We start from the raw sequence: 57,671 nt of genomic DNA on the forward strand, positions 1-57,671 counted from the left end.
CTGGGGGGTCAGCGAGTGGGTGGAGTCGGGCCGGGTGGGGCCGAGAGGCCGCGGATGAAGATCTCGAACGAGGCGTCCAGGGCTTCGAGCGTCAGGGGGCTGGTCTCCTGGGTCATCAGCTTGGGGACGAGCATCGTGATGAGCTCCACGAAGCCGCGAGCCGCCAACTGGGGGGCGCTGACGGTGAAGACCCCGCGCGCCACTCCGTCCTCGAAGACGCGCGCCAGGATGGCCGCATCCGCCTCCTGCATCTGGGGAACGAGGTGCATCACCTGGGTGCCCAGCTCGAAGAGCGTGGCCATCTCAAGGCGTTCCCCGTCGGGCTTGCGGACGCTCTGCTCCAGCTTGCAGCGGATGTACGCGCGAACCTGGGCCTCGGGCGTCGTGGCGCGCTGGACGCTCGCCTTGAGCTCGGCGAGGCTCATCTCGTGCGATTGCCGGACAATCGCCTCGAACAGCGCTTCCTTGCTCTCGAAGTGCAGGTAGATGCTGCCCTTGCCGACGCCTGCTCGTTTGGCGATGTCCTCCACCGAGGCCTTCTTGAAGCCGAATCGGGCGAAGACTTCGCCGGCGGCCTTGAGGATGGCGATGCGAGGGTCGGAACTCATTGACCAGGATGGTAATCTGGTCAGTCGGTCATCGCAAGTCCCCTTTCGCCGGGGTTGATGTGCCGCCGGCACCTACCTGAAGCGCCGTGGAGTTCGGGCGGGCCTCAAGGGGCTCGTCTGGCAGGTCGCCTCGGGCGGGGTGTGGCGCGGGGCGGTGGGACGACGACGCCTCGTGCGACGCGCTGGCGGAAGTCGCGAGGCCTCTCGCCGGTGAAGGACGTGAAGGCGTGGGTGAACGCGGCGAGGCTCTCGAAGCCGACGGTGTAGGCCGTCTGGGTGACGCGGGCGCCGTCCTCGGCGAGCAGCTCCATGGCGCGCAGCATGCGGGCGTCGTGGAGGAAGCGGCGCCACGAGGTGCTGGCCTCCTCCTCGAAGCGGCGCGCGAGGGTGCGCTGGGACAGTCCCGCCGCGCGTGCGGCGCCGGCGAGGGTGGCGGGGCCGGCGAGTCGGGCCAGGGTGTAGACCATGGCGCGCTCCAGTTCGGGAGTGCGGGCGCGAGGCAGTCGCCATTCACGAGGTTCCGCGGCCCATTCCGAGAGCAGGTGGGCCAGGGCGGAGAAGAAGCTCTCGGCCACGGCATCGCGTGGGGAGCGCTCCGGTCCCCAGCGGGTGGAGAAGAGGAGCATCTCGCGCGCGAGTGGGGGGAGGACGAAGACGCGGCAGGTTCCCTCGGGGGCGGAGGGGACGCGCGAGGGTTCCAGGTACACGGTGCAGAGGGTGGCGGGCTGGGTTGCTCGCACGCGGTGGCGGGTGCCGGCGGCGAGCCAGGCGGCGCGCTGGGGTGGCAGGAGCCACTGGGCCTCGGCGACTTCCAGGTGGAGGGCGCCGCGAGCGGCGTAGAGGAGCTGGTGGCGGCGGTGGGTGTGCCAGCCGGAGGTGAAGGGCGTCAGTGTGTCGGTGAGACAGAAGGAGGACGCGGGGGCTGCGTCCACGTCCACCAGGGGCTTGGGCACCGTTACGTTCCTCCGTGCTCAGGCGCCCGGCGCTCGTGAGGGCGCGCCGGGGCCGAGCATACGGCGGGCGGGTGCCTCAGGCGGGCTTGGAGTTGGAGTGGTCGGTGGTCTTGCTGACGAGGTAGCCGCCATGGCTGATGGCGAGCAGGGCGACGAGGCCTTCGGAGAGTTCTGGGAGGCTGGTGAGGGAGCCGCGTTGGATGGCCATGGAGATGTCGACGAAGTAGCTCACCGCGGCGATGGCGGTGAAATAGAACATCTGCACCTTGGCGAGGTCGATTTGCGCGGTGTTGCCGACCTCGTCTCCCTGGAACATGTCTGAGATTCGCGCGTCCTGGATGCCCTTGTTGGCATAGAGGGCGCCCTGGCGCTGGGCGTTGATTTCGGAGGGGGGCTCCGCGAGCTGGGCGGCGGTGGCGTCGACGGCCCTGGCGTCAGGGGTCTTGGAGCGTTTGCCGCTGAGCAGCAGCGGTGTACCGAGCATTGAAGTCGAGGCGATGCCCATGGCCCACCAGAGCTCCTGGGGGATGGCGACGTCGACGGCGTTGGGTGTGTTTGCCTTCACGCGGGCGATGACCATCGTCAGATAGCCGGCGACGACGACGACGGTCCACGTGACGGCCTGGAAGCGAGACAGGCTCATGATGTTGCGCTCGCTGATGAGCACGCCGAAGGGTGTCCCGGTGATGCTCTGGCCGAGCACGGCGAGGAAGGCGAGCAGCACGGCGGACGCGGCGATGTAGCTCCAGCCGGGCGCGACGAACCACGCCGCCGCGAGGCTGAGCAGCGGCAGCGCGGTGGTGAGCATCAGCAGTCGCTGATTCTGGGGGAGGGGAATGGCGGTGATGGTGTTTGTCGGGGGAGGCGCGATACCCCCATCGGATGGCACTGCCGCGACGGCGGACACTCCTGTACTGGTGTTCGCTTCATTGTCATGACTCATGACACCCCCCGGGTGAGGGGTGAAGCATAGGCTTTCTTTCAGCCTGTCCGCCAAGGGCGCACCCTCGTGTGCGCAATGGTTACATCGCCACCCATCGTCACGGCAGCTGGCTTCTGAGCTGTATCCAGCCATGCAACTCGGGGTGATTCCTCACGAAGTCCGTTTCAGCGAGCCGCGACAGGATGTTCAGCGCGTTCTTGATGTCGCGAAGCGCGAGGAGCTTTTCGGGTGGAACGGTGCGGAGGTCAGGAGCGGATGACAGCCGAACTGCTTCCTCCAGGGGCATGGTGGCAATGCGTTGGAACCATGCCGCGATGATGTGCGGGTCCAGGACGGCATCACCTTCCCTTGCGCCAAGGTCCTCAATCAGCCGTGAGCGCAGGTTCATCGCCGAGAGCCAGAACGAGTGCGCGGCACGTGCGGGCGAACGGTTGACGAGTCCGTCGTACACGCGCAGGGCGATATGTGCCCAAGGGAGGTTTCGCTCCTCGCCTGCCCGTGTAGCGGCAGTGAAGGCGAATACCTCCCAGTTGAAGGGCTCGTCCCCGACGGGCTCTCCGACGACGAGCCCATCGAGCCACGCCTCAACAGATTCGGCCGGCCAGCGCAGGACAGCATCTAGAAGGTCTCGAGTGCTTTCCATGGTCTCTTCTATGGCGGGAAGACAATGCCAGTTTGAGAGAATGCCCGTCTCCCGATTTCCAGCGCCCGGGCGCTGACGGCCTCGGATGTGCCATACAGGAAATGGCCGCTCTGCGGCGTGATCTCAATCCCTATACGAGTAACACCATGAACGGCGATGTCCGCCTCACCAGCGGCGAGCACTGGGCGACCGCCACTGGCGACCGCGTGCGAGATTTCAGTTCTCCGCCACGTGTGTGGAACAATCTGCAAGGTGCCCTCTTGGGTGACCACCCACTTGATTCGACCCTCCGTCACATAGCGCAGGAAGTCCGTGTCCGTCACGTTGACGGGGCGGACGCCGAGCTTCCGCGCGGTTTCCAGTTCCGCAGGAAGAAGGTGGGGTTTTTGGTTCTCGAAGAGGGTTGCTGGAACTGGGTTGTCGTCCACCTGCGGCGCACTTTGGGTGCTCGCGTTTCGAGCCACCATGGCGACAGCGTTGGGGGCAAGCCCCACCGTCATGACGCCTTCTGCGACGGAGATGGAGCGAATACCTCCCGCCAGTGCCGCGGAGAGTTGGAACCCGGCGTTCGTTTCGGCGGCCAGTGTCGCCTGTGCGAAGCCTGAGAGCATGGGCCCCTTTGAGGCGATGCCTGCCGAGCCCCCCATCAACGCCGCAGTCAGTGCGATGATGATGATGCGTGCTCCATTCTTGCCCATCACCTTTCCGAAGCGGTGTCCGGCGTCCTCGAGTTCTTCGAAAGACATCGCCTTCACCGACTCCGTTGAGAGCCGCTGCCACCCCTCGATGATATCGAAGAAGACCTCGAGCCCTAGATACGCGACGAAGTAGGTCGTGAGGGCGAGTGCTACCAGCTTGGTCACGGGCTCGGGTATCACAACCAACAGCATGTAGGCCGCGAGAGCGGAGGTGATCATCGCCTTGAGCGCCAGCGGGTTGACGACCTCCTTCACGGAGCCCTGTATCCCCTCCCATACGCCGTCCCATGCGAAACTGAGCGCCAGGCTCCGTCGGGCTTCTTCGTCCAGGAGACTCAAGCCTCCGCTGAGGAGTGTGCGGCACTCCTCGGGATTCTCCTGCTCCAAGCACCACTGGTCATGGTTCCGGACGGGCGCCCCCCGTTCGGTGTCCTCCGCATTCCACGAGGCGAGATGCACTCGATGGCGCTCCACCTCTTGGGTTCGAAGGGAGAAGCTCATGTCCAGCACGAGAGTGGTCATCACCCGCTGAAAGTCGCTCTCGTCAATCTCAATGGGCTCCACGTTGCTCGGTGGTGTGTAGAGGATGGGGGCGCCTGCTCCCGTATCCAGTCGCACCACCCGTGGCGTTGCACACCCCACGAAGAGGCATCCCAGCAGCAACAGTCCCCCCCCCACCGCAGCGTCATCTCATCCTCCGCGCCTGTCTGCCCATGAATGGGGGCACGCGACGGGGATTAACAGAGGAGTCCGACATGCTGGCCGCGCCGTCGTGTGTGCGGGCTTGCTGTCGAGACTTCTCTGCTGGGACCGTCGTTGGCTGGAGACCGCCGCCTTGAATCAGCGGCGCGGAGTGTTTGTCGTCGGCGTGCCGCGGGCCCGGGCCTCCGGCCGTCGTGTCGAGGCCGCTGTGTCCGCGTACCCCGTCAGCTCCACGTAGCCGCGTCCCTTCACGGACTGGCCCTGGCGCACGCCATCCAGGTTCACGCTGCCCTCCCAGTAGCGCACGCTCACGGGCAGCTCCTGGTCCGCGAGCTTCGGCGTCACCGTCAGCTCCAGCCCGAGCTTCGCCACCCGCAGGTTCCACTTGGACGGATACACCCCGCCGCGCGGACTCTTCCACGTGTCCAGCACCGCGAGCTCCACGTCATCCCGGGTCAGATGCACGGACGCGCTGTCCGCCGCACCCACAGGAGGCACCCACGTCCCCGAGCTGAACGGGTCCACCGTCCCGTCCTCGCGACGCAGTTGGTAATACATCAGCTCGCTGCCGTCCGAGAGCTGGAGCGAGAACCAATCCCAGCCCACCTGGTCCGCGCCCAATGCGCTGGTGCTCCACTCGCGGTCCATCCAGCTCTCACCCGTCACAGCGTATGTCTGCCCTTCCAGTCGCACCGTGCCGCGCGAGGGCATGCGTGTCATCGAGTAGTAATACGACGCGTTGCCCGGCTCCGCGCTCTTCTGGCTCAACCCCCGGTCGCCTTCGAGCACCGGCGGCTTGCCCGGCTCCAGCAACAACTCCAACTCGACTTCGTCCGTCTCCGCGCGCAGCCGCACGGGCCACATCGCCTCGCCCACGCTCGTCGCTTCCCATTGCTCCAGCCACACCTTGAACGGCTGCGTGCGCGCGCCCGCGAGTCCCAGCGCCGCGCGGCTGTAGCGCTCCGCGACGTGGAACCGCCCCGCCGCCACGTCCGTCACCGTGAAGTGCCCCAGGTACACCTCTCGCGTTCCCCACGCGGAGTCCCGCGCTGGTGCATCGGGCGCCAGCGCATTGCGGAACAGGGTGAACTGATAGCCGAAGGCGCGCCCATCCGCCGTCTCGAGATTTCCTGTCCAGTACCACCACTCCGTGCGGAACTCCGGATGCGGGCCGTGGTCCTCGGGGAAGTGGAAGGGTCGTGGCTCGAAGGCGCGTGCATAGCCCTCCATTCCCCCATCACTCCCACCGAGCGCCTTCGCCACCGTCAGCGTCCCGCTCCTCGCGAGCGCGGGCGGCTCCGTCTCTCGCGTGACGATGAACGCCGCCACCGCCAACGCCGCCAGCACCACCGCCGTCCCGACGACGAGCCCTCGGCCGTTGCTCATGGCGTCACTCCTCCCTCAACGCGAGCGCGGGATTGGCGCGTGCCATCTTCCACGCCGGATACAGCCCCGCCAGCGCCGACGCCACCAGCGCCAGCAGCATCGCCTGCCCCAGCGTCTCCGGCGTCACCGCGAGCCGCAGCGTCCAGCCAAAGGACCGCTGATTGATGACGTACACGAGGATGTACGCCAGCCCCACCCCCAGCGGCATGGAGAACAAACCGGCCAGCAGCCCCAGCAGGCCCGTCTGCAGCGACACCAGCCCCCAGAGCTGTCGAGGCGTCAGCCCCGTGGCCCGCAGCACCGCGAACTCGCGCGCCCGCTCCAACTGCAATGACATCAACGCGCTGAGCACCCCCACGAAGGCCACGCCGATGGCCAGCAGTCGGAGCACCTGCGTAATCGTGAAGGTGCGGTCGAACACATCCATCGACGCCTGTCGCAGCGAGCGATTGGGTCTCACCAGCAGCGCCTGCTCGCCTCCCGCGCGCTCACGCACCGAGGCCACCAGCGCATCCACGTCCTGTCCCGGCGCCGCGTAAAGCGCCACGCCGCTCACACCCCGGTCTTCGTACCAGTGCTCATACGTGGCGCGAGGCATCAGCATCGTCCCCACGTCGGAGCCATAGTCGAAGTACACGCCGACCACGCGGAAGTCGTGAGGCCCTCGGTCCGTGGCCAGTTGCACCGTGTCGCCGACACCCACGCCCCGGTGAAAGGCGAAGGGCTCCGAGACGATGAGCGCATCCGTCGACGCATCCAGCTCCCGCCACACGGCCGCCTCGTCGCCCTGCTTGAAGCGATAGGGCCGTGCCGGCGAGCGACTGAAGTCGACCGCGAGCAAATCCGTGGGCACGCCATTCACCCGGGCCCGCGTCACGCGCAGGGTGCTGCTGCCCGAGGCGCCCGGCGTGGTGCGCAGTCGCTCCACCAGTCCCGGCACCAGCGTGGAGTCTCCGCGTCGAGCCACCAGCGAAGGCGGGGAGATGAACACGTCAGCCAGGAGCGAGGCCTCCAGCCATGACAGCACCGTGCCTCGGAAGCTGGACACCATGAGGCCCACGCCCACCGTCGTCGCCACCGCGACCATCAGCGCCGCCAGCGCCACCGCCGTACGACTGAGGCTCGTCCTCACCCCGCGCGCCGCCATGCGTCCCAGCAGACCGAAGGCGAGCCCCAACGGCACCGCCGCGAACAGGGACAGCCGCTCCGTCACCCACGGCACCAGCAGCGCGGCGCCAATCAACACGGCGAAGAGTCCCGCGTACGCCGGTACCAACGCCTGCGTGGGCCAGCCCAAAAGGCCGATGCCTCCCGCGAGCACCAGCAACCCGAGCAGCGCCAGCCTCGGCGCCCGCGTGCGAGACACGTCCTCCAGCGTCGAGCGGCGCAGCGTCGTCGCGGGCGCCGAGCGCGCCGCCTCCCACGCGGGCACCAGCGCCGCCAGCAACGTGGCCCCCAGTCCCAGCGCCAGGCCCTTGGCCAGCGTGAAGGGCTCCAGCGCCAGTCTGCGCACGCTCACCACGAAGTAGAGGTCATTGATGGTCTGGGTGATGAGCCCCACCAGCCCGCGTCCCAGCAGGATGCCGAGCAGCAGGCCCGCCACCGTGCCGACCATGCCCAGCACCAGCGCTTCGCCCAGCACCAGCGCGAACAGCTCGCCCCGGGTGATGCCCACCGCGCGCAGCCGCCCCAGCAGCCCGCGCCGCTGCACCACCGAGAACGTCATCGTGTTGTAGATGAGGAACATCCCCACCACGAGCGCCAGCAGCGACAGCGCGGTGAGGTTGGTGCGGAACGCCTTCGTCATCTGCTCCACCGTGCCGGCCCGCGCCGACGCGCGCACCACCTCGGTCCCTGTCGGCAGCGTCGCGCGCAGTCGGTCCGCCTGCGCCTCTCCTCCCGGCAGGCGCAGGTCCACGCGCGTCAGCCGCCCCACGCGCCCCAGCACCTCCTGCGCCGTGGACAGGTCCGTCAGCACCAGCGCCTCCAGCGCCCGCGCGGTGTCCTCGTCCTCGGGCGCCAGCAGCGCCGCCACGCGCAGCGAGGCCTCGCGTCCCTCCACGCGCACCGGCAACACGCCGCCGGCCTCCACGCCCAACGCCCGAGCGGCCCGCGCGCTCAGGAGCACCGTGCCCGGCTGGGTGAGCAGCGCGCCCACGTCGCCCACGGCTTCGCCGCCCGCGTAGTCGCGGAACGGAGTCTCCGCGAAGGGGTCCACGCCCAGCACCGTGAGCGTGCGCCGGTCGCCCACCGCGGACTGCACGTACCCTTCCACCACCGGCGCGGACACGGGCGCGTCCGGACGCAGCCTCAAGTCCCGATACACGCCCTCTGGCAGCCCCGAGGTGCCCCCCACGAGCTGGTGCGTGGCGCGTCCCGCCACCGCATCCGTGGAGCGCTCGAAGGCCCGCAGCGCGCTGCCGCTCGCCAGGTCGATGGACACCACCACCGCGACACCCAGGGCGATGCCCAGCAGGGACAGCGCCGTCAGCCACGGATGGCGGCCCAGGTGGCGCAGACTGGAGCGCACCAAGAGGTTGGTCACCGGGGCTCCCTTCGCGGCACGTCGCGTTCCACCAGCCGTCCGCCCGTCATCTCCAGCACCCGGTCCGCGCGGGCCACTAGGCCCGGCTCGTGTGTGACGACGAACGCGCACGCGTGACCTTGTCGGGTCAGGCCCTCCAGCAAGTCCAGGACCTGTCGCCCCGTGGCTTCATCCAGGTTGCCCGTGGGCTCGTCCGCGAGGAGCAGCGGCGGCGAGTGCGCGAGCGCCCGCGCCACCGCCACGCGCTGTTGCTCGCCACCGGAGAGCCGGTCCGGAAAGCTGTTCGCGCGAGAAGCCAGTCCCACGCGCTCCAGCAGGGCCCGCGCCTTCGCGCTCGCCTCCGCCGCGTCGTGGCCGTTGAGCTCCACCGGCAGCCGCACGTTCTCCTCCACCGTCAACGTGGGCAGCAGGTTGAACGCCTGGAAGATGAAGCCCACGTGCTCGCGGCGCAGCAGCGTGCGCTCGCGCTCGCTCATCGTGCCCAGGTTCCGGCCGTCGACGAGCACCTCGCCGCGCGTGGGCAGGTCGATGCCGCTGATGAGGTTGAGCAGCGTGGACTTGCCCGAGCCGCTGCGGCCCAGCAGCACCACGAACTCACCCCGGCGCAGGGTCAGCCGCACGCCGGAGAGCACCTCGCGCGCGGTGTCGCCCTCGGCATAGGACTTCGTGACGTCACGCAGCTCGACGAGCGGAGGAGTGTCGGACTCAGGCATGTGCGAGCCCTTGATATACGGATGCGGCCCCTTTCGCCGCGTCCCAAGCCCCGCTCACGCGCCCGCCGGTTGTGGCTCCCATTCCCCGAAGTCACGCCACTGCGTCAGGAAGCCACCCACCTCGCTCGCCAGCAGGGGGCCGTCCGTATCCCGGGGAATGACGTGGAAGCCGCGTCGCAGCGACACCACGCGCACGCTCGGCGACGCGGTGAGCCGGCGCGCCAGCCACCGTCCCCCCTCCGGGTCCACGACGTGGTCCTGCTCGGCCACCGCCACCAGGACGGGACAGCGCACCCGCGATACACCTCGCGCCGCCGCGTCCTGCAGGGTGACCAAATCCCGCAGGCGCGCCACCGGGAAGCCGGAGAGCACCGGCGCCTGGGCCAGCGCCACCGGGTCCGAGATGTCCGTGCCCGTCTTCTCCACCCACGGCCGGGCCCACTCCAACAACGGCGTGCGCGACAACTGCCGGATGAGCATCATCCGAGGCCCCCGGAAGCGCACCGCCGGGGCGACGAGCGCCAGCGCTCGCACCGCTTCCGGATGGTCCGCCGCCAGCCCCAGCGCCAGGAGCGCGCCCATGGACAGCCCCGCGACGAAGATGCTCCGGTGACCCCGCAGCGCGCCCAGGGCGTGCTCGGCCGCGTCCCGCCAGTCGCGCCAGGTGACGCCCAGCAGCGCCTGGGGCGTGGTGCCGTGGCCCGGCAGGAGCGGCGCCACCACATGCATCCCCCGCGCCGCCAGCGCCTCTCCCAGCGGGCGCACATCCCAGGGACTGCCGGTGAAGCCGTGCAGCAAGAGGCACGCGTCCGGGCCCTGTCCCAGCTCGAAGGGCTCCGTCTTCTCCGCGTCCATGGCGAGCGAGGCATCCATCATGACGTCAGGCTGGCCACGCGGAGGCGCAGGCGCTATGCCCCATGCCTCATGGCGGACACTCCGAAGCCCCCGGACATGCAGTTGCAGATTCAAATCGACGAGGACGTCGCCAATGGTCAGTACGCCAACATGGCCCTCGTGAACCATACGGACACGGAATTCACGCTGGATTTCATCTACGTCCAGCCGCAGCAGCTCCGGGCCAAGGTGCGCTCGCGCATCATCACCAGCCCCAAGCACATGAAGCGGCTGATGCTGGCCATGCAGGACAACCTCAACCGCTACGAGGCGAAGTACGGCGCCATCGTCCTGCGCGAGGACGACGGCGGCATGCACTGACGCGAAGCCCCGGCGCCCGGCGGCGCGCTCACTCCTCCTCGGTGGGCGCGCTCGGGTCCTTCCGTCCGGTGGCCAGGTACGCCTCCGCGCGGGCCTCCAGGTGGGCGGCGAGCCTGGGCTCCACGCGCGACAGCACCTCCCATTCGATATCCGAGGCGCGGCGCACGATGGGCTTCGCCGGCGACATGGGCTCCCCCTGGACGTAGGCCGTCGCCGCTCCATCCCCCAGCTTCGAGTCCCGAGTGCCGGCGCCCAGGGTCGGGTGCATGGGCGCGCGCCCGTTGGTGGTGTAGGCCATCCGGTAGGCTCGCACCACGGCGCGGCCGTCCGACAGCGGATGGACCTGCACGAAGATGCGACTCCAGCTGGCGCCCATGTCCGTGTTGCCCCGGATGCGCCAGGTGGTGTGGATGTAGAGCGGGTCCGAGCTGGGGAGCAGCTCGTACTTCTGCTCCGCGAGCAGGCGCCGCGTCGTCGTCAGCAGGGCGTCCGCCGACAGGTTGTAGATGGCGTTGCCGCTGGTGGTCTCCACCAACTGCTGGCGGGTTTCAGGCGTGACGGCGCAGCCGCAGGCTCCCCACAGGAGCCCGACCGTCACCCACGTCGAAAGGCGTGAGCGCATGGTGATGTTCTCGGAAAGTCCCCGGAGGAAAACGGAGGGAGCAGCTGCCCGCGAGCCCGGGGCCCGGCGCGCGGGGGACTATTCCTGGAAACGCACGGTGCGTGTCCCCCATATCGCCGGGGACACTGAACGGGTTGGCATCCATCCCGCAGGGGCGCAGACTTGGGAAATCGTGCTCAGAATCCTCGTCTCATTGTTCGTGCTGCTGTGCGCTCGTGCCGCCTCCGCCCAATGCCTGGGTGACGGAGTGCAGCTGTTTCCCACGCCCGGCGCCATCGTCCCCATCAACAGCCGCTTCCTGCTGGAGGGCGTGGGCACGGCCCGGGAGTCCGTGGTCGCGCTGGTGGGCAAGAAGCTGCGGCTGGTGGCGGACACCCACGAGGTGGAGGTGAAGGCGCAGCGCGGCTGGGAGAGCAGCCTGGGTCGAGCCACCATCGTCCTCAAGGTGGTGGGCAAGCTGGAGCCGGACAAGCGCTACACGCTGCGGCTCGACGAGCTGCTGCCCAACGTCGCCGTGCTCAACGGCCGGGCGGGGGCGCTGCCCGAATGGAACACGGGCAAGGGCGCCGACACCCAGCCGCCGCGCTGGCAGAAGCGCCCCGCCGTCTCGGAGGGCTTCCTGCGCCGCACGGCCCAGGGCACCGCGCGCTTCGTGCGCCTCAACCTGTCGCTGAAGGAGGAGAGCCCCGCGTATCTCGTGGTGAAGCTGGAGCCCCGGCGTCCGGGCCCCAGCATCCAGCAGTACGTGGTGCCGGTGCACAACAACACGGCCTTCATCGGCCACGAGGCGTGCAGCGGGACGTTCGCCATGGAGGATGGCCGCAGCTACCGGGCGCGCATCGAGGCGTTCGATGCGGCGGGCCACAACGCGCCCCCCGTTCCGCCTGTGGACTTCGAGGCGCCGGCCGACTACTCCGCGCCGTAGCGGCAATCGCCAGGAGCACGCATGACGAAGGTGGACGTGGAGAGTCTGAAGGAGCGGATGGCCGCCTTCACCCAGTCGCTGCAGGACGACATCTGCGGCGCGCTGGAGCGCCTGGACGGCACGGGACGCTTTCGCGAGGACGCCTGGACGCGGCCCGGCGGGGGCGGTGGACGCAGCCGCGTGTTGGAGGACGGCGCCGTGCTGGAGAAGGCGGGCGTCAACACGTCGGTGGTCTTCGGAGAGCTGGAGGACCAGTTCGCCAAGAAGCTCCAGGGTGAGGGGCGCTCCTTCTGGGCCGGCGGCATCTCCCTCGTCCTGCACCCGCGCAACCCTCACGTGCCCACCGTGCACGCCAACTACCGCTTCATCCATCAGGGCGGGAAGGCGTGGTTCGGCGGCGGCGCGGACCTGACGCCGTACTACCTCTACGAAGAGGACGCGGCGCACTTCCACCGCGTGCACAAGGCCGCGTGTGACGCGCACGACCTGGCGTACTACCCGCGCTTCAAGGCCGCGTGCGACCAGTACTTCCACCTGCGTCACCGGGAGGAGACGCGCGGCGTGGGCGGCATCTTCTTCGAGAACATGGGCGGCGACCTGGAGCGCGAGCTGGACTTCGTGCGCGACTGTGGCCGGGCCTTCCTGGACGCGTACCTGCCCATCGCCGAGCGACGCAAGGACACGCCCTTCTCCGAGGCCCAGCGCTTCTGGCAGGAGGTGCGGCGCGGGCGCTACGTGGAGTTCAACCTCGTCTATGACCGCGGCACCGTCTTCGGGCTGGAGACGCGCGGGCGCACCGAGTCCATCCTCATGTCCCTGCCGCCCCAGACGCGCTGGCGCTACGACCATCATCCGGAGCCCGGAAGCTGGGAGGCCCGGCTGGTGGACGTGCTGAAGCAGCCCCGCGACTGGGCCGCCTGGACGCCGGAGAGCTGAGGACCATGTCCGACCCCTCCACATCCCCTCCGCCTCCGTCCCCGCCGGGCAACCTCCTCAAGCGGTGGCCCCTGCTCGCCGCCGGGTTGGGAGTCCTCGCCGCCATCCTGGGCGTCCTCGGCCTCCGGCACGTCGGGCAGTCGAGCGAGCGACCCACCGACACCGAGGCGCGCCTCAACGTGCTGGCGCTGTGTGACGCGGTGCAGGCATACCGTGACGAGCATGGCGCCTATCAGGTCGCCGGCCCCACGCCCCGGGATGTGCCGCGCGGCGGCGAGTCGGTGCCCTTCCCGGAGAACGACGTCTTCCACCGCCTCGGCTTCGAGCCGGAGGGGAAGGTGCGCTTCCAGTACGAAGTGGTGGTGCAGGAGAGCCCCGTGGGCGAGCCGGAGGTGTCGTGCCTGGCGCGCGGCGACTTCGACGGCGACGGGCTGAACTCCGTCTACCGAGTGCGTCTGGACGCCAACGGAATGACCACGCCCGTCGAGGTGGAGCGCGAAGGCGAGTAGTTGGCCGCAACCTGATCCTCGCTCCGGGCGAGAATCTGGGAAATGGGCCACGTCGGCGACATGAGGGGGCCCCGCGACGGTCCCCGGGCAGGAAGGGGCGGCGGGGAGCCTCGTGGCGAGCATGGCCCGCGCGCGTCGTCCAACTCGGGCGCCAGTCCTCGGACGCCCCCAGCGGGGCTGCCCCTGCTGGCGGATGGCATGGAGCCAGAAGGCGCGGAGCCCACCCGCATCTGGCGTGCCCCCGTCTCCGACACACCGCGTGAGAGCGGAAATGCTCCCCGGGGCACGGCGTCGCTGGCGGACACTTCGTTCAGCTCCCCAAACGGCCCCCGGGACGCGCCCGCGTTAGGCTCCCGGAGTCCTTCGGCGGAGCCCACCGGGGACGTGCCAGAGACGCCCCTTCCCACGACGGATGACGAGGCACCGCTCATGTCCGCTTCCTCGCGAATCACCTCCAACTTCAGCCGGCTCGCCCAGCTCATCCTCAAGTCGCCCGCGGGAGGGCCGCGCGGCCCCAAGGTTCCCCAAGGAGGTGGGTTGGAGGGTGGGGGCCATGGGAAGGGCGACGCCTTCCGGACCAAGGGCGCCATCCCTGGCGGCCATCCCACCCTGGGTGGCACTGAGCGGGCGCCGCTGCGCAAGGTAGCGGAGCTGATTCCCCCCGGGCTCGTGAAGGTGGCGGGCCAGGAGGAGCTGGGGCTGCGCTTCGGCTCGGACGCGGCGCTGCTGGCCCAGCACCTCAAGCCCTCGCAGCTGTCGAGCACCGAGCGCGCCACCCGGCTGTGGGCCTTCTTCGCCGCCTACGCCGAGGCCGCCGTGGCCCAGCCGCCCCAGAAGGAGGGGCAGGAGGCCTTCCGCGAGTCGCTCAAGGGCCAGGGCTTCGCGGAGCTGCGCGACGCGCGCACCGGCCAGGACGGGGTGACGCAGGGCTTGTGGGTGCTGGAGGCCAGGACGCCCGACGAGGCCCGCGAGCGCGTGGCCACCGTCCGGCTGGAGCCGCCCCCGGAGGTCCGCCACTCGGAGGCCGCGGTCCGCAAGGAGGGGGTGGCCGAGGGAGCTCTCGCCATGCAGGCCCGGGGACCGGACACGCTCCGGGGCGGCCCCGCGCCGCTGGGCATGAGGGCGTCCGAGTCCGAGGATTCCGACGAACAGCCCTCGGATTCCGACGGCCGGCGCCGCTCCTCGGGCAAGCGGTTGGGGCCGCAAATGCTCTGGAACGTGCTGCACCGGTTCCGCTCGGACCCCGAGGACGGGGCGGTGGCGCAGGGGCAGTGGGACAGGGCGGCCTTCGGGGCCATGCTGGCCCTGGCGGGCATCGCCCTCCTGGTGCTGGCGCTCGTGAGCCTCTAGGGAGACTTGCCGGGGAGGCTGCCCGGCGGTGGAAAGTCCTCGGCGTTGGCCGGCTTGTGGTACGTTGCCGCACCCATTGGCAACCGACGACCTTACACTCGTCAAGCGCGTCCGGAGCGGCGACCAGCGCGCGTTCAAACTCCTCGTCGAGCGTTACCAGCGCAAGGTGTACGCAGTTGCGCTCGGCATGCTCAAGGACAAGGAGGAATCGATGGACGTCTCCCAGGAGGCGTTCGTCAAGGTCTACAAGTACCTGGACCACTTCAAGGGCGACTCGTCGTTCTACACCTGGCTCTACCGCATCACCGTGAACATCTGCATCGACGTGCTGCGCAAGCGCGGAGGTGGAGGCGAGGCGGTGGAGTTCGACGAGAACCAGGCCATGGACCTGTCCGAGGCCCGCATCGGCGCGCTCGGCAGCCGCCTGGGCACCAATCCCCAGAAGAGCGCGCTCCGGCGTGAGCTGGCGGAGAAGATTCAGGAAGCGCTCGCCACGGTGCCCGAGAAGCACCGCGCCATCCTCCTCCTCCGGGAGATCGAAGGCATGTCCTACGAGGACCTGGCCCGGACGCTCGACATTCCCAAGGGCACGGTGATGAGCCGCCTCTTCCATGCCCGGGCGAAGGTCCAGAAAATCCTGAGTGAATACCTGGAGTTGGACGAAGCGAAGAGCGGAGTGGGCAGCGAATGAAGGGCCCTCGAATATCTGAGGGACCCCCGCGTCACAGCGTTCGCAGCATCCACCACCGAGCAGGGTGAAGGTTATGGCCGGAAATCCCGCATGTGAGCGTTTTGTCCCCATGCTCTCCCCGTATGTCGACGGGGAGCTGACCCCCGCGGAGCGGGTGAACGTGGAGCGTCATCTTGGCGCGTGCCGCGACTGCACGGGGCGCGCGGCGGACCTGCGGGCCGAGTCGGGCCTGCTCCGGGTCGGCCTGGACATGGCGGTGGATGACGTCGACTTCAAGGACTTCGCGCAGAAGGTCATGGCGCGGGTGACGCCGGAGAAGCCGCCCCTCCTGGAGCGGCTGAAGCTGGCGCTGTCCGAAATGTTCCTCTACCAGCGCACGGCGATGGTCTCCTCGCTGGCGACGGCGGCGGTGCTCGTGCTGGTGGGCCTGCCGCTGCTGCTCAGCGACAAGGCCCCGGTGGGTTACGGCGCGGAGCGGATGACGGTGAAGTCCATCCAGCCCTACCAGGATGCCCGCGTGGCGCCGGTGGTGATGGAAACCGACAACGGTGGCACCATCATCTGGCTGGTGGATGAAGAGACGCAGGACGGCTCCCCGTCGGAAGAGGACGAGGAGCTGGAAGAGGACATTGGCGGCGGGCTTCGCAACAAAGGCAAGGGGCCCAAGCCCCTGGGCAAGCCGAAGACCGACGTGGAGCGCCCCTCGGGAGGTCCCCTGTGAAGAAGAACGCGTCGTCCGGCCGGCTGCTGCTGGCCGTGCTGGGCCTGGGCTTGCTGATGCCGGTGGTCGGCCAGGCCCAGGAGGAGCAGAAGGTCAGCATCCAGGTGGAGGTGGTGCTCGCCTCCAAGAAGGGCTCGGAAGTGGAGCCCCCGGAGCTGGCGAAGATGAAGGAGCAGTTCCAGAAGCAGAACTTCAACTTCACGTCCTTCAAGCGCCTGTCCAACGAGAAGCTGGAAGTGGGCGCGAAGACGGCCACCGAGGTGAAGCTGCCCAACGGCAGCAACGCGTCGCTGCTCCTGCTGGGCATGAAGGAAGGCACCGCCACCGTGCGCGTGGCCATTCCGCGCCAGCCCACGCTGGACGTGGAGCTGGGCCGGCAGGGCGCCGTCTATCAGAAGGCGGGCAAACACGTGGGCGGAGAGCTCATCCTGGTGCTCTCCCCGCCCTCGAAGTAGTCGGACCTGCCGCGGGTCGCCTCAGGCGGCCCGGTCCACCGCCAGCGCCACGTCGCTGAAGTCAGCCTCATCCAGCTCGAAGGGCTCCTCTGCCTCCGCGTTCGCGGCCGGGGCCAGCGTGGCGCGGCGCGGCTCCGTCTGGTCGGCGCGCTCGTGCTCCAGGTGGATGCGCAGCCCGTCGAACATGGTGTCGAACGCCGCGTAGATGCGGTTCACCATGGCCAGCGCGTCCTCGCGCACCTCCGGCGCCAGCACCATGGCCTCCAGCTCCTCCGCCAACTGCTGCTCGAACATGGCGTGCTGCGCTTCGGCCTGCATGTGGTGGTCGGAGAAGTACTTGAGCTTGTCGTCCGCGCCCTGTGTCGCGCTGATGACCGCGGTGCGGCTGAAGAACACGTGACTGGTGGACTCCAGCGCCCACAAGAGGACGATGCGCAGCCGGTCATCCACCGAGCGGTAGACTTCGCTGATGATGGAGTAGGCGGCGTCGCGCGTCTTCGCGTGAGCCTTGCCGTAGAGCGCGCCGATGCTCAGCGAGCCCCCGGTGAGCTGGGCGATATCGTCCTCGAACCACTGGTCATGCCCGCCTTCCTCCGCATGGTGATGCGTGGCGAGCTCCTTCAGGTGCGCGTCCTGGATGAAGTGCGCGTTGAGGCGCAGCACATCCTGGAACGTCATCACCCAGAAGGTGAGGCGAGGCGCGAATGCCATCACCTGTTCTATCGGTCGGTCCTGCTTCAGGTCCGCGAAGAAGGGGTGTGAGGCGAACCGCTCCTCGCACACCGCGATGTGTTGGAGCACGGCCTTCATGGATGTCCCTCCCGGATGCATGTCTCCGTTCGGCCCTGGCGGAGTGTCTTTGACGACGTGCCCAGGTCCGCGCGGGGAGCCACGCGGGCCTGGAGGCCTGCGATGTGCGCTACCAACTGATGTTGTACGTGCAGGCCCCATCTCCCCTGCGACGGCAACTCCTGGGGTCATGTTCAATACGCACCCAAAGCGAATCCTTGGGGCGAAACCTGTCCGTGATTGCCTCCAGCAGGCCGTAGTCCAAGTCGCACGGATAGGGATTGTCACAGCGCATCTTCGCGTTGCGCTTGTCCACCGGCTCGTAGTGGTAACCCCCGATGTTGCCCTTGCCCCGGTGGTTCATCTTGTACGCCAGGTCCACCGCTCGCAGGCCTTTTTCCAGGTTGTCGATGTCTGGCGGGAAGTGCGCGCTGTCTGGAATCTTCCGGCCAATCGTTCGCACCGTGCTGGGGCCAATCTTCTCGAAAACCAGGCTGAAAGATTTCAGCAATGCGGGCATCGGGTACCACGTCTTCGCTTCCAGTGGAGTGATGCCATTCTCCGCGAGGATTCGCAGCGCCCGGGCCTGCGCCAGCTCCATTCCGTTGACGATGGCGAGGATGGACTGTCCGACGATTTCGACGCCCTGGTAGGTCGCGAAGGTGGGCTGTGCGGGAGGAGTCTTCAATTCCATACGTGGATGTCCTCGGAAGAAGCGATGCCACGCATTGAAACCGTTTTCTCAGGTCTTTTCAAATTGACTGATATGTTTAAACTTTTCCGCTGGCGTGAATACGTTTTACATTGGGGGTAAGGCTGACCCATGTCTCGATGTCTCGTGTCTGATTCCAGACACTCACGTGGGAGGAGTGGGGCGCGGGTGTGCTGGCGCGGCGGGGCTGTCAGGTCGTGCGGAGTTCGCACGCCGGACTGAAAAAATGGCAGTTCTTCCCCCGGCTGAGGGGTGGGTTGGAGCACCCGATTCCAGTGAAGACGCGGGGTTGTCGTTCGGCACGTGGGTTGCTCTTGGGCTGGGGGCAGGCGGGCGGCGGCGGCGGTGGCGGGTCGGTGTGGTGGCGCGGTGCATCCCTCATCCTTGGAGAAGAACCATGGCGAAGACTCAGCAGCGTGGGCAGGTCATCCGTCGTAAGGCTCGGCAGGTGAAGGCGACGACGGCTCGGGCGGTGTCGGGTGCGGGGAAGCACGCACGGCAGGTGCAGGTGACGCTGGGAGACCTCATCGCGGCGGCGTTCGACACCGTGGGGGGCGAGGTGAAGAAGGTGAAGCAGGTGATGTCCTCCACGGACATGACGCTGGCCACCGGCAAGCACATCGTCTTCGTGGGCTGAGGTTGCGCGCGCGGGGCGCCACGGGGCGTGGCGCTGGGGGAGGGCGGCGGCGAGGGGAGCGGACAGCGTGAAGCGCATCATCATTCCCGGGCGCAACTGCTGGACGGTGGAAGAGGCGAGCGACGGCGGCGTGCTGGTGGACGGGCGCGCCTACTACCGAGAGCTGTACCGGGCCGCGAAGAAGGCCCGTCGCTACATCGCGATGACGGGCTGGCAGTTCGACAGTGACGTGTCATTGCTTCGGGGCGAAGACCTGGAGGAAGCGCGGGGCGGCGAGGTGCGCCTGCTGCCCATGCTGGACGCGCTGTGCCGGGCCAACCCGGAGCTGCACGTCTACATCCTGGCGTGGGATTTCAGCCTGCTGCTCGCCATGGAGCGCGAGTGGATGCAGCACCTGTTGTTCAACTGGACGACGAACGAGCGCGTGCGCTTCCGCTTCGACGCCTCCAGTCCCTTGTACGGCGCCCATCACCAGAAGCTGGTCGTGGTGGACGGGGTGCAGGCCTTCACGGGCGGGATGGATGTCTGTGATTGCCGTTGGGATGACCGCGACCACCGGGTGGGTTCGGCGCTGCGGTGTGACAGCGGGAGGGACCCGCATGGGCCCTACCATGACGTGCAGTCGGTGCTCACCGGGCCGGTGGTGGAGCGCCTGACGGAGCTGTTCGAGGCGCGCTGGGCGCACTCGGGCGGGGGAGAGCTGCACCTGCCGCGCGTGGCGCGGGATGACGTGACGTTCTCGTCCAGCGTGCCGGCGCCACCCGGGCCGGTGGCCATCAGCCGCACCTTCGGAAAGACGCTCGTGCCGCCGCAGGAGGCCGTGCAGGAGGTGCGCGCGCTGTTCCTGGACGCCATCGAGGCGGCCGACCGGTTCATCTACATCGAGAACCAATACTTTTCGTCGCGGGCCATCTTCCAGGCCCTGGTGAAGCGCTTCCGCGCGTCCGGACGTCCACCGATTCAGGTGGTGCTGGTGTTGCCCCGACAGCCGGAGGCCCTGCGCGAGCAGTTGGCCATGGGCGTGGCCCAGGTGCGGCTGTTGCGCACGCTGGAGCGGATGGCGCTGGAGACGGGACACACCTTCCGGGTGTACTGCTCGGCGGGGCGCAATCCGGAGACGGGCGCCGATGTCTTCACATACATCCACTCGAAGGTGATGGTGGTGGATGACCGCTTCCTCACGCTGGGCTCGGCGAACACCACCAATCGCAGCCTCGGGTTGGACTCGGAGCTGAACCTGAGCTGGGAGTCGGAAGAGGCGGGCGACGTCGTCGCTCGTGCCATCCGCCGCGTCCGCGTGTCGCTCCTGGCGGAGCACGCGGGGCTGTCGGGCGCGGAGGAGCTGATGCCACTGGCTCGCGCGGACCCGACGTGGGTGGAATGGCTGGACGCGGTGGCGAGCGCGGGCCTGCACCGGCTCCGCCCGCACCCCCTGGAGACGGTGTTCGACCAGAGCCCGCTGCTCAAGTCGCTGGAGCCGGAGGAGCTGGTCATCGACCCGGAGGACTCCGTGCTGGACGAGTCCCTCTTCGAGGCGCTGCGTGGCGCGGAGGACGGGCTGTTCGCTTCCGGCGTCCGGCTCTTGTCGCGCTGGCTGGTGGGCGCGGCGGAGGAGCGTCCCCACCGCGCGATTCTCCCCGCGGGCCCGGATGACGAGAGCGGCCGCTGCGGAGGCTGAGGCCGTCGGTGCGCGGGCCCGCTCGGGCAGCGGCGGAGCGTGACATGGGTGTCACCCCCGCGCGGCGGGTGTGCCGAGGCTCGGCAGTGTCACCCACACCGTGAGGGCTGGCTGCTTCGCTGGAGCACGGGGCCGGGTAGACTCAGGGGACGATGACTGGTGCCCCCCTTCTCGCTCTCTTCGCCCTCGTCTCCAACCAGAGCTCCACCATCTACGAGGAGGAGCCCGCGCCCTCCAGCCAGGACACGCCCGTGTCGGCGGCGCGCCTGGATGAGCCCGCGCCGCCCGGCAGTCGCGTGGGCGGTGAGGGCTTTGGCTTCAGCGGTCAGCTCGAGGCCGGTGGCCTGAGCCTTCCCTCCGGGACGCCGGACGGCGGGCAGGACCTGTTCATCCGGGTGTACCCGTCGTTGGGGCTGACGAAGGGGGACAGCTTCGTGCTGCGACTGGGCGCGAACCTGCGGCTGCGCATGGTGGACGAGGAGCCGAAGCAGGCGGACGGCGACTACGGCGGGCGCCTGCGCCGCGAGGACTGGGACGAGCTGAGCGATATCGGCCAGGTGGTGCGCATGCTGCGCATCGGCCAGGAGGGACAGTCGCCGTTCTACCTGCGCGTGGAGCCCTTCGCCGACGAGTCGCTGGGCCGTGGATACCTGATGGGCCGCTACAGCAACGTGCTGTCGCCGGACTATCACCCCGCGGGTGGCTCGCTGACGATGTTGAAGGGGCCGGTGCGCGCGGAGATTCTGGCCAGCGACGTGCTGGGCGCGCGCATCTTCGCGGGCGAGGTGATGTTGGACCTGGGCCGCGCCGCGAGTGACGACGCGAACAAGTTCGACCGCTACCTGCTGCGCCTGTCCGCCGCGCACGACGCGGCGAAGGCGGGCGGCGAGACGCCGAACATGACGTTGGCCTCGGTGGGCGGCGACGTGGCGCTCTACAAGGGTGAGCGCCTGCGCGCGTGGGCGCTGCTCGCCGGTGGCGCGCGCTTCGCGGAGGCGCACTCGCCGGCCGTCGGTGGCCTGTTGGGCGTGGCGATGGAGGGGCAGATGGAGAGCGGCACGCAGCTGAGCTTCACGCTGCAGGGCCGCAAGCAGGGCGGGCGCTTCCGCTTCGGCATGTTCGGTCCAGACTACGAGCTGGGGCGCTTCTCCGGCACGGGCCTGACGGAGCAGCCCATCGCCGACGAGGAACTCCCCGACGGCTTCGCCGGCTACCTGGAGGCGTCCATCGCCAAGGGCAGCGCGGACACGACGCTGCTGTTGGGCAGCCTGGCCGCGCAGTACCACGGCTTCGGTCGCACGGACCTGGATGTGTCCGCGGGCTTCGAGCTGCCTGGAGGCCGCACCCGGGCCCTGGCGCGCGCGGTGCTGACGGCGCTGGGAGACAGGCCGCGCTACTCGCTGGGCGTGGAGGTCCGCCAGCGGTTGGTGAACCACCTGTACGCCTGGGGCTCCGGAGGCACGGTGCACTTCCCGCAGGCGGATGGGCAGCTGGTGCGCGGCGTGACGGCGGGCATGGGCGTGGGTGTGGACTTCCAGCGCTGAGCCTCAGGTGTCCCCGGGCTCCAAGGGCAGGGTGACGCGGAAGGTGGAGCCCTTGCCCACCTCCGTGTCCACCTCCAGGTGGCCGCCGTGGCGCTCGACGATGTCGCGGCAGATGTAGAGCCCCAGCCCCAGCCCGCCAAAGCCGGAGATGGGCGCGTTGCGCGCGCGGAAGAAGCGCTGGAAGAGGTGCTCGCGCTGGTCCTCGGGGATGCCGATGCCCGAGTCCTTCACCGCCATCCGGGCCTCGGCTCCGTCGCGCTCCAGCGTCAGCCGCACCACGCCCCCGCTGGGGCTGTACTTGAAGGCGTTCTCCAACAGATTGGTCAGCACCTGCGCGAGCCGCCCCCGGTCTCCCTTCACCACGAGCGGCTCCGGGGGCGCCTCGTACTCCAGCGTGTGCTGCGGGCCGAGCGGGCGGACCTCCGCGAGCACCTCGCTGGCGAGCGCCTGTAGCTCCACGGGCCCTCGGCGCAGCTCCAGCCTGCCGGCCTCGATGCGTGTGGCATCCAGCAGGTCGTGGATGAGCACGGACAGCCGCGTCACCTGGGCGAGCGCCTTGTCCACGTGGTGCGGCTTGGGGGCATGGCCGGCGGAGGCCTGCTGCTTCATCATCTGGAGGTGCAGCTTGAGCGGCGTCAGCGGCGTCTTCAGCTCGTGGGCGGCGATGGACAGGAAGTCGTCCCGGACGCTGATGGCCTCCTGTGCTTCCTTCAGCAGCCGCTCCCGCTCCTGCTGGGCGCGGTGCTCCGCCGTCACCTCCATGACGACGGCGCCCAGGCCGACGATGCCGCCGCTGGGCGTCCGCACCGGGTAGTAGCTGACGCGCCAGTGCCGCAGTTCGTGGGGCGTCGCGGGCACGTGGCCGGACATCTCCATGTCGCTCAGGGGGACGCCCGTCTCCATGACCTGGAGCATCAGCGGCGCGAAAGCAGGGGCCATGTTGGGGTTCATCTCCCACACCGTCCTGCCCAGCTCCTCGTTGCGCGTGCGCCCATGCAGTGACGCGAGCGCTTCGTTGATGCGCAGGTAGCGCAGCTCCCGGTTGATGAAGGCGAGCCCCACGGGCGCGTGGTTGAGGAACGTGTCGAGCAGCGCGAAGGACTCCTCGGCCTGCTCCCGGGCATTCTGCTCCGCGACGAGCAGCCGCTCCCGCTCGACCTTCGCGCGGCGCTCTTCCGTCACGTCCCGGTAGCTCCACACGCGGCCGATAATGGCGTCGCCCATCCGCTGCGGCAGGGACGTGCCCTCGAAGATGCGTCCGTCGCGCAGCTCGATGGGGTCCACGTTGATGGCGTCCGAGGGGAGGTACTGGTCCTGGATGCGCGAGACGAAGCGCGCCGGGTCCTTCGTCAACGGCGCCGCCGCCGCGAGCGCCCGCTGCGCGACGCGTGACTCCATCACCTCGTCGCTGAGGCCCCACATGAGCTGGAAGCGCTTGTTGTAGGCGATGATTCGTCGTTCCGCGTCCACCACGATGACGCCGTCCGCGATGGAGTCGAACATCGCGCGCAGCACCGAGTGGGCGTGCTCCAGGCGTTCGTGGGACTGGCGCTGCTCGGTGACGTCCACCATCAGTCCGCGCAGCAGCATCTGCTGGCCTTCTTCCGAGACGGCCGTGACGTGGGCGCGCATCCAGACGATGTGCCCGTCGGCGGCCAGCATGCGGTACTCGAACTCCTGGGGCCGCCCCTGTCGCCAGGCGGTCAGACAGCAGGATACGACTGCCGCCCAGTCATCCAGGTGGACGTGTCGCGCCCAGAAATCCGGGTCGCGCATCCACTCCTCCGCGGGGATGCCCAGCAGTCGCTCGGCCTGTCTGCTGACGAAGGTGAAGCGAAACCCGGCATCGGCCTCCCAGACGATGCCGTCGATGCTGTCGATGAAGTCCTCGTAGCGCTTGCGGACGTGTGAGAGCTCCGCGGTCAGCGCGTCCCTCGCCACCTCTGGAGGCTCCCGAGGCTGGAGTCGCGCGCAGGCTCCCAGCACCGAGCCATCGTCCCCATGGACGGCCAGCACCAGGGCTCGCAGCCGCTGCCCTCGTCCGCTGCCCTCGCCCAGCCCCTGTCCACTCGACAGTGCCGACTCCACCGCGCGCGCGAGCCAGGGCAGCCGGGCGAGCACCTCCTCTGACCTCCGTCCCTCGACGTCGCCCTGCTCCCAGCCGGCCGCCAGGGCCAGCACTGTGTCCATCCAGACGATGCGTCCTTTCGCGTCCACGATGAGCGCGGCGTGGAGGCTTGTGCCCACCTGGAGGAGTCGCTCTGGCGCACGGGACGGACTCGCCGGAGCGGAGGCGTCCGGCCTTGCCTGCCCCTCCCGCATGTCGCCCTTCGACACTGGCGCCACCTCCGTGCGGCATGTCGCCCGCTCATTCCCAAACATGGGACTCGTCCCAGTGGCGGGAAAGGGTCGCTTCTTCCCTTGGTACCCGCTTGACTACGGCTGTAGTCACGCGTACTTCTCTTGTGACTACAGTTGTCGTCAGAGGACGGTCATGAAGAAGCCGGTGGGAGAGCAGGAGCTGTCGGTGCTGCGGTACGTGGCCGAGCACGGGCCCGCGACGGTGGGCGAGGTGGTGGAGCGCTTCGGTGAGCCGCAGGGGTTGGCGCGCTCCACCATCCTGACGGTGATGGAGCGGCTGCGGCTGAAGGGTTACCTCACGCGGCGCAAGGTGGAGGGCGTGTTCCAGTACGCCTCGCCGGTGCGGGAGGGGGAGCTGCTGCGGGACGTGGTGGGTGACTTCGTCCAGCGCACGCTGTCCGGCTCGCTGTCGCCGTTCGCCGCGTATCTCTCTGACGCGGATGACGTCTCCGACAAGGACCTCGCGCAGCTCCAGGATGTGGTGGCGCGGCTTCGCTCGAAGAAGCGGAAGGAATAGCTCCATGCGGACCGAATGGCTGATGGATGGGGCCACGTGGTTGGCGTCGTGGCCGGAAGGGTTGTGGCGAGCGTCGTGGCAGGGCGCGCTGTGTGCCGCGCTGGTGTGGGCGGTGACGCGACTGTGGACGCGGATGCCGGCCTCGCTGCGCGCGGGCATGTGGTGGTTGGTGGCGCTCAAGTTCGTGGTGTCGCTGGGTGGGCCGCGTCCGCTGGCGCTGCCGGTGTTGCCCGCGTCGCTCGCGTTCCTCTCCGGGCAGGCGGAGTCGTCGGAGTCCGATGGCGCGCCGCTCGTCGAGGGCGGAGCGGTGGGGGCGTCGCCCGTGTCACGAGGTTCGGAGGGATGGGCTCCGTCCATCGGCGCGGCGCACGGTCTGGTGGGCGAGCGTGACGCGCACGTGGGCAACCTCGGGATGGTGGGAGGCGCCGTCCACCTGGTGCCGGCGGGACAGAGCACGAAGGCGCCGGGGGCCGAGTCTCCGCGTCTCGCGGAAGGCGGGCAGGGCGCGAGGATGTCGGAGGCAGGATCTCCGAATCTCACGGAGGGCGGGCAGGTCGCGAGGATGCTCGGAGCCGAGTCTCCGCGTCTCGCGGAAGGCGGGCAGGGCGCGAGGAGGTCGGAGGCAGGAACTCCGAATCTCATGGAGGGCGGGCAGGTCTCGAAGGTGCTGGGGGCCGAGTCTCCGCGCCTGACGGAGGGCGGTCACGCCGCGAAGGTGCTGGGGGCCGAGTCTCCGCGTCTCACGGAGGGCGGGCAGGTCGTCGCGGGCGGACTGCTGAAGCCGTCGACGCCTGGGGCACGTGCCTCGGGAGCAGGCTGGAAGCAGTTCGTCGTGCTGGCGCTCCTGGCTGCGTGGGTGGTGGGCGTGCTGTGGCAGGTGCGAGCGCAGGTGCGGAGCTGGGCGTTGATGCGGCGGTTGCGCCGGAACGCCCGCCCCCTGGAGCACCCGGTATTGGAGTCCGAGGTCCTCGAGCTGTCCGAGAGCGCGGGACTGCGACGCGCTCCCAGGTTGCTCGTGTCGGACGAGGTGGCGAGCCCGCTGGCCACGGGGTTGTGGTCTCCGGTGGTGGTGCTGCCGACGAAGGCGGTGCGGCGGCTTCCGGTGGAAGGGCTGCGCATGGCGCTGGCACACGAGGTGGCGCACCTGAAGCGCGGTGACTTGTGGCTCGGCTGGGTGCCGGCACTCGCGGAGGCGCTGCTCTTCTTCCACCCGCTCGCGCGTCGGGCGGCCCGTGAATACGCGCTGGCCCGTGAGGAGGCGTGTGACGCGGAAGCGCTGCGGCTCACCGGCGCGGAGCCCGCGGATTACGGCGAACTGTTGCTCGCCTTCGGAGTCACCCGTCCTCATGGGACCGCCGCCGCGCTCGGTGCGTCCGCCCACGTTCACGCGTTGCACAGGAGGTTGAGCATGCTGGAGCACGTCGACATCGGTTCCTCCCGTTCCCGTCGTTGGTTGAAAGTGACGCTCTCCGCGCTGGGGCTCGTGGCCCTGGTTCCCTTCCAGGTCGTCGCTCGACAGGAAGCGAAGTCGGTGCCGGAGACAGAGTCGAAGAAGGGGAGCGCGTCGAGCACGCCTCCCGCGCTGACGGCCGTGGCGGAGACCCGTCCCGGTGCGCCGACGTCGACCGACAGCGCCCAGCCGGCGGCAGTGCCTTCCAGGAAGCAGGGCACTGTGCGCACCGGGACGATGGACGCGGCGACGCCGATCGCCGCTGCGAGTCCTGTTGCGCCGATAGCGGCGTCTCCGGTGGGGCCGCGCCCCGTCGCGCCGGTGGCGGCCCTGTCTCCGACTGGACCGAGCCCTGTCGCTCCGATGGGAGTGGCGTCTCCAGCGGGGCGGAGCCTCGTCGCTCCGACGGGGGTGGCGTCTCCAGCAGGTCTGCCCCCCATCGCGCCGATGGCGGTGGCGTCTCCAGTGGGACCGAGCCCCGTCGCTCCGGTGGGGGTGGCGTCACCGGTGGGGCTGCGCCCCATCGCGCCGAAGGCGGTGGCGTCTCCAGTGGGACCGAGCCCCGTCGCTCCGGTGGGGGTGGCGTCACCAGCGGGGCTGAGCCCCATCGCTCCGATGGCGGTGGCGTCTCCCTCCGGGCCGTCTCCTGTCGCGCCGAGGCCGATGCTGTCCCTTGCGGCGCCGCGCGCTGTCCCTCTGACGCCGCGGCTGGCGATGGCCGGTGTGCCCGCCGCCCCCGTGGCGCCTCCGACTCCGCCCTCGCCGCCTTCTCCTCCCGACTACGACGATGAGGACGACTCCAGCTACGTGTTGCTCTCCGGTGACAAGGCGACGATGCGCGGCAGCACGGTGGACCTGAAGCTCGCGAAGATGTTCAAGGACAAGAACGGCGGCGAGCTGCTCTACGTCCGCCGCAAGGGCGAGGCGTTCATCATCCGCGACACGGCCACCCTGGCGGCGATGAAGGCCGCGCTGGAGCCCATCCGGAAGTTCGGCCTGGTCCAAGGTGGAGTGGGTACGCGCATGGGCGCGCTGGGCGAGGAGCAGGGCAAGCTGGGAATGAAGCAGGGCGCGCTGGGAGTGCAGCAGGGACAGTTGGGCCTGCAGCACGCCGAACTGGCTCACAAGCGGGCGGGGCTGCATCTGCAATCCGCTCGTCTGGACTCGCTCTCCGAGGCCGAGCGCGAGCGTCGCGAGGCGGAGCTGGACAAGCAGGAGGCCGAACTCGACAAGGAGATCGACGCCCTCGACGCGAAGCAGGAGGAGTTGTCGAAGCAACAGGAGGAGCTGGGTCGCGAGCAGGAGAAGCTCGGCAAGCAACAGGAGGAGCTGGGCCGCGAGCAGGAGAAGCTCGCCAAGCAACATGAGAACCAGGTTCGCGACGCGGAAAAGAAGATCCAGTCCGTCATCGACGAGGCGCTGCGCAAGGGCCTGGGCAAGCCGTTGCCCACCTGATGACGGTCCGCGTGGGGACTTGTGACGCGCGGGCTGGCGCTCCTCTACCTTGAGGAGCCCGCCCGCTGCCGGAGGTCCCCATGAGCCTCGCCGCCACGCCCCGCAGTACTCCCACCGGTACGCTGGAGACCATCATCCAGCGGGTGAAGGCAGGCTCGCGAGCGTGGGTGAAGCTCGGGATTCCCGAACGACTCTCGCTGCTGGAGGACCTCAGCCGTGGCTACATGGCCATCGCCGAGCCGAGCGTGCGCGCGGCGTGTGAGGCGAAGGGAATCGACCCGAACAGCCCCCTGGCTGGCGAGGAGTGGCTGGCCGGGCCCATGGTGGTGGTGCGCAATCTGCGCCTGCTGGCCGCCTCCCTGCGAGACATCCAACGTCACGGTGTCCCGCGCATCCCGGCCTCTCGCCTGCGCACGCTGGAGGACGGAAGGCTCGCGGCGCGCATCTACCCGATGAACGCGCTCGAGGGGATGCTGCTGCCCCACGCCGAGGGGGAGGTCCACTTCCTCCCCGGCGTCACGGCGAGCAACCTCCGCGAGCACCAGGCTTCGTTCTACCGCAAGCCACACGACGGACGCCTGTGCGCGGTGCTCGGAGCGGGCAACGTCAACTCGATTCCGCCCGCCGACTGTCTCTACAAGCTCTTCGTCGAGGGCGCCGCGTGCGTCCTCAAGATGAACCCGGTGAACGCCTACCTGGGGCCCATGCTGGAGCAGGCCTTCGCCTCGCTGACGCGGCGGGATGTCTTCGCCGTGGTGTACGGCGGCGCGGAGGAGGGCGCGGTGCTGGTGGGGCACGCGGCGGTGGATGAAGTCCACATCACCGGCAGCGACAAGACGCATGACGCGCTGGTGTGGGGGCCGCCCGGTCCGGAGGCGGAGGCCCGTCGCGCGCGCAACGAGCCGTTGCTGCGCAAGCCCTTCACGAGCGAGCTGGGCAACATCTCGCCGGTGGTGGTGGTGCCGGGGCCGTACTCGGAAGGGGAGCTGCGCTTCCAGGCGGACAGCATCGCCGGCATGGTGGCCAACAACGCGTCCTTCAATTGCAACGCGGCGAAGCTGCTGGTGCAGCCCAAGGCCTGGAAGCCGCGCGAGCACGTGGTGGATGCGGTGGAGGTCAGCCTGGGCAAGGCCGCCGTGCGACGCGCGTACTACCCGGGCGCGGACCAGCGCTGGCGCCAGTTCACCGAGGGGCGTTCCCAACTGCGGCAGGTGGGCCACGCGGGCGTGGGCGAGCTGCCCTTCGCGTTGATTCCGGACGTGGACTCGCGGCAGGCCGAGGACCGCGTCTTCCGTCACGAGCCGTGGTGCACGGTGCTCTCGGAGACGGGTTTGCCCGGCGCGGATGACCCGGTGGCCTTCCTCGACAGCGCGGTGTCGTTCCTCAACGACAAGGTGTGGGGAACGCTGAACGCCACCCTCATCATCCACCCGCGCTCGCTGAAGGACCCGGCCGTGGCGGCCGCGCTGGAGAAGGCCATTCGCGAGCTGCGGTATGGCACGGTGGCGGTGAACACCTGGCCCGCGGCGGGTTATGCGCTCATCTCGCTGCCCTGGGGTGGGCATCCGTCCTCGACGCCCCAGGACATCCAGAGTGGCCAGGGCTGGGTTCACAACAGCCTCATGTTGGAGCAGGTGGAGAAGTCCGTCCTCCGCGCGCCGCTGACGAGCCTGCTCGCCCCGCCGTGGGTCCCCGGACACCGGAGCGTGCGTGACCTGGGGCGGAGGCTGGTCCAGTTCGAGCGGTCCCCGTCCTGGCTCAAGATGCCGGGCATCGCGGCGGCGGCGCTGCGTCGCTGAGTGTCGTGGAATCGCTCTGTGAGCGGAGGCTCGGGGGTGGCCCTTCCTCGGGCTGCCGGGGCTCGCCACCCCGTGATAAACCCGGAGCATGTCATCGACGCATGCTCGGGAAGGCGGACGGTTTCTCCAGGTGGGTCAGCCCCAGGACGCGGTGAAGAGCTTCCAGAAGGGGCTCGCCATCGACCCGAACGACGTGGACTGTCTGCTGGGGCTCGTCCGGACGTACCTGAGCACGGGCGCGGCGGGCGACGCGGAGGCCGCGGCGTTGCGGCTCCTGAAGGCGAAGCCGGACCATGCGGAGGGGCAGGCGCACCTCGCCATGTTGAGGGCGCAGGCGGGCAACGCGGAGGCGCTGGAGGCCCTCAAGGTGCTGGCCTCGGCCCCCACGTCGGGCTACTTCGAGCGCTTCAACCTGGGCGGCCTGTTGCTGGACCGGGGCGATTTGAATGGCGCGCGGGCCGCGTATGAGTCCGCCCTCCAGGTGGCGCCCGACAGCGCGCACACGCACTTCGAGCTGGGGCGCATCCATCTGCAGCAGGGCACGCCGAGCGCGGCGGTGACGCACTTCCAGAAGGCGGCGGAGGGCGCGCCGCAGGAAGCGATGCCGCTGTTGATGTTGATGCGCGCGCACTCGGCACAGGGTGCGCTGGGGTTGGGCATCCAGGCGGGCACGCAGGCGTTGGACAAGGCGCAGGGAGGCCTGCGGCGCGCGGTGCTGGAGGACCTCTTCAAGCTGTACCTGTCAGGGGGCAGTCCCGAGGGCGCCAAGCGCACCGTGCTGGAGCTGCGCCAACTGGAGCCGACGCACATCAACTACGTGTACATGCACGGGCTGGCGGTGATGAGCGCGGGCAGCTTCGCGGAGGCGAAGGACCTCTTCGAGGAGGCGCTGCGGCTGGCGCCCAGGAGCTGGCAGACGTTGCAGGCGCTGGCGCAGATGCATGGCGCGTTGGGTGAGCGCGCGGAGTCGCGTCGGCGACTGGAGGAGGCGGTGGCGCTGGTGCCCACCGAGCTGGGGCCCGTCAATGACCTGGCGCTGCTCTTGATGCAGGACGACGAACACGCTCGCGCGAAGCCGCTCCTGGAGCGGGCACTGGCCGCGCATCCCGAGGATGCAACGACGCACCTCAACATGGCGGTGGCCACCTTCCTGACGGACCGCGCCGCGTGCATCCACCATGCGCAGCGTGCGCAGGCGCTGGGCGAAGGCGTCGTCCGGGAGCAGGCCGAGCGGTTGTTGAAGAAGCTGAACGAGGGCTGAGGGCCTCGCGCGGTGTTGTTGGGCACGGCACCGTGTGCCCAGCAAACCCTCGGGCCTCGTCGCATCGAAGGCGCGACGCCGGGGTGGAGACGCCCTGGCGCTTCGTGCGCTCCACCCTCGCGGGTGCTACCGGCCGAAGAGGCCCCAGCGCTTGGTGGGCGTCTTGCCGCCCTGCACGCGCGACAGCCGCTCTCCCAGGATGCGGCTCATCTCCAGCGCCACGCCCGGGTTGGCCATGACGACGCTGCGGAAGTCCTCGCGGCCCACCGCCGCCAGCTCGCAAGCCGTGGCTGTCACCGCCGTGGCCGTGCGCGGCTCTCCCGTCAGCAGGGCCAGCTCCCCGAAGAAGCCTCCTGGCTTCACCGTGGCCACGGCCTGTCCTCCCGTGTCCCTGAGCTGCACCTCGCCCGCGAGCACCACGTAGAAGCTCTCTCCCGCGTCGCCCTGTCGGAACAGCTCCGTGCCCGCCGGCCACTGGAGGTGCTCCGCGCCGCGCGCCACCGTCTCCAGTTCCTCCGGATTCAACGGCGCCAGGAAGTCCACCTTGCGCAGCGTCGCCGCCAGCGCCGCCGCGCCTGTCGTCCCCACTGGCTCCGCCGTGAGGAACGACACCGCCTCCGCGAGCTGCGCGCGTCGAGCCACGAGGATGATGGTGTGCCCCGCCTTCAGCACCGTGCTCCCATCCGGCAGCGCCGCGCGACCCTGCGGGTCCACCATGCCGATGAAGATGCACTCGCGCGGGAAGCCCTCCATGGCTCGCACCTGCGCCACCGTCTGTCCCGCCACGCGCGCGCGCAACGGCAGCGCCAGCTCGAACAGCACCGTGTCACCGTCGCCCAGCGGCAGCGAGCCCGCCACCTGCGGGAAGTCGATGGCCGTGGTCATCTTCGCCACCACCACCTCCGCCTCCGCCACCAGCTCCTTCACTCCCGCCAGCCGGTACGCCTCGCGATAGCTCGTGTCCAGCATGCGCACCATGATGCGCGCGGGGGACATGCTGCGCACCAGCATGGCGAACGCCAGGTTCTCCGAATCTCTCGCCAGCACCCCCGCCGCCACGTCCGCGGACGCCACTCCCGCCGCCTCAAGCACCTGCGGACTCGTCGCGTCCCCGCACACCGCCACCACGCCCACTTCCTCGAAGAGGCGCGTGCAGATGCTCGCGTCCCGCTCGATGACCGTCACGGTGTGCTGCTCGGCCACCAGCCGGGACGCCAGCACACTGCCCACCCGTCCCCCACCCGCGATGACGATTTTCACGACGCCTTCCTCCCGGGCTCCGTTGCCGGCTCGTCGCCGTGCGCTCCGTGCAACACCTTCTCCAGATTCAGTGTCCGCTCATCCAGTTGCGCCAGCATGTGCTCCGCCGTCGTCTCGGGGATGAGGCCGCTCCTGCGCGCGACCTGCAGCGCCGTGCGCTCCGCGTCGATGAGCCGACGCCGCATGGCGATGAGGTCCCTCGCCCCCTGCGCGAGGTGATGGTCATTGAGCCGCCGCAGCTCGCGCTCCGCACGGGCGATGCTCACCTGGTACTCGCTGCGCAGGTGGTCATACGCGGCCCGAGGCACCAGCCCCTGCTCGTGCAGCGACGCCAGTTCCTGATGCGCCGCGCGACTGGCGATGAGCTTGCCGCGCTGCTCGCACATGGCCAGCGCCACCTCGTCCTGCTGGAACAGGCCCAGCCACTTCAACGCGTGGGTGAGCACCAATCCCTGACCCACCAGCGACACCAGCGTCACGCCGAAGGCGATGGCCACCAGCTTCTCGCGGCCCGGCGTCGTCTCCGGAAGACCCAGCGCGAGGCCGATGGAGAGCGCGCCCTTGATGTTGCCCACGATGAAGACGTGCTGCCAGCGCGGCGGCACCGCCTCCGCCGGACGGATGAGCCGTAGGAGCAGGAAGGGCCCGTAGATGGCCACCGCGCGCCCGCCCAGCACACAGCCCACCGCGATGGCCGTCTCCGGCAGGTAGCCGCTGAGCGTCTCCGGCTTGGTGGTGAGTCCCACCGCCAGGAACAGGAAGGTGTTCACCCCGAACGTGGCGTACTCCCAGAAGGAGTGGATGGCCACCCGACTCTGCGGGGACACGTCCTTGCGCAGCCCGACACCGACGGCCAGTCCCGCGACGACGGCGGAGATGGCACCCGACAGGTGAATCTGCTCGGCGACCACGAACGAAGCCAGGGCCACGGCCGTCGTCACCATGATTTCGGCCAGCGGGTCCTCGGTGCGGCGGATGACGAAGGCGCCCAGCATGCCCACCGCGAGCCCCACCACCGCGCCACCCGCCGAGGCGAGCAACACGCGCGCGGCCAGCATCGGCAGCGACGGCGCCGCTGCTCCCGCCACCACGCTGGCGATGGCCGCGTAGGCCACCAGCGCCGTGCCGTCGTTGAAGAGGCTCTCGCCCTGGATGATGCCGGACAGGCGCGGCGGCACCGGGGCGCGACGGAACGCGTAGAGGATGGAGACGGTGTCCGTCACGGCCAGCAGCGCGCCCAGAAGCAGCGCGGGCCAGATGGCCAGGTCCACCAGGTAGTGCAGCGCGGTGCCCGTGGCGCCAATGGCCAGCACCATGCCCACGGTGGACAGGATGAGGATGGGCAGGGCATTGGCGCGGATGCCATTGAGGTCCGCGGTGATGCCGCCCTCGAACAGCAGCGCCGGCAGGCAGACGAGGAACACCACCTCCGGGTTGAGTGGCGGCACGCCGGGGAGCAGGTTGCCCACCGAGATGAGCAGGCCTCCCACCACGAGCGCCACGTTGTAGGGCATGTTCGCCCGCTTGGCGGCGATGGCCAGGACGATGGCAGCCACCATCAATCCAATGACGAGAGGCATCTCCAAGTGCACGGCGCGCAGTCTTCCAGAACGGAAGAGCGAGGTCACGACCCCATCTTGAGAGGCCGGCCGGCCGCGGGCTTCAACGCCTCAGGCGGAGGATGAGGTCCTTCTTCGCCCCGCAGTCCCCACGCCCATCGCAGTTGCTCGTGGTGACGTACAGGTGGCCGTCCGGACCCATGCTCACCTCGCGCAGCCGGCCGTACGTGTCGCGCAGGTAGACCTCGTGGAGGGTGACTCGGGCGGGGTTGTCAGCGGCGAACCGCACGCGGTGCAGGTGCCGCGAGCCCAGCGTGCCCACCAGCAGCGAGCCCGTCCATTCGGGGATGGCGGTGCCGGTGTAGAGGGCGGCGCCCCCGGGAGGCATCGCGTCCGCGAAGGTGAGCGAGGGCGTGATTTGCCCCGCGTGAAGCTCGCACGAGTAGATGCCGGGCCAGCCCAGGTTGCTCCCAGGACGGGCGAGGCTCACCTCGTCGTGCCCCCGGCGCATCGTCTCTCCGCTCGGGCCGTGGTCCGTGACGTACAGCGTGGTGGCATCCTTCCAGTCCCAGCCCTGGAGGTTGCGGATGCCGGTGAGGAACGCGGGGGAGCCGGGGAAGGGGTTGTCCTGGGGGATTTGTCCTTCGGGAGTCAGGCGCAGGAGCTTGCCCGCCGGGTCATTGACGTTCTGCGAGCGGTCCGGCTCGCGGGCGTCACCGGTGCCCGCGTAGAGCATGCCGTCGGGGCCGAAGCGCAGCCGTCCTCCGTCGTGGTACGTCGCGGAGGGGATGCCGCCGAAGACGACGCGGTCGAACGTCGCGGTGGTGTGGTCCTCGGAGAGCGTCCACCGCTCCACGCGGTTCTCGTCCTGCCCGCCCGCGTCGGTGGTGACGTACACGTAGAACTGGCGGTTCGTCGCGAAGTCCGGGTGCGCGGCGATGCCGAGCAGGCCGCCCTCCGCGGCGCGGGTGATGCGCACGGTGGCCACGGGCTGGGGCTGGAGCACGCCGGCCTTGAGCAGGCGCACGCGACCAGGTCGCTCGGTGACGAGCGCGTCTCCACCCGGCAGCCAGGCGATGCCCCAGGGGACCTCCAGGCCCTCGGCGACGACGTCCACGGTGATGGGCACGGCGCCATCCGGGCCCCAGTCGTCCGCGACGCGCACGCAGTCCTCGGGTGAGGCGGTGCCCTGGGACTGGCTCTTGCGACAGGCGGAGGCCGACACGGCGAGCACCACGAGGGCGGAGGCGAGCAGGCGAGAGGCGCGCATGGGGCGATTAATGTCCGCGGTCGGGTGGGGGCGCCAGCGTGACGGATGGCGGACGTGAGGGTGAGGACGCTCGGGGAGGCGTCCCTCGTCGGGAGGGTGGGCAGGCGGGCGGGCCGAGCGCGGAGGCGCGCCTGTGTCGCCACGGGGCGCGTGGGCACCTTGAGCGCACGGGACAACCCGTCCATTCGCAACAAGGAGACGTCCTATGGCGCGCATCGCGTTCATCCTGGCCGACGACTTCGAGGATTCCGAGTTCCGCATTCCGTATGACCGCGTGAAGCAAGCAGGGCACGAGGCGGTCGTCATCGGCGTGGAGGCCGACACGCCCGTGAAGGGCAAGAAGGGCAAGGAGGTCATCACCCCGGACAAGGCCGTGCGGAACGTGTCGTCCCGGGACTTCGATGCGCTGGTGATTCCGGGGGGCTACTCACCGGACCACCTGCGCATGGACATCGACATGGTGGGCTTCGTGCGGGACTTCTACCGCGCGGACAAGCCGTTGGCGGCTGTGTGCCATGCGCCGTGGATGCTGGTGGAGGCGGACATCGCGGATGGGATGACGCTCACGTCGTGGCCCTCCATCCGCACGGACCTCATCAACGCGGGCGCGCGCTGGGTGGACCGCGAGGTGGTGGAGGATGGCAACCTCATCACCTCGCGCAACCCGGGGGACCTGCCGGCCTTCACTGAGGCGCTGCTGCGACAGGTGGCCCAGGGCATCGCCCCACGCCTGGAATCACCGCGCGGGCGCGAGGCCACTTCGGAGCAGCCGTCCAGCGTGCACTGAGTCCGTCACGGGCCACGAGCGGACGGGATGTGTCGGCTCGTGGCCTGTTGTTGCGGGAGTGCGTTCCTCGGTCAGACGGGCTGCTGGTTCATGAAGGTCTGGAGGGTGGCCGCGCAGTGGCCGCAGTGCTCCCGGAAGGGCGCGCTGAGCGCGGGCTCTCGTGAGAGCTTCTCCCAGTAGGACAGGGCGAGGCGTGCGGCGTCGGACCAGATGTCCACGGTGCTCGCGGTGGGCGGGCGTGGCGTGAAGGTCCGCTCGACGAGGTTCGTTCCCACGGGCGCGAACACCATGGGCAGCATGTCGTAGACCGGCGCGAGTCGGAACCGCTTCGGCCCTTCTGGGAAGAAGGACAGGTTGCCGAAGTGGCGGTCCGTGTTGCCGGTGAGCTGGCCGAAGGTGTCGAGCCAGCGCATTCGCCGTGCATCGTCTTCGGAGACGAGCTGCGCCTCGTGCATTCTCGATGCGGCCTGCGTCCAGGTGTCGCGCGGGCCGATGTACTCGTCGGTGATGGCTCCGAGTGACAGCAGGGCCTTCCTGCCGCGTGCGCCGAGCCGGTCGAAGCGTTCCACTTCGAGGAAGCGATGGTCCTCCACATCCAGCCAACGCGCGTTGGCCGCGGGGATGCCCGCGTCGCGAAGTGTTTCAAGCGCGAGCGCTTCGGCGATGAGCAGGTCCCTCCATCGAGAGGCCGCTGCTCCATCGTCGGGGCCCGCGAACTTCACGATGACGTGGCGACCCAGGGAGTACGTGGCGAACTTGGGATGCTCTCCGCCCACGGAGGAGCCCGACGGTCCCTGTTCGGAAGCCCGTGCGAGCGCGAGGTAGTCGTCGGGAGTCGCCGTGGGCAGAGGCGTGGCGAGATATCGGTCGAGCGATTCGTCACCGAGGATGAGGTCTCCGACGCAGTCCTCTCCACGCAGGGCCAGCGCGACGAGACAGTGGTCATCCGTCCAGTCCGCCACGCGTTGGGGGAGCAAGAGCTCGGGATGGCGGAGTGAGAATGTCCGGCCGATGTAGCCCTGTGGACTCATGTCCGTCGCGAACGGCGGGAGCCCCTCGAAGTGCTTGGGCGCGCGTTCCGTGTATTCGAGCCAGTGTCGACCACCCGTGAGCAAGCGGAGCACGCCGTACCGGTGGACAGCGCCTGCTTCATCGATGCGGTGGACGTTCAGCCGTGTGCCGAGCGGGGGCGGCTCGCGGGTCCGCGCATAGCGGGTCGCCGGTCCTTCGCCCATGCGACACACGCGGTCCCCCGCTGCGAGCAGGAGGCGCGTCACCGAGGGGCGAGAAACCTTGAGCTGCGTCGCGAGCTCGCTCGCTCGGGCTTCATCCCGACGGCCGAGGGCCGCTAGAAGCTGTTCCACCGTGGCCATGAAGTGGGGCCCGCCCTGTCTCCCTGATTCAACCCGTGAACAGATTTCTGATTCGATTCGTGAACCGAATCCCGAAGGATGTTCGAGATGAGAGCCACGAGCATCTTCTTGGATTCACTGGGAAAATGAAACCGGGCCGCCCCGCGTGAGAGCGGAGTCGGCCCGGTGGGCACAGCAAGATGAACAGCTCCCTGGACCTCAGTGGTCGCCGTAGCGCTTCTCGCCGGCCTCCACGCGGAGGGCCAGGCGGTTGCCACGCGGAGGCAGCGGGCAGGTGGCGAAGCGCGTGAAGGCGCAGGGCGGGTTGTAGGAGCGGTTGAAGTCGAGCACCACCTGTCCGTCCTTCGGCATGTCCGAGTACAGGAAGCGGCCCGCGCCGTACGTCGCATCGCGGTTCGTCTCGTCCGCGAAGATGATGAAGAGCTGGTTGGAGCCCTCTTCCTCCACCGGCGTCAGGCGGTACTCCTTGCCGTCCATGGTGAAGACGAGCGTGCCCGGCGCCTTCATCTCCTCCGTGGTGCCCAGCACGTTGGGAACCTGGAGCGTGCGCGGCGTGGCCGAGGGCTCGAAGCGCGCGGTGACGCGCCACGTGGGGCTCGCCGGATAGGTCTCGATGCCGTGGAACTGCTTGCGCGCCTGCGCCTGCGAGTCCTTCACACGCACGCCCAGCTTGTCGCCTCGGAGGATGACCTGGAAGTTGAGGCTGCCGAGCTTCACCACATCCGGGGAGCCCTTCTCGTCCGTCTTCAGCTCGCCCCCGGTGAAGGGCGCGTTGTTGCGCGTGAACTGCACACCCGACGCGGGCTGGAAGCTGACGGTGTTGCCCTTGCGCGTGAAGATGCCGAGCTTCGCGGGCGTACCGGCCGGGAAGTCCAGTTCGCTCTCGGGCGCGGAGCCGGCGGTCTGCTCGCCCTCCTTGAGCCAGAAGAGGCCGACGAGCGTCAACCAACCCTCCTCGGACTGGAGTCGCTGGATGCGCTGCTCATGCCAGGCGCGGGTGGAGGCGGTGAGGTCTTCGGGCGTCGTGGGAGTGGACACAGTCTTGGCGGGGGCAGCGGGTTTCGGCGGCGGGGCCTTCTGCGGGGCCGGCGCGGCCTGGAGGGCGAGGGACAGGGCCAGGGCAAGGGGCGTCATGTCGGGTGCCTCGGTGAGAGGGGGCTTCCAGCAGCGGCCCCCTGTCTAACAGGGTGGGGTGCGCGGCGCAGGGTTGCAGGCGACCGGGCTCCGTGCGAAGCCGGACACCCGCCGTGGAACTCGACCTGAAGCCGGCACCGCCGCCGGGTGCCTTCCGCAAGCTCGCCCTGGGGGCGTGGCGTTCGCCCAGGGACCCGAGCGCCTATGCGTCCCTCGAAGTGCGCATGGAGAAGGCCGTCGCGTTCCTGGAGGCGTGGCGGGCTCGCACCGGACAGCGACTCACGGTGACGCACCTGGTGGCCAAGGCGTCCGCGGACGCGCTGCGCCTGCACCCCGAGGCCAACGTGCTCCTGCGCTGGGGCGCGCCCTCGCTGCGTGTGGACGTGGGTGTGTGCGTGCTCGTCGTGCAGCCCGAGGAGTCGGGACGGGCGGACCTGACGACGGCCACGGTGCCTCGGGCGGACACCCTGTCCTTGGAGGAGTTCGCGCGGGCGATGGAGGCCGTCGTGTCCCAGGTGCGCTCGCGCAAGGACGCGGTCATCGAGCGGGGCAAGCGTCGCTCGTATCGCATCCCCGGGATGTTCATGGGGCTGGCGCTGCGGCTCCTGTCCTTCGTCTGGTTCACGCTGAACGTGGACCTGCGCTGGGTGGGGATGCCCAGGGACCCGTTCGGTTCGGTGGTGGTGACGAGCCTGGGCTCGCTGGGGCTGGAGCGCGGCTTCGTGGCGACGGTGCCGTACACGCGGGTGCCGCTCATCCTCGCGCCGGGTGCGGTGCGGTCCGTGCCGGTGGTGGAGGCGGGGGAGCTGGTTCCCGGGCGGATGATGACGCTGACGTGTACGTGGGACGCGCGGGCGCTCGACGTGGAGGTGGTGGCGAAGGTGCTGCGGCACGTGGGCGCGGCGCTGGAGTCGCCCGAGGAGACGTGGGGGGCTGCGAGCGGCGAGCGGGTGGGGTAGAACGGGACACGTCGCCACTGCTGGAGGTCCCGTCATGCCCGTGGATACCAATCGTCGCGTTGCCTCCGCCCGTCCCGTGGGGCGCGCGCTCGGAGGGCAGGACCGCTACGAGAAGGAAGCGCTCGAGGGCCCGGCGGAAGGTCCACTGGCGATGACTCGACGCCAGCGACTGGCGGGCGGGCCCAATCGCGCGGAAGGGGAGAGCCCCTTCGCCGCGAAGATGCGGCAGCTCGCGGAGAGCAAGTCGTCCAAGGACGAGGAGCGCTGAGGTCTTTTGTGGAGCAGGCCCCTCGATGAAGGTCTATCTGGACGACGAGAGGCCCACGCCGGAGGGCTGGGTGGCGGTGCGGTGGCCGGAGGAGGCCATCGCGTTGCTGGAAGGTGGGCAGGTGGTCGAGCTCAGCCTCGACCATGACCTTGGAGACGATGAGCACGGCACGGGCTACGACGTGCTGCTCTGGCTCGAGGAAGCGGTGGCCATGCGGGGCTTTGTTCCTCCGCGTGTCCGGGTGCATTCAGCGAACAGCTCCGCGCGCCACAAGATGGAGCTGGCGATGGAGCGCATCGAGCGTTTCGTTCGCGAGCGGTGACGGCTCAGCGTGAGCGCGGAGTTGGACTCGGGCTCGGGGCGACCTGGATGCGGGTCGCGTTGGTGCTGCCGTCGGCGATGAGGCTGAAGGCCGCCTGGACGGCGGTGCCTTGGGGCAGGCTCTCGAGTGAGATGCGTTGTCCGTTGCGGACCACCTGGGTGTTCTGGCCGACGCGGAGGTTGTAGAGGTCTCCGGTCTCCGCGTCTCGGACCACGACGCGTCCCTTCGAGGTCGAGGCCACCTGTCCGCGCATGACGACGTTGGCGACCACGGTCTTCTCGGGGTCCGCCCCCGTGTCCCGCGCGGGCTCCGGGGACGCGCTCTGTTTGGGGGGCGTGCTCTGGTCCGAGGACTCCTGTCCCGAGCCGCCGGTGCCTTCTTCTTTCTTGTCCGAGTGCGGGCCGCGCAGGGCGTTGACCTGTCGCTGGAGGCGCAGGACATCGGAGCGAAGCATCGCGACTTCACGAGTCAATTGCTGCGGGCTCAGGTCCTTCCCCGAGGAAGCGGCCTCCGCGCTGCCGCCATGCGCGTCACCCGCCGCGTCGGAAGGTTCGGTGCCTCCCTGCGTGGGAGGAGCCCTGCCGCTGGGGACGTCACTTCCAGAGCCTTGGTTTCCAGCGCCTTGGTTCGAGGCCGGGGTGTTGTTCGTGTTTCCGGAGCCACCCGTGCCCGAGTAATCCGTGTTCGGCGTACCGAGGTTGTCCTCGGCCCCCGTGGCGCCCTGTGGGACGGGCGAGTAGCTGCCGGGCTCATATGTGCCCGGTGGCTGCGTGCCGGTATCTCCCGAGACACCTCGGCCTTGCTGGTTCTGTGGAGGTGAGGTCATTCCAGGAGCGGACGACCCACCGCTCGACCCACCGCCCGCTGTCTGCGCGAGGGCAACGGGAGTCATCAAGAAGCTGAACGTCAGGGCCGCGGAGAAGAGCGCTCGTCGCATGGTGGGGTCCTTTCCTCGTGCTCAAGGTTGAGGCTTGGGGCCCTGGCGACAAGCGAGCCTCGCGGAAGCTCGCACGCTCGCGTTCATCCGGAGTGATGCCCGTCCGCGTGGCGTCCCTGCGAGCAGGGCGGGAGGGGAGCGTGGAGGGTTCGGCCGGGCGTCGACGGAGAAGTGGTGTCCGTTGTGTGAGGGTGCGTCCTCATCGTCAATGCGGTGGGGAGGAATCCCAGGTGTCACCCTCACGAGGCTCTCCGCAAGGAGGCCACTGCACGGGGCGTGGTGCGAGGAGGGGCCGCGCCTTGAGGACTTCCTCCAGTTCATCCACGGTGATGGCCGCGTTCGCGTGAGAGGCTCGCAGGAACCAATCGCGACTCTCGAGGCTGAGCTCCGGATTGCACCAGGGGTCCTGTCTCATGGGGGCGTCGTAGACCGCCTTGAGCAGCGCGATGCTCGCGAGGTCGAGCTCCGCCCACTCCTTGCCGAAGATACTCCTGGCAACGTCGAAGACACCCTGTTGCTGCTCGTGGAGTGCGCGGTGCCGGAGTTCGTGCAGCACCAGGTCCTCCGCGCTCCAGTGGCGAGTGAGCCAGACCGCCAGCGCGACGCGCTCCCCAGGCCGAATGCGGTCGGCGCCGCGCTGCTCCAGGTCGGAACTCCAGCGATACGCGGCATCGAGTGCGAGCCCGAATCCCTCGGGTTCGATTTCTGCGAAGCAGGCGGTTGTAAAAGGGATCAATTGCAATACACCGAGGGCCACTGTCCAGGGCCAGATGGGTTGGACGTGAGTCACCTGGGGCCGTTCCATGCTCATCCACCATCGGAGCCGGAGTTGCTCCGCGGGTCGGAAAAGAGGCACGGGCTTGGAGGGAAGGACAGGGACCCTCGCGAGCGTGTGGCTGTAGAAGCCCTCCAGTGCGGCCAAGGGCACCACAACTGCGAGTCCCAGCAGACACACCAGCCACCGCAAGCCGCGCTTCCATCGCATGGGCTTCGGCGCAGTGCAGCCTTCAGGCCAGGACTCAGAACGTGTACCGCGCCCCGAAGCGAACCTGTCTCGGTGGTTGCTGCTCCATGGCCACGGTGGGGTCTTCGCTGCTCGGGGTCATCCGCGTCTCCGTCTGGATGTTGAAGAGGTTGAAGGCATCGAGGTCGAAGGACAGTGCCTTGCCGCGGTCGAATTGATAGTCCACTCCGAACCGCGCATCGACGACATGCAACCAAGGCGTGGATCCCCGCTGTCCTGCCTTGAGTGCTCCCGACGCGGCGACATAGGCAAGTCCCAAGTGCGCCAACATCGCCGGAGTCAACCGCTGTCGTCTTCCCCCGAAGGCTTTGAGGACATGGGTGCGCCGTGCCACGGCGGACGTTCCTCGCAGCATGTGGTTCAGCGAGTCCTCACGACTGCCGCTGAAGCGCGACCACGTGTAGCTGGCCTGCCCCATCCAGTCGTAAGCGGCCGTTCGTGCCAGCTCCAACGTTACCGCGTCATGAGTCTGCTCCTGCTTGGGCAGGCCGGAGCCCAACCCCTTCCCGGGATTGACGAGCCGCCATGCATCGCCTCCCGGGTTGCTCACGAGTCCCAGTCCCGTATCCAGCTCCCTGCGGACATAGGTCACGCTCATGACTGTTTCGCCCAGCACCGCCACGTCGGTGCCGAGTGTGACCTCGCTGGTCGAGGCAGGTGAAAGGTGGGGATCCACCTCCACCCCGCGAACCTGCTCACCCGATGCATCAGGAAGCAGCAGTCCGAGCAACACGCGCCCGCGATACTTGCCGTAGTGAGCGAAGAGGCGCATCTCGCCACGCTCGAAGGGGTCCACGACCACGCCCAATTGAGGCGAGAGCATGTGGCTTTCAGCACGTGTCTCCCCGTGTGAGGGCACGAGCCGCTGCATGTCGTAACGAAGCCCGACGTTGAGGGTCAGAAGGTAGGAGTACATCCAGGAGTCCTGGACGAAGCCCCCCACCACGTCGCGATGTGTCCGGGTCGCGATGCTCGAAGGCGCTGACTGGAGGCCACGGGGAGACCGGCGTTGCGCGCTGGGGACTCTCTGCACCGCGTCGTGGACCAGCCACTCCGCGTCGAGCCCCACCTTCAGGGTGTGCTGCAGCTTGGGGATTCCCAGGGCTCCATAGTTCCGATAGTGGGCCCGTCCCTGGACCTGGAATTGATTCGTCTCGTGCTCTTCGTCTCCGCACCGGGTGTAGAGCGCCAACAGCGCGGAGCCGCAGGCGAGTCCTTCTGTCTCCGTCCCCGTGTCCCCCGAGAGAGCAGGGCGCTGGGAGAAGTGTTGTCGAAGCCAGCGCGCATCGATATCGAGCAACACCGCCTTGTCCAACAGTCCCCCGCGGTGCCCGAGTCCGAGCAGCAGGGTGTCTCGCTCCAGCGTGCGTGGTGCGAAAGCAGCCGTCCCCTCATGCAATCGCTGGGTGGCGGGCATCGTGATGAACGTCAGCGTCGTGTTGTGGTCCGCGTTGAACAGGTAGGTCAGGCGACCCAAGGCCTGGACCTCTCGTTGGTCGGATTGAATGGTGAGGGAGTCCTCTTCGGGGACGGCTGACCGCGAGCGTGTGCTCTCTACTCGCTGAACCGAGGGAATCAGCCCCAGGGAGAACCAGAGCTGGTCCTTCAGGATGGAGCCGGAGAGGACCGCGCCCAGCTCTCCCATGTTCTCAATCACTTCATGGGGACTGTCCTGGAGCGGCCGACGCCCCTGGAGCAAGCCGGTGGCCCAATGGGCGAAGACGGACCCGTTGAACTCATTGCCACCGGATTTGTTCTCCCCCGCATCGATGATGACTCCCGTGGCTCGTCCGTATTGGGGAATGCGCCCACGGAACAGCAGCTCACCCCAGTCGTACTGAAGAAGCTCCAGGCTTAGGGGTACGGCATTGCGTCCGAACACACCGTCCTGGGTGGAGAGGCCGTCCAGCACATATCCGTTCTCCGAGGGGCTCGTTCCGAGGAGTGTGAGCCCCTGGTCCGTGTCGACTGCTTCCGAGCGCAAGGACTGAAGCCTGTCGACCGAGCGCATCGCGCTGCCCGGGATGGGTCGTGCGATGGGAAGAAAGTCGGTGTCGAGATGGTCGAGGGACTCGGAGACACCCGTGCTCTCGGTGTCCACGGGGGGGAACTCGCCGCGAGTCGGCTCAAACAACTCTCGAAAGGACTCGGGAAGGAGGCTGGCACTGATGCGCAAGGCACGCGCTTCTCGCACGGGGACCGAGTCCCTCCTCAACGGTAGAAATCCTTCCCTCTCGAAGCGCAGTTCGTACACGCCCGGTGGAAGGAGCTCGAACCGGTAGGTGCCGTCCATTTCCGTGACGACAGTGAACTCGCCCTGGGGCTCGGACGCGGAAGCAGTCACGACGACATCCCCGACGGGCTGTCGGCTCTGGGCGTCAATCACCGTGCCCAAGATGCTGCTCGTGGGCTCCGCCCTGGCCGTGGGTGCCTGGCTCATCCCCACGAGGACTCCGACGACGACGTGAAACACGGTCAGGTTCCGCATCTCCCAGAACCTTCCATGGGGCTCGAGCGTCGTTCGTCATGGTTTCCGCACGAAGCAGGCAGGCACCCGTGATGATTCCGTGCTGTGCTGGAGCCAGCCTCGGGGTGGGTGGCTCGGAAGCGGGTCGGGCGCTATTCGTGTGAGGTCGAGGGCCGGGGCAGCACTGTCACGAGGTCTCAACCTTGAGTGGACGCGAGAGCGCGGTGACCACGGGAAGGAAGGGCGCACGCGCGTCCGCGAGGAATACGCGCGCTCGCAGCCTCCGGCCCTGGCCGCTCACCCTCGCCACCGCCGTCTCGCTGGGCCTCCTCCTCTACGTCGCCACCACCAGCCTGCCCTACCTCGTCTCCTCCCCGACGACGGACCCGAACTTCGGCGCCCTCAACCACTGTCTCTCCAAGGCCCACCCCGAAGCCCGGCTGGGCTGGGCCGTCTCCCCGGACGCCACGCGCGCCGCTGTCTACGGCCCCCACGCCGTCGCCGTCTGCGGCCCCGGTGACGCCGCCACGCGCAGGGAACTCACCGGCACCCTCGCCCTCGCCTTCGACGGAGACAACCGGCTGTGGCTCTCCGCCGCGGGCCGCTTGCTGCGCGAGGACGGCGCCACCCTGCGCCCCATGGGCGACTTCGAGCCCATGGCCCTGGCCGGTCACTCCCACGGCATGCTGGCCCTGGATGCCTCCGGACAGCTCGTCTCCGTGGCGCCTGGGGGCACGGTGCTCGCGCAAACGCTCGTTCCCGGAACCACGGGCCGACTCTCCGTGGGCTCGGGCGGCGTGCTGGCCGCCGTGCTCTCCGAAGGACTGCTGCGCGTCTTCGACACCCGCACCCTCACCCCCGTTGAACTGGACCTCCCCTGCGCGGTGGAGACCGTGTGGTGGCTGGATGAACCGGACCGGCTGTTGATCGGCTGCACACCGTCCGGGGCACCGTCGTTCTCGGTCGATGTGCGCACCGGAATGCGTGAGAAAGCACCGGAATACCGGAGTCTGGCCCCTGCTCGCCGGCTCTCCGGTCGGCCGCTCTATGTCCAGGGCTGCGACGGTTTTCCCTGCACGGCACCGCCGCCCTGACATGTTGCACAAAGGCTCCGGGTCCCGTGGTTTCCACACGGGCCGTCCGGAAGTTCGGAGTGGAAGTCCAGTAGGCGACAAATCGTCCTGTCAGGGCGGGCTTTGAATCGACAAGCCCGCGAACTCACAGGAGATTCGCGGCCCGGCCGTCCGTCGTGAAACACAGCTCACGGCGTTCATCCCGATCAGAAGGGTTCTCCTCGTGGACGACACCAAGGTTCCCAGCTCCAGCAATGGCAAGAAGCGCGCCTCGACGCGCAAGCAGCCTCGGAGCGATGTGGCTTCCAGCCCGCAGACCTCCAGCGACACCCTCGCGGCCCACCGCGTGGAAGCCGAGCGCACCCGCACCCGTGCGAGTGACTCGAAGCCCTCTCATGGGGCGGGCAGGCAGGCGGACGAGGGTGCGCGGAGTCGTGGCGGCGGCGCCAGGACGCCCGGCGGTGGTGCGCGCATCCGAGGGGATGACCCGATGCGGACGCTGCTGGCCGCGCTGCGGGCCGTGCAGGGCGGAGACTTCTCCGTGCGCCTGCCGGACTTCTCCACCCTCCCGGTGATGGATGACATCTCCCGCGCCTTCAACGCGGTTGTGACGCTCAACTCGGCCATGACGCACGAGATGGTGCGCGTCTCCCGCGTGGTGGGCCGCGAGGGCCGCATGGGCGAGCGTGTGTCGCTGGGCGACGCGCGCGGCGACTGGGCCACGAGCATCAACTCCATCAACGCGCTCATCGGCGACCTGGTGCAGCCGACGACGGAAGTCGCTCGCGTGCTGGTGGCGGTGGCCGAAGGCGACCTGACGCAGAAGATGGCCCTCGAAATCGACGGCCAGCCGGTGAAGGGCGAGTTCCTGCGCATCGGCACCACCGTGAACGCGATGGTGGATCAGCTCAACTCGTTCGCCGCCGAGGTGACGCGCGTCGCGCGCGAGGTCGGCAGCGACGGCAAGCTGGGCGGACAGGCCGAGGTGAAGGGCGTGTCCGGCGTGTGGAAGGACCTCACGGACAACGTGAACCTGATGGCCAACAACCTCACGGCCCAGGTGCGAAACATCGCCGAGGTGTCCACCGCCGTCGCCAACGGCGACCTGTCCAAGAAAATCACGGTGGACGCGCGCGGCGAGGTGCTGGAGCTGAAGAGCACCATCAACACGATGGTGGACCAGCTCAACGGCTTCGCCTCCGAAGTGACGCGCGTGGCGCGTGAAGTGGGCACGGAAGGAAAGCTGGGCGGTCAGGCCGCGGTGCCCGGTGTGTCCGGCACGTGGAAGGACCTCACGGACAACGTGAACTTCATGGCGTCCAACCTCACGACGCAGGTGCGCGGCATCGTGAAGGTGGTGACGGCCGTCGCGAACGGTGACCTCACCCAGAAGCTGATGGTGCCGTCGCAGGGCGAAATCGCCGCGCTGGGCGCGACGCTCAACAACATGACGGACACGCTCAACGTCTTCGCCCAGCAGGTGACGAGCGTGGCGCGCACGGTGGGTGTCGAGGGCAAGCTGGGCGCCCAGGCCCAGGTGCCCGGCGCCGCCGGCACGTGGAAGGACCTCACCGACAACGTCAACCTGATGGCCAACAACCTCACGGCCCAGGTGCGCAACATCGCCGACGTGACGACGGCCGTCGCCAAGGGCGACCTGTCCAAGAAAATCACGGTGGACGTGAAGGGCGAGGTGATGGAGCTGAAGGACACCATCAACACGATGGTGGACCAGCTCCGCGCGTTCGCCTCCGAAGTGACGCGCGTCGCGCGCGAGGTGGGCACCGACGGCAAGCTGGGCGGTCAGGCCGATGTGAAGGGCGTCGCCGGCGTGTGGAAGGACCTCACCGACAACGTCAACAGCATGGCCTCCAACCTCACCACCCAGGTGCGCAACATCGCCCTGGTGACGACGTCGGTGGCCAATGGCGACCTGTCGAAAAAAATCACGGTCGACGCTCGCGGCGAGATTCTGGAGCTGAAGAACACCATCAACACCATGGTGGACCAGCTCAACTCGTTCGCCTCGGAAGTGACGCGCGTCGCGCGCGAGGTCGGCACGCACGGCAAGCTGGGCGGACAGGCCGAGGTGAAGGGCGTCTCCGGTACGTGGAAGGACCTCACGGACAACGTGAACGTGATGGCCGTCAACCTCACCACCCAGGTGCGTGGCATCGCCAAGGTGGTGACGGCGGTCGCCAACGGGGATTTGACGCAGCGGCTGAAGATGGAGGCCAAGGGCGAGGTCGCCGAGCTGGCCGACACCATCAACGCGATGACGCAGACGCTCTCCATCTTCGCGCAGCAGGTGACGGACGTCGCTCGCACGGTGGGCGTGGAAGGCAAGCTGGGCGCCCAGGCCGTGGTGCCGGGCGTCGCGGGCACGTGGAAGGACCTCACCAACAACGTGAACCTGCTCGCGAACAACCTCACCGACCAGGTCCGCAACATCGCCGAAGTCACCACGGCGGTCGCCAATGGTGACCTGTCGAAGAAAATCACGGTCGACGCCAAGGGCGAGGTGCTGGAGCTCAAGAGCACCATCAACACGATGGTGGACCAGCTCCGAGGCTTCGCGTCGGAAGTGACGCGCGTCGCGAAGGAGGTCGGCACCGAGGGGAAGCTGGGCGGTCAGGCGGAAGTGCGCGGCGTGTCCGGCGTCTGGAAGGACCTCACGGACAACGTGAACTTCATGGCCTCCAACCTCACCAGCCAGGTTCGCGGCATCGTGCGCGTGGTGACGGCGGTCGCCAACGGTGACCTCACCCAGAAGCTCATCATGGACGCGAAGGGCGAAATCGCCGCCCTCGCGGAGACCATCAACGCGATGACGCAGACCCTGTCCATCTTCGCCCAGCAGGTGACGGACGTCGCCCGCACGGTGGGTGTCGAGGGCAAGCTGGGCGCCCAGGCGGAGGTGCCGGGCGTCGCGGGCACGTGGAAGGACCTCACCAACAACGTGAACCTGCTGGCCAACAACCTCACGGCCCAGGTGCGAAACATCGCCGAGGTGACGACGGCTGTCGCGAATGGCGACCTGTCGAAGAAAATCACGGTCGACGCCAAGGGCGAGGTGCTGGAGCTCAAGAGCACCATCAACACGATGGTGGACCAGCTCCGCGCGTTCGCCGCCGAGGTGACTCGCGTCGCGAAGGAGGTCGGCACCGAGGGCCGGCTGGGCGGTCAGGCCGACGTGAAGGGCGTGTCTGGCGTCTGGAAGGACCTCACCGACAACGTGAACGTCCTCGCCGGCAACCTCACGGACCAGGTGCGCAACATCGCCAAGGTGACAACGGCCGTCGCCAACGGCGACCTGTCGCAGAAGATCACCGTCTCCGTGAAGGGCGAGGTGCTGGAGCTGAAGAACACCATCAACACGATGGTGGACCAGCTCCGAGGCTTCGCGTCGGAAGTGACGCGTGTCGCGAAGGAAGTCGGCACCGAGGGAAAGCTGGGAGGGCAGGCGGCGGTGCCCGGAGTCGCGGGCGTGTGGAAGGACCTCACCGACAACGTGAACGTCCTCGCCGGCAACCTCACGGACCAGGTGCGAAACATCGCCAAGGTCACGACGGCGGTCGCCAATGGCGACCTGTCGCAGAAAATCTCCGTCGAGGCGCGGGGCGAAATCCTGGAGCTCAAGAGCACCATCAACACGATGGTGGACCAGCTCCGCGCGTTCGCCGCCGAGGTGACTCGCGTCGCGAAGGAAGTGGGAACGGACGGCAAGCTGGGTGGTCAGGCCGCGGTGCCGGGAGTCGCCGGTACGTGGAAGGACCTCACCGACAACGTCAACAGCATGGCCTCCAACCTCACCGCGCAGGTGCGAAACATCGCGCTGGTGACGACGGCGGTCGCCAACGGTGACCTCTCCAAGAAAATCACCGTCGACGCGAAGGGCGAGATTCTGGAGCTGAAGGACACCATCAACATCATGGTGGACCAGCTCAACTCGTTCGCCTCGGAGGTGACGCGCGTCGCGCGCGAGGTCGGCACGGAAGGCAAGCTGGGTGGACAGGCGGAAGTGCGCGGGGTGTCCGGCGTCTGGAAGGACCTGACGGACAACGTGAACTTCATGGCCCGCAACCTGACGACGCAGGTGCGCGGCATCGTCAAGGTCGTGACGGCCGTCGCCAACGGCGACCTCAAGCAGAAGCTGGTCGTCGAAGCGAAGGGCGAAGTGGCGGCCCTCGCGGAGACCATCAACAACATGACGGACACGCTGGGCACGTTCGCCGAGCAGGTGTCCACGGTGGCCCGCGAAGTCGGTGTCGAAGGGAAGCTGGGAGGACAGGCCCGCGTGCCCGGTGTGGCCGGCACGTGGAAGGACCTCACGGACAACGTGAACTTCATGGCCTCCAACCTCACCACGCAGGTGCGCGGAATCGTGCGCGTGGTGACGGCGGTCGCCAACGGTGACCTCACCCAGAAGCTCATCGTCGACGCGAAGGGCGAAGTGGCCGCGCTCGCGGACACCATCAACAACATGACGGACACGCTGGGGACGTTCGCCGAGCAGGTGTCCACGGTGGCCCGCGAAGTCGGTATCGAAGGAAAGCTGGGCGGTCAGGCCCGCGTGCCCGGTGCGCGCGGCACGTGGCGGCAGCTCACCGACAACGTGAACCAGCTCGCCGGTACGCTGACCAGCCAGCTGCGCGCAATCTCCGACGTGGCCACCGCGGTGACGAAGGGTGACCTCACCCGGAGCATCACCGTCGTCGCCGAGGGCGAGGTCGCCGCGCTGAAGGACAACATCAACCAGATGATCGTCAACCTGCGTGAGACCACGCAGAAGAACCAGGAGCAGGACTGGCTCAAGACGAACCTGGCGAAGTTCAGCGGGATGATGCAGGGCCAGAAGAGCCTGGACGCCGTCAGCCGCCTCATCATGAGCGAGCTGACTCCGCTGGTCTCCGCGCACCACGGCGCCTTCTTCCTGATGGACACCGACTCCGGCACGCCGGTGCTCAAGCTGACGAGCACCTACGCGTACCGGGAGCGCAAGCACATCGCCAACCGGTTCCGGCTGGGCGAGGGACTCGTCGGACAGACGGCCCTGGAGCGGAAGACGATTCTGCTCACCCACGTGCCGCCGGACTACATCACCATCTCCTCTGGCCTGGGCGAGTCCGCGCCCCTCAACATCATCGTCCTGCCCGTGCTGTTCGAAGGTGAGGTCAAGGCCGTCATCGAGCTGGCCTCGTTCCACACCTTCAGCGCCATCCATCAAATCTTCCTGGACCAGCTCACCGAGAGCATCGGCGTGGTCCTGAACATGATCATGGCGAACATGCGCACCGAGCAGCTCCTGCAGCAGTCGCAGGGTTTGACTCAGGAGCTGCAGAGCCAGTCGCGCGAACTGACGCAGCAGCAGGACGCGCTCAAGCGCAGCAACAGCGAGCTGGAGGACAAGGCGAAATTGCTCGAGGAGCAGAACCGCCGCGTCGAGGAGAAGAACAACGAAGTCGAACGCGCGCGCGTCAGCCTGGAGGAGAAGGCCGAGCAGCTCACCGTCATCTCCAAGTACAAGAGCGAGTTCCTGGCCAACATGAGCCATGAGCTGCGCACGCCGCTCAACAGCCTGCTCATCCTGGCCAAGCTGCTGTCCGACAACAAGGACGGCAACCTCAGCACCAAGCAGGTGGAGTACGCGAACACCATCTACGCCTCCGGTGGTGATTTGCTCAGCCTCATCAACGAAATCCTCGACCTGTCCAAGGTGGAGGCCGGGAAGATGCAGGTGGAGCCGCGGGACATCGTCCTGTCGGAGTTGAACCAGTTCATCGACCGGAGCTTCCGCCCCGTCGCGGACCAGAAGAACCTGGCCTTCACGGTGGAGGTGGCGCAGGGCGCCCCCCGCCACATCCGCACCGACCCGCAGCGGCTGCAGCAGGTGCTCAAGAACCTGCTCTCCAACGCCTTCAAGTTCACGGACGAAGGCAGCGTGAAGATGACGGTGAAGCTGGCCGAGCCGGGCACGCGCCTGGACCACGAGGTGCTCAAGCGCTCGCGCTTCGTGCTCGCCTTCTCGGTGACGGACACGGGCATCGGCATCGCCAAGGACAAGCAGCGCCTCATCTTCGAGGCGTTCCAGCAGGCGGACGGCTCCACCGCGCGCAAGTACGGCGGCACCGGCCTGGGCCTGTCCATCAGCCGCGAAATCGCCAAGCTCCTGGGCGGCGAAATCCACGTCCACAGCGAGCCGCGCAAGGGCAGCACCTTCACGCTGTACCTGCCCCCCGAGTACGTGGGCCCCGAGGACGACGGCTTGCCGGTCATGCCAGTCATGCCCTCGCCGCTCGAGCCGCTGTCTCGCATGTCCCACGCCTCGTCGGAGCCCCTGTTCCCGACGCCCGCGCCTGCGCCGGTGCCGCCGACCGCCGCGGAGAACGCCCATGTGCTGGACTCGGCGCTGCCGCCTCCTCAGGTGGACTCGCTGCTTCCGCCGCTCGCGGTGGAGGACGACCGGGATCACATCCGCGAGGGTGACCGTGTCCTGCTCATCATCGAGGACGACCTGAAGTTCGCCCGCATCATGGTGCAGCTGGCGCGGGAGAAGGGCTTCAAGGCCCTGGTCGCCACGCGGGGTGACACCGGCCTGTCCATGGCCAACGAGTTCCAGCCGCACGCGGTGACGCTCGACATCCAGCTGCCCGTCGTCGACGGCTGGAGCGTGCTCGACAGGCTCAAGCGCAACCCGCGCACGCGCCACATCCCGGTGCACATCATCAGCGTCATGGACAAGCACCTGGGCAACGCCCAGGGCGCGTTCGGCTACCTCACCAAGCCCGTCAGCAAAGAGGGCCTGGAGCGGGTGTTCAACCAGCTGGCGAAGTTCCTGGAGCGCACGGAGCGCAGGCTGCTGCTGGTGGAGGACGACGACGTCCAGCGCAACAGCCTGGTCAGCCTGCTCGCCGAGGGCGGCGACGTCGCCGTCACGGCGGTGGCCACCGGCCAGGAGGTCCTCCAGAAGCTGGAGGAGGGCGAGTACGACTGCCTCGTCATCGACCTGCTCCTGCCGGACATGGACGGCATCAAGCTGGTGGAGGAGGTGAAGACGCAGCAGCGCTTCCGCGACTTGCCCATCGTCATCTACACGGGCAAGGAGCTGACGCCGAAGGACGACACGCGCCTGCGCCGCTACACCGGCAGCGTCATCCTCAAGAGCGGAACGAAGAGTCCCGAACAGTTGCTCAGTGACACGGCGCTGTTCCTGCACCGACTGGACCAGAACCTGCCTCCCCGCGCGCGGGCGGCCCTGGCGCAGCGCAGCGAGCAGGAGTCGGAGGTGGTGGGCAAGAAGGTGCTCGTCGTCGATGACGACATGCGCAACATCTTCGCCCTCACCAGCGTGCTGGAGAACCACGGCATGCAGGTGGTCTTCGCCGAGAACGGGCGGGCGGCCATCGAAACGCTCGAGCAGCACCGCGACGTGGATATCGTGCTGATGGACGTGATGATGCCGGAGATGGACGGGTACGAGACCATGCGGGCCATCCGCAAGGACGTGAAGTACGCCAGCCTGCCCATCATCGCCGTCACCGCGAAGGCCCTGAAGGACGACCGGGAGAAGTGCATGGCCGCGGGGGCCAGTGACTACCTGCCCAAGCCGGTGGATACGGACAAGCTTTTGGAACTCATCCGTCTCTGGGTGTCGGCTTGAAAGGTCGAATGATGGCTAGCGCACGACTCGTCACCGCCGGGCTTGGGGACGGCGGGGGTCGCGCCTAGCCTGTCCCGCCAGTGAACGGTCGGGGCATACCTTGCTCCTATTTCAATGACGCCTAGCGAACACATCTCCGCCGAACGCCTCCAGGACGGCGCAAGCCGTCCCCGGGCGAGCATCCTGATGGTGGACGACCACCCGTCCAACCTGCTGGCGCTGGAGGCCATCCTCGAGCCGTTGGGGCAGGAGCTTGTCAAAGCGACCAGTGGCGAGGAGGCGCTCAAGTTCCTGCTTCAGCGCGACTTCGCCGTCATCCTGATGGACGTGCAGATGCCGGGCCTGGACGGCTTCCAGACGGCCACGCTCATCAAGCAGCGGGAGCGCACGCGCACCATTCCCATCATCTTCCTCACCGCGCTCAGCCGCGACGCGGCCCACATCTTCAAGGGTTATGCGCACGGCGCGGTGGACTACCTGCTCAAGCCCTTCGACCCGGAAATCCTCCGCTCGAAGGTCAGCGTCTTCGTGGATTTGTTCCTCAAGGAACAACAAATCCAGCGGCAGGCGGCGATGTTGCGCCAGCGCGAGCGCGAGGCGGTGGAGCGGCAGAGCGAGCTGCGCTACCGGCGGCTCACGGAGTCCTTGCCGGAGGTGATGTGGGCGGCGCGGGCGGACGGCTCGTTCACCTACGCCAACCGGGCGGGGCGCGACTACACGGGCATCCACGAGGAGCATCCGCTGTCGTTGGGCACGTTCCTGGAGTTCGTGCACCCGGTGGACCGGGAGGAGATGCGCTCGGCGTGGGAGACGGCCATCCGCTCCAGCCAGCGGGTGGAGCGTGAGTTCCGGCTGCGGCGTTTCGACGGCGTGTATCGCTGGCACCTGGCGCGCGCGGTGCCGGAGCGGGACGAGTCCGGGCACGTGGTGGGCTGGATTGCCGTGGCCACGGACATCGACGACAAGCGGCGGGCGGAGGAGGCGCTGGGGCGCTTCAAGATGACGCTGGACGCGACGTTGGACTGCGTCCTGATGTTCTCGCCGGACTCGCTGACGCTCACGTACGCCAACGCGGGCGCGGCCAAGCAGCTGTCGAGCAGCACGGACGAGCTGGTGGGGTTGTCGGTGCTGGAGGTGGAGAGCGCGTTCGACGAGGCGGGGTTCCGCAAGCTGCTGGCGCCGTTGGTGAGTGGGACGTTGCCCAGCCAGACGTACTCGACGACGCACCGGCGCAGGGATGGCACCGAGGTGCCGGTGGAGGTGGTGCTCCAGTTCGTGTCCGCGGCGGAGGGGCCCGGGGGGCGGTTCATCTCCGTGGCGCGCGATATCACCGAGCGTCAGCGCGCGGAAACCGCGCTGCGGCTGGCGAGCGAGGCGAAGGACGCGTTCCTCGCGGCGGCGAGCCACGAGCTGCGCACGCCGCTGGCGGCGGCCAAGGGGCACGCGCATCTGGCGCTCTTGAAGCTGGGCGGCGAGACGGAAGCGGGGCCGGGCAAGTCGCTGAAAATCATCAACCGGCAAATCGACCGGATGGCGAAGCTGGTGGAGGACCTGCTGGACATCAGTCGGCTGCAGGCGGGGCGGCTGTCGCTGGAGCTGGAGAAGTTCGACCTGGGCCAGCTGGTGCAGGAGACGCGGGACCGCATGGCGGTGTTGTCGCAGGGGCATGAAATCCAGGTGGAGGCGCCGGAGCACCTGGAGGGGACGTGGGACCGGGGTCGGTTGGACCAGGTGCTGACGAACCTCTTGTCCAACGCCATCCGCTACTCACCGGAGGGTGGGGCGGTGCTGGTGCGGCTGGTGCGCGAGGGGAAGGAAGGGGTGCACCTGTCCGTGAAGGACAGCGGCGTGGGGATTCCCAAGGACAAGCAGGCGCTCATCTTCGAGCGCTTCGGGCGCGCGCACGGCAGCAAGTACGGCGGCCTGGGGTTGGGGCTCACCATCAGCCAGGGCATCGTCGAACAGCACGGCGGACGCATCTGGGTGGAGTCCCAGGGCGTGCCGGGCCAGGGGTCCACGTTCAACGTCTGGCTGCCCCGTGAGACGGAGTCCCCCGGAGTCGGCGTGCATCACGAGCACGGCACGCGCACCGCGAGCTGACAGGGCGCCGGCGCGCGAGCGCGGCGTCAGAGATTGAAGCCCACGTTGCCCACGGAGATGCTGGGCCCGAAGATGAAGGACCAGCGGCTGGAGGGGACGACGGAGCCGTCGGAGCGGCGGGTGATGTCGTCCCGGAACTCGCGCGCCACCCACGCCTGTGCCCCCACCGCCGCTCCCGGTCCAATGGGCACGCGCAAGCTGAGCCCCAGCACCACCGCCAGCGTCGGGGGGAACTCGATGTCGCCGGACTGGGGAATCAACCCCATGCCCATCAGCCCCATCTCGATGCCCAGGAGCCGCTCCTGTCCCTCGTTGTTCAAGAGCGCCAGTCGCGACACCACGCCGAAGTTGAGGATGAGCTGCCCGCTGGGCTCCGTCGCCCGGTAGAGGCCCGCCGGAATCGTCGCCGTCGTGTACAGCCGGAAGCGCCCTCCCCTGACGATGGCCGTCCATTGCGCCGACGGCAGCCCCGAGCGGTCCGACGTGCTCAGCGCGTACCGCGACTCGTCCGCCACCAGCGACACCTGGACGAGAATCCGGTCGAACTGCGCCAGCTGCCCCGGCACGGGAATGGTCCGGGCCTCGCCCTGCGGCCGCAGCAACATCCGCTGCTCCACGTGGCTCTCCCCTCGCGCCGAGCCGTCCGCCTTGGTGACGTCGATGCGCAGCACGATTTCCTGTGTGCCCTGCTCGGGCTTGAGCCGCTCCCGGTGGATGATGACCCGACATGAGTTGCGCATCTCGTAGTTGATTCGGTGCGGACGGCTGGGCTCCAGCACCTGGTCCTTGCCCTCCTTGTCCGCGCACACCAGCTCCACCACGCTCTCGATGCGGATGGGCACGCTGGCCTCGCGCACCGAGCGCTGCACCCGCTCGTTGACGACGAACAGGTCCGCCGTCGCCAGCTCCCCCGGCAGCGTGGACACCTGATAGCCGAAGCGCAGCGACACGAAGCCGCCCGCGGTGGGCTCGCCCTGCACATAGGTCGTCCCGTCCCGCGAGATGATGCTGTAGGCCCCGGCCACAGGGCGCGGAACGAAGCGCCCCTGCTCTCCGCTCGAGGCCACGATGAGCTCCGCAGGTCGGTTGATGGGGATGAAGTCGATGGCCCCCTGGTCCGACAGCTCCAGCGACGCGCGCGGCACGGGCAGCGGCTGCGTCTTCGTCGTATCCGACGCCACCACCGAGCCCTCCACCCGCGAGGTCTGCGCGATGACCGTCACCTGCTGCTCGGACGTGCCTCCCGTGCGCAGCAACACATAGACGCCGTCCTGCGCCTTCACCACGCGCTCCACCCTCGCCCGCTGGTCGTTCATCGACCACAACAGCTTGCGCGGGTCGTGCTGGCATGACGTGTCCAGCCGCACCACCATCGCCGCGTTCTCCGCGTCGCGCAGCACCGTGCCCTCCACGGCCGTGAGCGGACACGCCAGCACGGGGAGCGTCTCCAGCAGCACCTGCTCCAGCACCTCGCCGCGCGCGAAGTAGATGCGCGGCGCCAGGCGCAGGCGCAGCGTCACGCTCACGTCCACGCCCGGCACGTTGCGCAGCGACACCGTGCCCTCGTTCACCTCGCAGCGCACCGGCCCGCAGTCCACCGACGCCAGCGCCTCCGAGTGGCTCAGCGCCACCGAGCCCGGCCCTCGCGACACATCCACGCCGCCCGACTGGATGAGCGGCTGGGTCAGCACCACGCGCCCGGGGCGAAGCCGGAACGTCTCCGGGTCCACCACGTTGCCAGACGCGTCGTACGTCGTGACATCCGGTCCATGCCGACCATGGGGCGGTGTCCAGTAGAGCGCCGCGTCCGTGGGCAGCCCTCGCGCCACGGGCACCGTGCAGCTCGCCGGCCCCCGCTCCGTCGAGGGCGCCAGGCACCGGTCCTGTCCCTCGATGAGCTGGGGCTGGGACTCACCCCGGGGCGTCCCGCTCCAGGAGATGCCCACGTGGTCCAGCCCCGCGCCGCGCAGCTCCACGCGGCCCTCGTCCGGAAAGAAGTTCGTCGCCGCCGCGTCCACGCGCGGAAAGGGGCCGGTGGCGATGACGGTGACGCGCTCCTCGGTCGTCTCGCACTGCCCCACCGACGACGCCACCTTCAACTCCTGGATGCGCGCGTCGTCCTGCTCCACCCGCTGCGGAGGCCGCAGGGTCCGACTGTCCGACGCCAGCGTCCAGCCCGCTCGCAGCGGGCCACAGACGACACCCTTCGAGACCACCGGCACGCCGGCGCCGCCCTCGGGCACCTGGACGACGGGCGCGGCGGCGGCGAGGCCACCCACCAGCAGCCATGCGAGACAGAGCGCGCGGATGGATTCCATCCCCCCGTTAAACAGCGAGGGAGGGCACCAGCGTCAAGCGCCGTCTGCCCCTTCTCGTCCGGGGTGTCACGCGACGTGCGGACCTCCGAGCACGCAGGGTCCGCGAGTGGTCTTCCGCGAGTGGTCTTCGCTGACGCCAGACATTCCTGGTGATGCGTCCGCGCGAGGTGCTCAGCGCTTGCGGGTCAGCAGCACGACGGCGCCCAGAATCGCGGCCATGGCGACCCACGACAGGGGGCTCATCGACTCGCCCGCGAACACGACGCCCAGGAGCACCGCCACCACCGGATTGACGTACGCGTAGCTGGTGGCCACCGAGGGGCTCGTGTGCCGCATCAGGTA

General features: G+C 68.7%; 45 protein-coding genes (1 of these 45 only partly in view). 22 read left to right on the forward strand and 23 right to left on the reverse strand.

Annotated features, from left to right (window positions below; genetic code table 11):
- Window positions 1-8 precede the first annotated feature (8 nt).
- The 9 genes from HUA74_RS08225 to HUA74_RS08265 form a co-directional block, all read right to left on the reverse strand.
- Window positions 9-608, reverse strand: a complete 600-nt coding sequence (locus HUA74_RS08225) for a TetR/AcrR family transcriptional regulator (protein ID WP_174454070.1) — start codon at window positions 606-608, stop codon at window positions 9-11.
- A 104-nt stretch (window positions 609-712) separates the two neighbouring features.
- Complete coding sequence (locus tag HUA74_RS08230; protein WP_174454071.1) at window positions 713-1,561, reverse strand: helix-turn-helix transcriptional regulator; 849 nt, start codon at window positions 1,559-1,561, stop codon at window positions 713-715.
- 76 nt (window positions 1,562-1,637) lie between these two features.
- Window positions 1,638-2,504 (reverse strand): hypothetical protein, encoded by an 867-nt coding sequence (locus tag HUA74_RS08235; RefSeq protein ID WP_217443374.1) that lies wholly within the window; start codon window positions 2,502-2,504, stop codon window positions 1,638-1,640.
- A gap of 97 nt (window positions 2,505-2,601) precedes the next feature.
- Entirely contained in the window at window positions 2,602-3,147 is a 546-nt protein-coding gene (locus HUA74_RS08240; RefSeq protein ID WP_174454072.1) for a hypothetical protein, read from the reverse strand.
- 8 nt (window positions 3,148-3,155) lie between these two features.
- A complete protein-coding gene (locus HUA74_RS08245) occupies window positions 3,156-4,409 on the reverse strand; it encodes a hypothetical protein (RefSeq protein WP_371817212.1) in 1,254 nt (417 codons plus the stop codon).
- 276 nt (window positions 4,410-4,685) lie between these two features.
- Complete coding sequence (locus HUA74_RS08250) at window positions 4,686-5,933, reverse strand: lipocalin-like domain-containing protein (protein ID WP_174454074.1); 1,248 nt, start codon at window positions 5,931-5,933, stop codon at window positions 4,686-4,688.
- Window positions 5,934-5,937: 4 nt separating this feature from the next.
- Window positions 5,938-8,478 carry an FtsX-like permease family protein gene (locus HUA74_RS08255; RefSeq protein ID WP_174454075.1) on the reverse strand — a complete coding sequence of 847 codons (2,541 nt, stop codon included), beginning with the start codon at window positions 8,476-8,478 and terminating at the stop codon, window positions 5,938-5,940.
- The gene (locus tag HUA74_RS08260) at window positions 8,475-9,191 is read right to left on the reverse strand and encodes an ABC transporter ATP-binding protein (RefSeq protein WP_174454076.1); all 717 of its coding nucleotides are present in this window, start codon (window positions 9,189-9,191) and stop codon (window positions 8,475-8,477) included. The genes HUA74_RS08255 and HUA74_RS08260 overlap by 4 nt, the downstream gene beginning before the upstream one ends.
- A gap of 54 nt (window positions 9,192-9,245) precedes the next feature.
- Window positions 9,246-10,046, reverse strand: coding sequence for a carboxylesterase (locus tag HUA74_RS08265; protein ID WP_174454370.1), 801 nt, complete (start codon window positions 10,044-10,046; stop codon window positions 9,246-9,248).
- A gap of 69 nt (window positions 10,047-10,115) precedes the next feature.
- Between HUA74_RS08265 and HUA74_RS08270 the strand changes: the two genes are divergently transcribed.
- A complete protein-coding gene (locus tag HUA74_RS08270) occupies window positions 10,116-10,406 on the forward strand; it encodes a DUF3467 domain-containing protein (protein ID WP_141641313.1) in 291 nt (96 codons plus the stop codon).
- Between the two features lie 28 nt (window positions 10,407-10,434).
- On the opposite strand, the gene HUA74_RS08275 is transcribed toward HUA74_RS08270, so the two are convergent.
- The gene (locus HUA74_RS08275) at window positions 10,435-11,028 is read right to left on the reverse strand and encodes a hypothetical protein (protein WP_174454077.1); all 594 of its coding nucleotides are present in this window, start codon (window positions 11,026-11,028) and stop codon (window positions 10,435-10,437) included.
- Between the two features lie 169 nt (window positions 11,029-11,197).
- Between HUA74_RS08275 and HUA74_RS08280 the strand changes: the two genes are divergently transcribed.
- The 7 genes from HUA74_RS08280 (at window position 11,198) to HUA74_RS08310 (ending at window position 16,615) form a co-directional block, all read left to right on the forward strand.
- Window positions 11,198-11,953, forward strand: a complete 756-nt coding sequence (locus HUA74_RS08280; protein ID WP_141641368.1) for a hypothetical protein — start codon at window positions 11,198-11,200, stop codon at window positions 11,951-11,953.
- A 21-nt stretch (window positions 11,954-11,974) separates the two neighbouring features.
- Window positions 11,975-12,889: an oxygen-dependent coproporphyrinogen oxidase gene (hemF, locus tag HUA74_RS08285; RefSeq protein WP_174454078.1), complete on the forward strand. Its 915-nt coding sequence runs from the start codon at window positions 11,975-11,977 to the stop codon at window positions 12,887-12,889.
- A 5-nt stretch (window positions 12,890-12,894) separates the two neighbouring features.
- On the forward strand, window positions 12,895-13,398 hold the full coding sequence (locus HUA74_RS08290) for a hypothetical protein (protein WP_246137012.1): 504 nt from the start codon (window positions 12,895-12,897) through the stop codon (window positions 13,396-13,398).
- Between the two features lie 429 nt (window positions 13,399-13,827).
- Complete coding sequence (locus tag HUA74_RS08295) at window positions 13,828-14,748, forward strand: Immediate early protein ICP0 (RefSeq protein ID WP_217443375.1); 921 nt, start codon at window positions 13,828-13,830, stop codon at window positions 14,746-14,748.
- Window positions 14,749-14,824: 76 nt separating this feature from the next.
- Window positions 14,825-15,439, forward strand: a complete 615-nt coding sequence (locus HUA74_RS08300; RefSeq protein ID WP_141641310.1) for an RNA polymerase sigma factor — start codon at window positions 14,825-14,827, stop codon at window positions 15,437-15,439.
- Between the two features lie 73 nt (window positions 15,440-15,512).
- A complete protein-coding gene (locus HUA74_RS08305; protein WP_174454079.1) occupies window positions 15,513-16,160 on the forward strand; it encodes an anti-sigma factor in 648 nt (215 codons plus the stop codon).
- 56 nt (window positions 16,161-16,216) lie between these two features.
- The gene (locus HUA74_RS08310; RefSeq protein WP_174467888.1) at window positions 16,217-16,615 is read left to right on the forward strand and encodes a hypothetical protein; all 399 of its coding nucleotides are present in this window, start codon (window positions 16,217-16,219) and stop codon (window positions 16,613-16,615) included.
- 21 nt (window positions 16,616-16,636) lie between these two features.
- On the opposite strand, the gene HUA74_RS08315 is transcribed toward HUA74_RS08310, so the two are convergent.
- Together HUA74_RS08315 and HUA74_RS08320 are read right to left on the reverse strand one after the other, a co-directional pair.
- Window positions 16,637-17,425, reverse strand: coding sequence for a hypothetical protein (locus HUA74_RS08315; protein ID WP_174454081.1), 789 nt, complete (start codon window positions 17,423-17,425; stop codon window positions 16,637-16,639).
- Between the two features lie 109 nt (window positions 17,426-17,534).
- Window positions 17,535-18,098, reverse strand: coding sequence for a hypothetical protein (locus HUA74_RS08320; protein ID WP_141641306.1), 564 nt, complete (start codon window positions 18,096-18,098; stop codon window positions 17,535-17,537).
- 415 nt (window positions 18,099-18,513) lie between these two features.
- Between HUA74_RS08320 and HUA74_RS08325 the strand changes: the two genes are divergently transcribed.
- The 3 genes from HUA74_RS08325 to HUA74_RS08335 all read left to right on the forward strand — a co-directional run bounded on the left by HUA74_RS08325 (window position 18,514) and on the right by HUA74_RS08335 (window position 21,975).
- Window positions 18,514-18,753, forward strand: a complete 240-nt coding sequence (locus HUA74_RS08325; RefSeq protein ID WP_141648252.1) for a chaperonin — start codon at window positions 18,514-18,516, stop codon at window positions 18,751-18,753.
- A 67-nt stretch (window positions 18,754-18,820) separates the two neighbouring features.
- Window positions 18,821-20,431 (forward strand): phospholipase D-like domain-containing protein, encoded by a 1,611-nt coding sequence (locus HUA74_RS08330; RefSeq protein ID WP_174454082.1) that lies wholly within the window; start codon window positions 18,821-18,823, stop codon window positions 20,429-20,431.
- Between the two features lie 152 nt (window positions 20,432-20,583).
- Window positions 20,584-21,975 carry a hypothetical protein gene (locus HUA74_RS08335; protein ID WP_141648250.1) on the forward strand — a complete coding sequence of 464 codons (1,392 nt, stop codon included), beginning with the start codon at window positions 20,584-20,586 and terminating at the stop codon, window positions 21,973-21,975.
- A 3-nt stretch (window positions 21,976-21,978) separates the two neighbouring features.
- On the opposite strand, the gene HUA74_RS08340 is transcribed toward HUA74_RS08335, so the two are convergent.
- Window positions 21,979-24,222, reverse strand: coding sequence for a PAS domain-containing protein (locus HUA74_RS08340; protein WP_174454083.1), 2,244 nt, complete (start codon window positions 24,220-24,222; stop codon window positions 21,979-21,981).
- Between the two features lie 247 nt (window positions 24,223-24,469).
- On the opposite strand from HUA74_RS08340, the gene HUA74_RS08345 reads away from it, so the two are divergent.
- From HUA74_RS08345 to HUA74_RS08365, 4 genes are all read left to right on the forward strand, one after another.
- Complete coding sequence (locus HUA74_RS08345; RefSeq protein WP_141648249.1) at window positions 24,470-24,853, forward strand: BlaI/MecI/CopY family transcriptional regulator; 384 nt, start codon at window positions 24,470-24,472, stop codon at window positions 24,851-24,853.
- Window positions 24,854-24,857: 4 nt separating this feature from the next.
- A complete protein-coding gene (locus HUA74_RS08355) occupies window positions 24,858-27,758 on the forward strand; it encodes a M56 family metallopeptidase (RefSeq protein WP_254624971.1) in 2,901 nt (966 codons plus the stop codon).
- Between the two features lie 80 nt (window positions 27,759-27,838).
- Window positions 27,839-29,557: an aldehyde dehydrogenase gene (locus HUA74_RS08360; protein WP_174454084.1), complete on the forward strand. Its 1,719-nt coding sequence runs from the start codon at window positions 27,839-27,841 to the stop codon at window positions 29,555-29,557.
- An 88-nt stretch (window positions 29,558-29,645) separates the two neighbouring features.
- Window positions 29,646-30,818: a tetratricopeptide repeat protein gene (locus HUA74_RS08365; protein WP_174454085.1), complete on the forward strand. Its 1,173-nt coding sequence runs from the start codon at window positions 29,646-29,648 to the stop codon at window positions 30,816-30,818.
- A 126-nt stretch (window positions 30,819-30,944) separates the two neighbouring features.
- Here the strand turns inward: HUA74_RS08365 and HUA74_RS08370 are convergent, their stop codons facing one another.
- The 3 genes from HUA74_RS08370 to HUA74_RS08380 all read right to left on the reverse strand — a co-directional run bounded on the left by HUA74_RS08370 (window position 30,945) and on the right by HUA74_RS08380 (window position 34,907).
- The gene (locus tag HUA74_RS08370; RefSeq protein WP_174454086.1) at window positions 30,945-32,078 is read right to left on the reverse strand and encodes an NAD-binding protein; all 1,134 of its coding nucleotides are present in this window, start codon (window positions 32,076-32,078) and stop codon (window positions 30,945-30,947) included.
- Window positions 32,075-33,670 carry a cation:proton antiporter gene (locus HUA74_RS08375; RefSeq protein WP_371817213.1) on the reverse strand — a complete coding sequence of 532 codons (1,596 nt, stop codon included), beginning with the start codon at window positions 33,668-33,670 and terminating at the stop codon, window positions 32,075-32,077. The genes HUA74_RS08370 and HUA74_RS08375 overlap by 4 nt, the downstream gene beginning before the upstream one ends.
- A 70-nt stretch (window positions 33,671-33,740) precedes the next feature.
- On the reverse strand, window positions 33,741-34,907 hold the full coding sequence (locus tag HUA74_RS08380; protein WP_141649430.1) for a sorbosone dehydrogenase family protein: 1,167 nt from the start codon (window positions 34,905-34,907) through the stop codon (window positions 33,741-33,743).
- A 205-nt stretch (window positions 34,908-35,112) separates the two neighbouring features.
- Between HUA74_RS08380 and HUA74_RS08385 the strand changes: the two genes are divergently transcribed.
- Complete coding sequence (locus tag HUA74_RS08385; protein ID WP_174454087.1) at window positions 35,113-35,694, forward strand: type 1 glutamine amidotransferase domain-containing protein; 582 nt, start codon at window positions 35,113-35,115, stop codon at window positions 35,692-35,694.
- A 71-nt stretch (window positions 35,695-35,765) separates the two neighbouring features.
- Here the strand turns inward: HUA74_RS08385 and yjjJ are convergent, their stop codons facing one another.
- Window positions 35,766-37,067 carry a type II toxin-antitoxin system HipA family toxin YjjJ gene (gene yjjJ / locus HUA74_RS08390; RefSeq protein ID WP_174454088.1) on the reverse strand — a complete coding sequence of 434 codons (1,302 nt, stop codon included), beginning with the start codon at window positions 37,065-37,067 and terminating at the stop codon, window positions 35,766-35,768.
- A gap of 198 nt (window positions 37,068-37,265) precedes the next feature.
- Entirely contained in the window at window positions 37,266-38,201 is a 936-nt protein-coding gene (locus tag HUA74_RS08395; protein WP_174454089.1) for a DUF1684 domain-containing protein, read from the reverse strand.
- Window positions 38,202-38,314: 113 nt separating this feature from the next.
- Between HUA74_RS08395 and HUA74_RS08400 the strand changes: the two genes are divergently transcribed.
- The 3 genes from HUA74_RS08400 to HUA74_RS08410 are packed head-to-tail and all read left to right on the forward strand — an operon-like array spanning window position 38,315 to window position 39,750.
- Window positions 38,315-39,160, forward strand: a complete 846-nt coding sequence (locus HUA74_RS08400) for a 2-oxo acid dehydrogenase subunit E2 (protein ID WP_174454090.1) — start codon at window positions 38,315-38,317, stop codon at window positions 39,158-39,160.
- Window positions 39,161-39,194: 34 nt separating this feature from the next.
- Entirely contained in the window at window positions 39,195-39,428 is a 234-nt protein-coding gene (locus tag HUA74_RS08405) for a hypothetical protein (protein ID WP_141646813.1), read from the forward strand.
- Between the two features lie 25 nt (window positions 39,429-39,453).
- Complete coding sequence (locus tag HUA74_RS08410) at window positions 39,454-39,750, forward strand: cyclic-phosphate processing receiver domain-containing protein (RefSeq protein WP_174454091.1); 297 nt, start codon at window positions 39,454-39,456, stop codon at window positions 39,748-39,750.
- Window positions 39,751-39,754: 4 nt separating this feature from the next.
- Here HUA74_RS08410 and HUA74_RS45505 read toward each other — a convergent pair whose 3' ends face one another.
- The 3 genes from HUA74_RS45505 to HUA74_RS08425 all read right to left on the reverse strand — a co-directional run bounded on the left by HUA74_RS45505 (window position 39,755) and on the right by HUA74_RS08425 (window position 44,199).
- A complete protein-coding gene (locus HUA74_RS45505) occupies window positions 39,755-40,687 on the reverse strand; it encodes a hypothetical protein (protein WP_254624972.1) in 933 nt (310 codons plus the stop codon).
- Window positions 40,688-40,892: 205 nt separating this feature from the next.
- Window positions 40,893-41,423: a transglycosylase domain-containing protein gene (locus HUA74_RS08420; protein WP_174454092.1), complete on the reverse strand. Its 531-nt coding sequence runs from the start codon at window positions 41,421-41,423 to the stop codon at window positions 40,893-40,895.
- Window positions 41,424-41,706: 283 nt separating this feature from the next.
- The gene (locus HUA74_RS08425; RefSeq protein ID WP_174454093.1) at window positions 41,707-44,199 is read right to left on the reverse strand and encodes a TonB-dependent receptor; all 2,493 of its coding nucleotides are present in this window, start codon (window positions 44,197-44,199) and stop codon (window positions 41,707-41,709) included.
- A gap of 182 nt (window positions 44,200-44,381) precedes the next feature.
- On the opposite strand from HUA74_RS08425, the gene HUA74_RS08430 reads away from it, so the two are divergent.
- The 3 genes from HUA74_RS08430 to HUA74_RS08440 all read left to right on the forward strand — a co-directional run bounded on the left by HUA74_RS08430 (window position 44,382) and on the right by HUA74_RS08440 (window position 55,011).
- Window positions 44,382-45,272: a hypothetical protein gene (locus HUA74_RS08430; protein WP_174454094.1), complete on the forward strand. Its 891-nt coding sequence runs from the start codon at window positions 44,382-44,384 to the stop codon at window positions 45,270-45,272.
- A 469-nt stretch (window positions 45,273-45,741) separates the two neighbouring features.
- On the forward strand, window positions 45,742-52,911 hold the full coding sequence (locus HUA74_RS08435; protein ID WP_217439634.1) for a HAMP domain-containing protein: 7,170 nt from the start codon (window positions 45,742-45,744) through the stop codon (window positions 52,909-52,911).
- A gap of 114 nt (window positions 52,912-53,025) precedes the next feature.
- Window positions 53,026-55,011, forward strand: coding sequence for a PAS domain S-box protein (locus tag HUA74_RS08440; RefSeq protein ID WP_174454096.1), 1,986 nt, complete (start codon window positions 53,026-53,028; stop codon window positions 55,009-55,011).
- 26 nt (window positions 55,012-55,037) lie between these two features.
- On the opposite strand, the gene HUA74_RS08445 is transcribed toward HUA74_RS08440, so the two are convergent.
- Entirely contained in the window at window positions 55,038-57,329 is a 2,292-nt protein-coding gene (locus HUA74_RS08445) for a hypothetical protein (RefSeq protein ID WP_174454097.1), read from the reverse strand.
- A gap of 171 nt (window positions 57,330-57,500) precedes the next feature.
- Window positions 57,501-57,671, reverse strand: the 3' end of a protein-coding gene (gene yedA / locus HUA74_RS08450; RefSeq protein ID WP_371817214.1) for a drug/metabolite exporter YedA. Its footprint extends 783 nt past the window's final position; the window shows 171 of its 954 coding nt (coding positions 784-954); its start codon lies beyond the right edge, outside the window — the gene reads right to left on this strand; it ends in the stop codon at window positions 57,501-57,503.

The sequence above is a fragment of the Myxococcus sp. CA051A genome (assembly GCF_013336705.1).
Taxonomy (GTDB): domain Bacteria; phylum Myxococcota; class Myxococcia; order Myxococcales; family Myxococcaceae; genus Myxococcus; species Myxococcus llanfairpwllgwyngyllgogerychwyrndrobwllllantysiliogogogochensis.

Excerpts from the sequence above, each read along its gene's own strand:
- HUA74_RS08225 (WP_174454070.1), bottom strand. The coding sequence starts at position 608 with ATGAGTTCCGACCCTCGCATCGCCATCCTCAAGGCCGCCGGCGAAGTC.
- HUA74_RS08235 (WP_217443374.1), bottom strand. The coding sequence starts at position 2,504 with ATGAGTCATGACAATGAAGCGAACACCAGTACAGGAGTGTCCGCCGTC.
- HUA74_RS08240 (WP_174454072.1), bottom strand. The coding sequence starts at position 3,147 with ATGGAAAGCACTCGAGACCTTCTAGATGCTGTCCTGCGCTGGCCGGCC.
- HUA74_RS08250 (WP_174454074.1), bottom strand. The coding sequence starts at position 5,933 with ATGAGCAACGGCCGAGGGCTCGTCGTCGGGACGGCGGTGGTGCTGGCG.
- HUA74_RS08260 (WP_174454076.1), bottom strand. The coding sequence starts at position 9,191 with ATGCCTGAGTCCGACACTCCTCCGCTCGTCGAGCTGCGTGACGTCACG.
- HUA74_RS08265 (WP_174454370.1), bottom strand. The coding sequence starts at position 10,046 with ATGGACGCGGAGAAGACGGAGCCCTTCGAGCTGGGACAGGGCCCGGAC.
- HUA74_RS08270 (WP_141641313.1), top strand. The coding sequence starts at position 10,116 with ATGGCGGACACTCCGAAGCCCCCGGACATGCAGTTGCAGATTCAAATC.
- HUA74_RS08275 (WP_174454077.1), bottom strand. The coding sequence starts at position 11,028 with ATGCGCTCACGCCTTTCGACGTGGGTGACGGTCGGGCTCCTGTGGGGA.
- hemF (WP_174454078.1), top strand. The coding sequence starts at position 11,975 with ATGACGAAGGTGGACGTGGAGAGTCTGAAGGAGCGGATGGCCGCCTTC.
- HUA74_RS08290 (WP_246137012.1), top strand. The coding sequence starts at position 12,895 with ATGTCCGACCCCTCCACATCCCCTCCGCCTCCGTCCCCGCCGGGCAAC.
- HUA74_RS08295 (WP_217443375.1), top strand. The coding sequence starts at position 13,828 with ATGTCCGCTTCCTCGCGAATCACCTCCAACTTCAGCCGGCTCGCCCAG.
- HUA74_RS08305 (WP_174454079.1), top strand. The coding sequence starts at position 15,513 with ATGGCCGGAAATCCCGCATGTGAGCGTTTTGTCCCCATGCTCTCCCCG.
- HUA74_RS08310 (WP_174467888.1), top strand. The coding sequence starts at position 16,217 with ATGCCGGTGGTCGGCCAGGCCCAGGAGGAGCAGAAGGTCAGCATCCAG.
- HUA74_RS08315 (WP_174454081.1), bottom strand. The coding sequence starts at position 17,425 with ATGAAGGCCGTGCTCCAACACATCGCGGTGTGCGAGGAGCGGTTCGCC.
- HUA74_RS08320 (WP_141641306.1), bottom strand. The coding sequence starts at position 18,098 with ATGGAATTGAAGACTCCTCCCGCACAGCCCACCTTCGCGACCTACCAG.
- HUA74_RS08325 (WP_141648252.1), top strand. The coding sequence starts at position 18,514 with ATGGCGAAGACTCAGCAGCGTGGGCAGGTCATCCGTCGTAAGGCTCGG.
- HUA74_RS08335 (WP_141648250.1), top strand. The coding sequence starts at position 20,584 with ATGACTGGTGCCCCCCTTCTCGCTCTCTTCGCCCTCGTCTCCAACCAG.
- HUA74_RS08345 (WP_141648249.1), top strand. The coding sequence starts at position 24,470 with ATGAAGAAGCCGGTGGGAGAGCAGGAGCTGTCGGTGCTGCGGTACGTG.
- HUA74_RS08355 (WP_254624971.1), top strand. The coding sequence starts at position 24,858 with ATGCGGACCGAATGGCTGATGGATGGGGCCACGTGGTTGGCGTCGTGG.
- HUA74_RS08360 (WP_174454084.1), top strand. The coding sequence starts at position 27,839 with ATGAGCCTCGCCGCCACGCCCCGCAGTACTCCCACCGGTACGCTGGAG.
- HUA74_RS08365 (WP_174454085.1), top strand. The coding sequence starts at position 29,646 with ATGTCATCGACGCATGCTCGGGAAGGCGGACGGTTTCTCCAGGTGGGT.
- HUA74_RS08380 (WP_141649430.1), bottom strand. The coding sequence starts at position 34,907 with ATGCGCGCCTCTCGCCTGCTCGCCTCCGCCCTCGTGGTGCTCGCCGTG.
- HUA74_RS08385 (WP_174454087.1), top strand. The coding sequence starts at position 35,113 with ATGGCGCGCATCGCGTTCATCCTGGCCGACGACTTCGAGGATTCCGAG.
- yjjJ (WP_174454088.1), bottom strand. The coding sequence starts at position 37,067 with ATGGCCACGGTGGAACAGCTTCTAGCGGCCCTCGGCCGTCGGGATGAA.
- HUA74_RS08395 (WP_174454089.1), bottom strand. The coding sequence starts at position 38,201 with ATGACGCCCCTTGCCCTGGCCCTGTCCCTCGCCCTCCAGGCCGCGCCG.
- HUA74_RS08405 (WP_141646813.1), top strand. The coding sequence starts at position 39,195 with ATGCCCGTGGATACCAATCGTCGCGTTGCCTCCGCCCGTCCCGTGGGG.
- HUA74_RS08410 (WP_174454091.1), top strand. The coding sequence starts at position 39,454 with ATGAAGGTCTATCTGGACGACGAGAGGCCCACGCCGGAGGGCTGGGTG.
- HUA74_RS45505 (WP_254624972.1), bottom strand. The coding sequence starts at position 40,687 with ATGCGACGAGCGCTCTTCTCCGCGGCCCTGACGTTCAGCTTCTTGATG.
- HUA74_RS08425 (WP_174454093.1), bottom strand. The coding sequence starts at position 44,199 with ATGCGGAACCTGACCGTGTTTCACGTCGTCGTCGGAGTCCTCGTGGGG.
- HUA74_RS08435 (WP_217439634.1), top strand. The coding sequence starts at position 45,742 with ATGCGGACGCTGCTGGCCGCGCTGCGGGCCGTGCAGGGCGGAGACTTC.
- HUA74_RS08440 (WP_174454096.1), top strand. The coding sequence starts at position 53,026 with ATGACGCCTAGCGAACACATCTCCGCCGAACGCCTCCAGGACGGCGCA.
- HUA74_RS08445 (WP_174454097.1), bottom strand. The coding sequence starts at position 57,329 with ATGGAATCCATCCGCGCGCTCTGTCTCGCATGGCTGCTGGTGGGTGGC.